The sequence below is a fragment of the Micromonospora sp. AMSO31t genome (genome assembly GCF_008868175.1).
Lineage (GTDB): Bacteria > Actinomycetota > Actinomycetes > Mycobacteriales > Micromonosporaceae > Micromonospora.
Genome location: NZ_WBKT01000010.1, coordinates 1 through 57,671 on the forward strand (window position 1 = coordinate 1; position 57,671 = coordinate 57,671).

45 protein-coding genes and 1 pseudogene (1 of these 46 running past the window's edge) are annotated in these 57,671 nt (G+C 73.5%); 18 read left to right on the top strand and 28 right to left on the bottom strand.

Annotated elements, in window-relative coordinates:
• A partial coding sequence (locus F8274_RS04080) for a cellulose-binding domain-containing protein (RefSeq protein ID WP_192579696.1) occupies positions 1 to 464 on the bottom strand: 464 nt, incomplete at its 3' end.
• Between the two features lie 602 nt (positions 465 to 1,066).
• On the opposite strand from F8274_RS04080, the gene F8274_RS04085 reads away from it, so the two are divergent.
• Together F8274_RS04085 and F8274_RS04090 are read left to right on the top strand one after the other, a co-directional pair.
• Complete coding sequence (locus F8274_RS04085; RefSeq protein ID WP_225853598.1) at positions 1,067 to 2,284, top strand: hypothetical protein; 1,218 nt, start codon at positions 1,067 to 1,069, stop codon at positions 2,282 to 2,284.
• A complete protein-coding gene (locus F8274_RS04090; RefSeq protein ID WP_151460923.1) occupies positions 2,271 to 3,014 on the top strand; it encodes a class F sortase in 744 nt (247 codons plus the stop codon). Before F8274_RS04085 ends, F8274_RS04090 begins: the two co-directional genes overlap by 14 nt.
• 73 nt (positions 3,015 to 3,087) lie before the next feature.
• On the opposite strand, the gene F8274_RS04095 is transcribed toward F8274_RS04090, so the two are convergent.
• Positions 3,088 to 8,151: an NAD-glutamate dehydrogenase gene (locus F8274_RS04095; protein WP_151460924.1), complete on the bottom strand. Its 5,064-nt coding sequence runs from the start codon at positions 8,149 to 8,151 to the stop codon at positions 3,088 to 3,090.
• Between the two features lie 287 nt (positions 8,152 to 8,438).
• Here F8274_RS04095 and F8274_RS04100 point away from each other — a divergent pair, with 287 nt between their 5' ends.
• A complete protein-coding gene (locus F8274_RS04100; protein WP_151460925.1) occupies positions 8,439 to 10,406 on the top strand; it encodes a penicillin-binding transpeptidase domain-containing protein in 1,968 nt (655 codons plus the stop codon).
• Between the two features lie 309 nt (positions 10,407 to 10,715).
• On the opposite strand, the pseudogene F8274_RS04105 reads toward F8274_RS04100, so the two are convergent.
• The 8 genes and pseudogenes from F8274_RS04105 to F8274_RS04140 all read right to left on the bottom strand — a co-directional run.
• Positions 10,716 to 11,858 (bottom strand): annotated as a pseudogene (locus F8274_RS04105) (arginase family protein); the annotation flags it as partial.
• Positions 11,859 to 11,923: 65 nt separating this feature from the next.
• Positions 11,924 to 12,844 carry a tetratricopeptide repeat protein gene (locus F8274_RS04110; RefSeq protein WP_151460926.1) on the bottom strand — a complete coding sequence of 307 codons (921 nt, stop codon included), beginning with the start codon at positions 12,842 to 12,844 and terminating at the stop codon, positions 11,924 to 11,926.
• Positions 12,845 to 12,982: 138 nt separating this feature from the next.
• The gene (locus F8274_RS04115) at positions 12,983 to 14,671 is read right to left on the bottom strand and encodes a methylmalonyl-CoA mutase (RefSeq protein ID WP_151460927.1); all 1,689 of its coding nucleotides are present in this window, start codon (positions 14,669 to 14,671) and stop codon (positions 12,983 to 12,985) included.
• A 95-nt stretch (positions 14,672 to 14,766) separates the two neighbouring features.
• On the bottom strand, positions 14,767 to 15,180 hold the full coding sequence (locus F8274_RS04120) for an Asp23/Gls24 family envelope stress response protein (protein ID WP_151460928.1): 414 nt from the start codon (positions 15,178 to 15,180) through the stop codon (positions 14,767 to 14,769).
• Positions 15,181 to 15,265: 85 nt separating this feature from the next.
• The gene (meaB, locus tag F8274_RS04125; RefSeq protein ID WP_151460929.1) at positions 15,266 to 16,270 is read right to left on the bottom strand and encodes a methylmalonyl Co-A mutase-associated GTPase MeaB; all 1,005 of its coding nucleotides are present in this window, start codon (positions 16,268 to 16,270) and stop codon (positions 15,266 to 15,268) included.
• A 2-nt stretch (positions 16,271 to 16,272) separates the two neighbouring features.
• Positions 16,273 to 17,466, bottom strand: coding sequence for an acetyl-CoA C-acetyltransferase (locus F8274_RS04130; RefSeq protein WP_151460930.1), 1,194 nt, complete (start codon positions 17,464 to 17,466; stop codon positions 16,273 to 16,275).
• 144 nt (positions 17,467 to 17,610) lie between these two features.
• Complete coding sequence (locus F8274_RS04135; protein ID WP_151460931.1) at positions 17,611 to 17,937, bottom strand: hypothetical protein; 327 nt, start codon at positions 17,935 to 17,937, stop codon at positions 17,611 to 17,613.
• 102 nt (positions 17,938 to 18,039) lie between these two features.
• Complete coding sequence (locus tag F8274_RS04140; protein ID WP_151460932.1) at positions 18,040 to 18,372, bottom strand: hypothetical protein; 333 nt, start codon at positions 18,370 to 18,372, stop codon at positions 18,040 to 18,042.
• Positions 18,373 to 18,764: 392 nt separating this feature from the next.
• Between F8274_RS04140 and mce the strand changes: the two genes are divergently transcribed.
• The 5 genes from mce (at position 18,765) to F8274_RS04165 (ending at position 25,963) form a co-directional block, all read left to right on the top strand.
• Positions 18,765 to 19,241 carry a methylmalonyl-CoA epimerase gene (gene mce / locus F8274_RS04145; RefSeq protein WP_151460933.1) on the top strand — a complete coding sequence of 159 codons (477 nt, stop codon included), beginning with the start codon at positions 18,765 to 18,767 and terminating at the stop codon, positions 19,239 to 19,241.
• Positions 19,242 to 19,531: 290 nt separating this feature from the next.
• Positions 19,532 to 20,887 carry a crotonyl-CoA carboxylase/reductase gene (gene ccrA / locus F8274_RS04150; RefSeq protein ID WP_151460978.1) on the top strand — a complete coding sequence of 452 codons (1,356 nt, stop codon included), beginning with the start codon at positions 19,532 to 19,534 and terminating at the stop codon, positions 20,885 to 20,887.
• 243 nt (positions 20,888 to 21,130) lie between these two features.
• A complete protein-coding gene (locus tag F8274_RS04155; protein ID WP_151460934.1) occupies positions 21,131 to 22,387 on the top strand; it encodes a DivIVA domain-containing protein in 1,257 nt (418 codons plus the stop codon).
• A gap of 172 nt (positions 22,388 to 22,559) precedes the next feature.
• A complete protein-coding gene (locus F8274_RS04160; RefSeq protein ID WP_151460935.1) occupies positions 22,560 to 24,575 on the top strand; it encodes a hypothetical protein in 2,016 nt (671 codons plus the stop codon).
• 302 nt (positions 24,576 to 24,877) lie between these two features.
• Positions 24,878 to 25,963: an AI-2E family transporter gene (locus F8274_RS04165; RefSeq protein WP_151460979.1), complete on the top strand. Its 1,086-nt coding sequence runs from the start codon at positions 24,878 to 24,880 to the stop codon at positions 25,961 to 25,963.
• A gap of 3 nt (positions 25,964 to 25,966) precedes the next feature.
• Here F8274_RS04165 and F8274_RS04170 read toward each other — a convergent pair whose 3' ends face one another.
• The 7 genes from F8274_RS04170 to F8274_RS04200 all read right to left on the bottom strand — a co-directional run bounded on the left by F8274_RS04170 (position 25,967) and on the right by F8274_RS04200 (position 32,367).
• The gene (locus F8274_RS04170; RefSeq protein ID WP_151460936.1) at positions 25,967 to 26,776 is read right to left on the bottom strand and encodes an alpha/beta hydrolase; all 810 of its coding nucleotides are present in this window, start codon (positions 26,774 to 26,776) and stop codon (positions 25,967 to 25,969) included.
• A gap of 66 nt (positions 26,777 to 26,842) precedes the next feature.
• Positions 26,843 to 27,175: a hypothetical protein gene (locus F8274_RS04175; protein ID WP_151460937.1), complete on the bottom strand. Its 333-nt coding sequence runs from the start codon at positions 27,173 to 27,175 to the stop codon at positions 26,843 to 26,845.
• A 61-nt stretch (positions 27,176 to 27,236) separates the two neighbouring features.
• Positions 27,237 to 28,310, bottom strand: coding sequence for a hypothetical protein (locus F8274_RS04180; protein WP_151460938.1), 1,074 nt, complete (start codon positions 28,308 to 28,310; stop codon positions 27,237 to 27,239).
• The gene (locus F8274_RS04185; RefSeq protein ID WP_151460939.1) at positions 28,307 to 28,801 is read right to left on the bottom strand and encodes a SigE family RNA polymerase sigma factor; all 495 of its coding nucleotides are present in this window, start codon (positions 28,799 to 28,801) and stop codon (positions 28,307 to 28,309) included. The genes F8274_RS04180 and F8274_RS04185 overlap by 4 nt, the downstream gene beginning before the upstream one ends.
• A 41-nt stretch (positions 28,802 to 28,842) precedes the next feature.
• Positions 28,843 to 30,633, bottom strand: a complete 1,791-nt coding sequence (locus F8274_RS04190; protein ID WP_151460940.1) for a 3-hydroxyacyl-CoA dehydrogenase family protein — start codon at positions 30,631 to 30,633, stop codon at positions 28,843 to 28,845.
• Positions 30,634 to 30,757: 124 nt separating this feature from the next.
• A complete protein-coding gene (locus F8274_RS04195; RefSeq protein WP_151460941.1) occupies positions 30,758 to 31,822 on the bottom strand; it encodes an alpha/beta fold hydrolase in 1,065 nt (354 codons plus the stop codon).
• Between the two features lie 86 nt (positions 31,823 to 31,908).
• On the bottom strand, positions 31,909 to 32,367 hold the full coding sequence (locus F8274_RS04200; RefSeq protein WP_151460942.1) for an FHA domain-containing protein: 459 nt from the start codon (positions 32,365 to 32,367) through the stop codon (positions 31,909 to 31,911).
• Between the two features lie 253 nt (positions 32,368 to 32,620).
• Here F8274_RS04200 and F8274_RS04205 point away from each other — a divergent pair, with 253 nt between their 5' ends.
• A complete protein-coding gene (locus F8274_RS04205; RefSeq protein ID WP_151460943.1) occupies positions 32,621 to 34,123 on the top strand; it encodes an aldehyde dehydrogenase family protein in 1,503 nt (500 codons plus the stop codon).
• 19 nt (positions 34,124 to 34,142) lie between these two features.
• On the opposite strand, the gene nucS is transcribed toward F8274_RS04205, so the two are convergent.
• Complete coding sequence (gene nucS, locus F8274_RS04210; protein ID WP_151460944.1) at positions 34,143 to 34,802, bottom strand: endonuclease NucS; 660 nt, start codon at positions 34,800 to 34,802, stop codon at positions 34,143 to 34,145.
• Between the two features lie 71 nt (positions 34,803 to 34,873).
• Here nucS and F8274_RS04215 point away from each other — a divergent pair, with 71 nt between their 5' ends.
• Positions 34,874 to 35,491 carry a DUF4126 domain-containing protein gene (locus F8274_RS04215; RefSeq protein WP_151460945.1) on the top strand — a complete coding sequence of 206 codons (618 nt, stop codon included), beginning with the start codon at positions 34,874 to 34,876 and terminating at the stop codon, positions 35,489 to 35,491.
• Between the two features lie 108 nt (positions 35,492 to 35,599).
• On the opposite strand, the gene F8274_RS04220 is transcribed toward F8274_RS04215, so the two are convergent.
• Complete coding sequence (locus F8274_RS04220) at positions 35,600 to 36,142, bottom strand: hypothetical protein (RefSeq protein ID WP_151460946.1); 543 nt, start codon at positions 36,140 to 36,142, stop codon at positions 35,600 to 35,602.
• A gap of 1,051 nt (positions 36,143 to 37,193) precedes the next feature.
• The gene (locus F8274_RS04225) at positions 37,194 to 38,897 is read right to left on the bottom strand and encodes a hypothetical protein (protein WP_151460947.1); all 1,704 of its coding nucleotides are present in this window, start codon (positions 38,895 to 38,897) and stop codon (positions 37,194 to 37,196) included.
• A 45-nt stretch (positions 38,898 to 38,942) separates the two neighbouring features.
• On the opposite strand from F8274_RS04225, the gene mptB (F8274_RS04230) reads away from it, so the two are divergent.
• The 4 genes from mptB (F8274_RS04230) to F8274_RS04245 all read left to right on the top strand — a co-directional run bounded on the left by mptB (F8274_RS04230) (position 38,943) and on the right by F8274_RS04245 (position 42,765).
• On the top strand, positions 38,943 to 40,358 hold the full coding sequence (gene mptB, locus F8274_RS04230; protein WP_192579697.1) for a polyprenol phosphomannose-dependent alpha 1,6 mannosyltransferase MptB: 1,416 nt from the start codon (positions 38,943 to 38,945) through the stop codon (positions 40,356 to 40,358).
• 11 nt (positions 40,359 to 40,369) lie between these two features.
• On the top strand, positions 40,370 to 41,863 hold the full coding sequence (mptB, locus tag F8274_RS04235) for a polyprenol phosphomannose-dependent alpha 1,6 mannosyltransferase MptB (RefSeq protein ID WP_151460949.1): 1,494 nt from the start codon (positions 40,370 to 40,372) through the stop codon (positions 41,861 to 41,863).
• Positions 41,864 to 41,941: 78 nt separating this feature from the next.
• Positions 41,942 to 42,286 (top strand): helix-turn-helix transcriptional regulator, encoded by a 345-nt coding sequence (locus tag F8274_RS04240; RefSeq protein ID WP_151460950.1) that lies wholly within the window; start codon positions 41,942 to 41,944, stop codon positions 42,284 to 42,286.
• Between the two features lie 14 nt (positions 42,287 to 42,300).
• Positions 42,301 to 42,765 (top strand): SRPBCC domain-containing protein, encoded by a 465-nt coding sequence (locus tag F8274_RS04245; RefSeq protein WP_192579698.1) that lies wholly within the window; start codon positions 42,301 to 42,303, stop codon positions 42,763 to 42,765.
• Between the two features lie 84 nt (positions 42,766 to 42,849).
• Here F8274_RS04245 and glnA read toward each other — a convergent pair whose 3' ends face one another.
• Entirely contained in the window at positions 42,850 to 44,274 is a 1,425-nt protein-coding gene (gene glnA, locus F8274_RS04250; protein WP_151460952.1) for a type I glutamate--ammonia ligase, read from the bottom strand.
• A gap of 231 nt (positions 44,275 to 44,505) precedes the next feature.
• On the opposite strand from glnA, the gene F8274_RS04255 reads away from it, so the two are divergent.
• Complete coding sequence (locus F8274_RS04255) at positions 44,506 to 44,916, top strand: RDD family protein (protein WP_370518193.1); 411 nt, start codon at positions 44,506 to 44,508, stop codon at positions 44,914 to 44,916.
• Positions 44,917 to 44,982: 66 nt separating this feature from the next.
• Here the strand turns inward: F8274_RS04255 and F8274_RS04260 are convergent, their stop codons facing one another.
• Positions 44,983 to 45,672, bottom strand: a complete 690-nt coding sequence (locus F8274_RS04260; RefSeq protein ID WP_151460953.1) for a DUF4191 domain-containing protein — start codon at positions 45,670 to 45,672, stop codon at positions 44,983 to 44,985.
• A gap of 214 nt (positions 45,673 to 45,886) precedes the next feature.
• On the opposite strand from F8274_RS04260, the gene F8274_RS31140 reads away from it, so the two are divergent.
• Complete coding sequence (locus F8274_RS31140; RefSeq protein WP_192579699.1) at positions 45,887 to 46,057, top strand: hypothetical protein; 171 nt, start codon at positions 45,887 to 45,889, stop codon at positions 46,055 to 46,057.
• 227 nt (positions 46,058 to 46,284) lie between these two features.
• Complete coding sequence (locus F8274_RS04265) at positions 46,285 to 49,185, top strand: AAA family ATPase (RefSeq protein WP_225853599.1); 2,901 nt, start codon at positions 46,285 to 46,287, stop codon at positions 49,183 to 49,185.
• 71 nt (positions 49,186 to 49,256) lie between these two features.
• Here F8274_RS04265 and F8274_RS04270 read toward each other — a convergent pair whose 3' ends face one another.
• Together F8274_RS04270 and lipA are read right to left on the bottom strand one after the other, a co-directional pair.
• Entirely contained in the window at positions 49,257 to 51,173 is a 1,917-nt protein-coding gene (locus F8274_RS04270; RefSeq protein ID WP_225853600.1) for a DUF423 domain-containing protein, read from the bottom strand.
• A gap of 60 nt (positions 51,174 to 51,233) precedes the next feature.
• On the bottom strand, positions 51,234 to 52,280 hold the full coding sequence (lipA, locus tag F8274_RS04275; RefSeq protein ID WP_192579700.1) for a lipoyl synthase: 1,047 nt from the start codon (positions 52,278 to 52,280) through the stop codon (positions 51,234 to 51,236).
• Positions 52,281 to 52,636: 356 nt separating this feature from the next.
• Here lipA and aspS point away from each other — a divergent pair, with 356 nt between their 5' ends.
• Positions 52,637 to 53,923, top strand: a complete 1,287-nt coding sequence (gene aspS / locus F8274_RS04280) for an aspartate--tRNA(Asn) ligase (protein ID WP_151460957.1) — start codon at positions 52,637 to 52,639, stop codon at positions 53,921 to 53,923.
• Between the two features lie 49 nt (positions 53,924 to 53,972).
• Here the strand turns inward: aspS and nadE are convergent, their stop codons facing one another.
• From nadE to F8274_RS04300, 4 genes are all read right to left on the bottom strand, one after another.
• Positions 53,973 to 54,797, bottom strand: coding sequence for an ammonia-dependent NAD(+) synthetase (gene nadE, locus F8274_RS04285; RefSeq protein WP_305070067.1), 825 nt, complete (start codon positions 54,795 to 54,797; stop codon positions 53,973 to 53,975).
• Between the two features lie 17 nt (positions 54,798 to 54,814).
• Entirely contained in the window at positions 54,815 to 55,207 is a 393-nt protein-coding gene (locus F8274_RS04290; protein WP_091319942.1) for a VOC family protein, read from the bottom strand.
• Positions 55,208 to 55,212: 5 nt separating this feature from the next.
• Positions 55,213 to 55,854, bottom strand: a complete 642-nt coding sequence (lipB, locus tag F8274_RS04295) for a lipoyl(octanoyl) transferase LipB (protein WP_151460958.1) — start codon at positions 55,852 to 55,854, stop codon at positions 55,213 to 55,215.
• Between the two features lie 78 nt (positions 55,855 to 55,932).
• A protein-coding gene (locus tag F8274_RS04300; protein WP_151460959.1) for a DUF2079 domain-containing protein crosses the window boundary here: on the bottom strand, positions 55,933 to 57,671 show its 3' portion. The gene runs 79 nt beyond the window's last position; 1,739 of the gene's 1,818 nt are visible here — the last part of the coding sequence; its start codon lies beyond the right edge, outside the window — the gene reads right to left on this strand; its stop codon occupies positions 55,933 to 55,935.

Sequence of the window (57,671 nt, forward strand, 5' to 3'; positions counted from 1 at the left end):
GTCGGGCTGGTCGGGGTCGGCGTCGGGTTCGTGGTGCCGCCGTTGCAGACCGTGCCGTTCAACGTGAACTGGGCCGGCTTCGGGTTGCTGCCGCTCCAGGCGCCGTTGAAGCCGATGCTGGTGCTGGCGCCGGTGCCCAGCGAGCCGTTGTAGGACTCGTTCTGCGCGGTGACGTTCTGGCCGCTCTGCGACCACTTGGCCGACCAGCCCTGCTGCACCCGCTGGCCGCTGTTCGGGAAGGTGAAGCCGAGGTTCCAGGAACTGAGCGGGTCGCCGAGGTTCCTGATGGTCACCGAGGCGGTGAAGCCACCGGGCCAGTCGCTGGTGGTGTAGTCCACGCTGCACTGGGTCGCGGCCTGCGCCGCGGTGACCGGGAGGGTCACCAGTCCACCGGCGACCAGGACGCCGGCGCCGGTCAGCGCGAGCGCCCGGCTGCGGCCGGACAGCCTTCTCCACAGATTCATGCCACTGATCTCCTTGGGCGAGACCGGATCCGCGTACGGCCCGGTGGAAGGGCGCTCGGGCGTCCGCCGGGGGACGGATCGCCGGCGCCACGGGTGTGTTCGGGGGTGCCCGACCCGGACGGGCGTGACGGTGGTGGTGGAGGCCGGCCCGCACGGGACCGGTCGAGGAGTCGGACGCCGTCCGGTGACCCGGCTGCCCTCGACATCTGAACTCGCGGTGTGGCTCCCCGAACCGCGTGCAGTGATTCTTGCATGGGAGCGCTTCCATGGCAATGGCTCGATGCGAGGCGTCCCGACTGCGCAGAACCGAACCGCGCGCCGACCCCCAGAGCGGTGCCGACGGCCGGAAGACGGCACACCGGCGAAGTCCGCCACGCCACGGTACGGCGCGGCCCAGTCCACGCGGGCCCGTCCGACCCGACACGTCCCGGCCTCCAGCTGCGAGAGGCCAACAAAAGCGGCGTAGCACTCGTAACGCTCCCACCGCCCTTAAACTCCTAAACACGAATCTTTCCCCGGATAAGTCATGAACCGGTCTAACGTCGGTCGTAGCTCGACTGAAGGCGGGCTCAGGACAAAAAGGGATGGAGTTGACGCAGGTCATGGCTAAGAAGATGCTCGGGAAGGTCGTTGCGGGTGCCGCTCTCGGCGGTGCCGGCCTCCTCGTGTTCACCCCGGGGATGGCCTACGCGGGCGGGCACGACGACGAGGGCAAGGTCATCGCCAAGCCGCACGTGGTCAAGGCGGGCGAGACGGTCAAGCTGCTCGAGATCTGCCCGGAGGCGCAGGAGCACGCCTTCGTCTGGTCGAAGGTGACCGGAAAGGTCAAGCTCGAGCCCGTGCGCGAGCACGGCGACGAGCACGGCGACTGGAAGGACCGCGACAAGGGCGAGGACCGCGGCGACGAGCACGGCGACTGGAAGGACGCGGACCAGGGCCCCGACGGCAAGGACCGGCACGGTCGCGACGAGGAGAGCCGCGGCGACGAGCAGGGCAACCGCGACGAGCACGGCAAGGACGGCAAGGACGAGCACGGCAAGGACGACAAGGCCAAGGACGAGCACGGCAAGGACGAGCACGGCAAGGACGACAAGGACAAGGGCAAGGACGAGCACGGCAAGGACGACAAGGGCAAGGACGAGCAGGGCAAGCCGGGCGGCATGGGCGGCGGCGTGACCGCCGACTACGGCGACCAGGCGGCGGACCCCAAGGCCAACGGCGAGTACGGCCAGGGCGAGGAGTCCGGCTACGGCCGCGACAGCAAGGACCAGAAGGACAACAAGGACCAGAAGGACCACGGCCGCGAGGACGGGTCCAAGGGCGGCGACTACTCCGGCCACGACGAGTACAGCCAGGGCGGGGAGTCGGACTACGGCCGCGACGCCAAGGACGAGCACGGCAAGGACGACAAGGGCAAGGACGAGCACGGCAAGGACTGGCAGGACGGCTCCGACTACGGCCGCGACGGCAAGGACGAGCACGGCAAGGACGAGCACGGCAAGGACTGGCAGGGCGGCAAGGACGACGAGTCGGACTACGGCCGCGGCGAGGACAGCTGGGAGCACGGCAAGGACTTCGTCTACTTCGGCGAGGCCAAGGTCTCCAAGGACGCCCGTCCGGGCAAGTACGAGCTGGAGGGCTCCTGCGGCGAGGGCGAGCTGGTCGTCCTGCCGCGGGGCGGGGTCGACGGCGGTGACGGTGGCCTGACCACCACGAGCACCGACCGCGGCATGGCCGCCGGTGGGGCGGGCATGATCGGCGCTGCCGCCCTGGGCGGCCTGGTCCTGCTGCGTCGGCGGCGGGGCAATGGTCTCGTCTGACCAGACGGCGACACGGGCCGGCGGCCGTCACGGGAGACCGTGGCGCGCCGCCGGCGCGGCCGTCGTCGTCCTGCTCGCCATGGTGGGCGCCGGCCTGATCGGCGCGTCCTTCCGCACCGTGCCCCCACCGCAACCACCGCAGCCGCTCGCCCAGTCCGGGCCGGCCGACCCGGGCACCGTCTCCCCCGACGGCACGCACACGACTGACCAGCCGCCGGTGGAACCGGCCCCCGACGGCCCGGCCCTCTCCGGCGCGGCGACACCGGCCGGGATGTCCCGGTCGGCCCCCACCACCATCTCGATCCCGAAGATCGGCGTGCAGGCCGAGATCATGACCCTGGGCACCAACCCGGACGGCACCGTCGAGGTGCCCCCGCTGGACCAGGCCATGAAGGCCGGCTGGTACTCCCCCGGCGCCAGCCCGGGCGAGGCCGGCAACGCGGTCATCGTCGGTCACGTCGACTCCGCCGCGCTCGGCCCAGCCGTCTTCTTCAACCTCGGCGCGCTCCAGCCCGGCGACACCATCGACGTGGCCCGGCAGGACGGCTCGACCGCCACGTTCACCGTCAACGAGGTGAGGTCGTACCCGAAGACCTCCTTCCCCACGGAGGAGGTCTACGGCCCGTCGGACGCGCCCGGACTGCGGGTGGTCACCTGCGGCGGGGTGTTCGACCGCGGCGCCGGCAGCTACCTGAACAACATCGTGGTCTACGCCGACCTGGCCGGCTAGGCGCCGCGAACGGGCGCGCGGCCCGGTGGTCGGTCACCCGACCACCGGGCCGCGCCGGTGTTGCGCGTACGCGTCAGGCCGCCGCCGAGGTCCGCACCAGGGTGCGGATCTGCCGCAGCAGCACCGACAGGGCGGACAGGTCGGCCCGGGACTCGTCGAACTCCCCCATCGCCCGATGCGCCCGGTGGATCGAGGTGGCGTTCGCCTGTTCCCACTCCTGCACCCGCTCGACCGGCGGGAGGCTGTCCGGAGTGGAACCGAGGACCTCCGCGGTGAGCGCGGCCAACGCGGCGTACAGGTCGTAGCGCAGGGCCATCCGGGCCAGGGTCTGCCAGCGGTCCTCCCGCGGCAGCAGGGAGATCTTCGACAGCAGGGCGTCCACCCGGAACCGGTCGGAGAGGACGAAGTAGACCGAGGCCACCTCGCTCACGTCCCGGCCGGTCGACTGGGCGGTCTCCACCACGTCGAGCAGGCCGAAGCTGTACATCAGCCGGGTCGCCTGCTCGGCCAGGTCGCGGGGCAGCCCCCGGCCGGTCAGCGAGTCGATGTGGGCGGCGATCGCCTCCCGCTCGGTGCCGTAGAAGAGGTTCTCCAGCCCCGGCAGGAGCCGGGCCACGCCGTCGCGCAGGCGGGCGATCTCCCCCGGCACGTCGATCGGCGAGCGCCGGTTGGTGACCAGCCAGCGCACCGCGCGGTCGAGCAGCCGGCGGGTGTCCAGGTAGACACTGGTCTGCAGGTCGGGCGAGACCTTGTTGTCCAGCGCCTCGACCGCGTCCCACAGCTCGCGCAGCCCGAACACCTCGCGGACCACCACGTACGCCCGCAGCACGTCCGCCGCCGAGGCGGCCGTCTCCTCGACCACCCGGAAGAGGAACGTGATGCCACCCCGGTTGATCGCCTCGTTGACCAGGACCGTGGTGACGATGTCCCGGCGCAGCCGGTGCTGGCCCATCCGGTCGGCGAACCGCTCCCGCAGCGGGGTCGGGAAGTAGTTGACCAGGACGTCGGTCGTCCACTCCTCGTCCGCCAGCCCCTCGGCGACGATCTCCCGCTCCAGCACGATCTTCACGTACGCCAGCAGCACCGCGAACTCCGGCGCGGTCAGCCCGGTCTCGCCGCGCACCGCCAGTTCCTCGTCCGGCGGCAGCGCCTCCAGCGCCCGGTCCAGCTGACCGGCCCGCTCCAGCTCGTTGATCATCCGGCGGTGCACCGGGAGCAGCGAGGCGGCCTGGGCCTGGGCGTTGTTCAGCGCCCGGGCCTGGTCGTAGTTGTCCCGCAGCACCAGCTCGGCGACCTCGTCGGTCATCTGGGCCAGCAGCTCGTCGCGGTGCGGCGTGTCGAGCACGCCGTCGGCGACCGCCGTGTTCAGCAGGATCTTGATGTTCACCTCGTGGTCGGAGCAGTCGACTCCGGCCGCGTTGTCGATGAAGTCGGTGTAGATCCGCCCGCCGGCCGCCGCGTACTCGATCCGGCCGTGCTGGGTGAAGCCCAGGTTGCCGCCCTCGCCGACCACCCGGCAGCGCAGGCCCTTGCCGTCCACCCGGATGGCGTCGTTGGACTTGTCCCCGACCTCGGCGTTGGTCTGCGTCGACGCCTTCACGTAGGTGCCGATGCCGCCGTTCCAGAACAGGTCCACCGGTGCGGTGAGAATCGCCTTCATCAGCTCCTGCGGGCTGAGCTGCGTGACATCGTCGTCGAGGCCGAGCACCGCACGCACCTGCGGCGAGACCGGCACCGACTTGGCGGTACGCGGGTAGATCCCACCGCCGGCCGAGATCAGCTCGGCGTTGTAGTCCTCCCAGGACGACCGGGGCAGGTCGAACAGCCGCTTCCGCTCGTCCCACGAGGTGGCCGCGTCCGGATCCGGGTCCAGGAAGATGTGCCGGTGGTCGAAGGCGGCCACCAGCCGGATGTGCCGGGACAGCAGCATCCCGTTGCCGAACACGTCGCCGGACATGTCGCCGACGCCGACCACCGTGAAGTCCTGGGTCTGGGTGTCGTGCCCCAGCTCCCGGAAGTGCCGCTTCACCGACTCCCAGGCGCCCCGGGCCGTGATGCCCATCTTCTTGTGGTCGTAGCCGGCCGAACCGCCGGAGGCGAACGCGTCGCCCAGCCAGAAGTTGTGCGCGGCGGAGATCTCGTTGGCGATGTCCGAGAACGTCGCCGTGCCCTTGTCCGCCGCCACCACCAGGTACGGGTCGTCGGCGTCGTGCCGGACCACGTCCTGCGGCGGCACGATCTGGCCGCTGGAGATGTTGTCGGTGACGTCGAGCAACGCGCCGACGAACTCCTTGTAGCAGGCCACCGCCTCGTCCCGGTCGCCCGGCTTCTGCTTGAGCACGAAGCCGCCCTTGGCGCCCACCGGTACGATCACGGCGTTCTTCACCATCTGCGCCTTGACCAGGCCGAGCACCTCGGTGCGGAAGTCCTCGCGCCGGTCGGACCAGCGCAGGCCGCCCCGGGCCACCGGCCCGAACCGCAGGTGCACACCCTCGAACCGGGGCGAGTAGACGAAGATCTCGAACTTGGGCCGCGGCGCCGGCAGCTCCGGGATCGCCTGCGGGTCCAGCTTGAACGCCACGCCCGACTTGGGCCGCCCACCGGCCGGCTTCTGGTAGAAGCTGGTGCGCAGGGTGGCCTGGATCAACGTCAGGAAGGACCGCAGGATCCGGTCCTGGTCGAGGCTGGCCACGTCGTCCAGCGCCTCGCCGATCGCGGTGACCAGCTCGCCGCTGCGCTGCCGGCGCTCGTCCAGCGTGGACGCGCCCGGCCGGAACCGGGTCTCGAAGAGGTCCACGAGCAGCGAGGCGATCGTCGGGTACGCGATGAAGGTCTGCTCCATGTACTCCTGCGAGAACACGGTGCCGGCCTGCCGCAGGTACTTCGCGTACGCCCGCAGCACCACCACCTGCCGCCAGGTGAGACCGGCCCGGAGCACCAGCTCGTTGAAGCCGTCCACCTCGGCCTCGCCCCGCCAGGCGGCGGCGAAGGCGTTCTCCACGTGCGGGCGGACCTCGGCCAGCTCCTGGTGCGCCTCGGGCAGTTGCAGCCCGAAGTCGTAGAGCCAGATCCGGCCGTCGACGCGCTCCACCTCGTACGGGTGCTCGTCGACCACCTTGACGCCGAGGGAGTGCAGCACCGGCAGCACGGCGGAGAGCATCATCGGCTCGCCGTACCGGTAGACCTTGAACCGCACGTCCATGGTCTCGTCGACCTGGACGGCCCGCCCGGCGCCGTTGGTGCGCGGGGCGAGCTGCTTGCGGAACAGGTGCATCTCCAGCTGGCCCGACTCCTCCAGCAGCTCCAGCTTGGCCAGGTCCTTCATGGCCTCGTACGGCGTGTGGCCGTCCTTGTAGCCCTCCGGGAAGGCGTCGGCGTACCGGGCGAACAGGTGCTTGGCCTGCTCGTCGCCGAGCTTGCGCTCCAGCACCAGCCGGTAGTCGTCGTCCCACAGCCGGGTCGCGTCGGCCAGCTCCTCGGCGAGCAGGTCGGCGTCGATCTCGCCGGGCGGGCTGCTCGGGTCGGTCCGGACGATGAAGTGCACCCGGGCCAGCATCGACTCGGTCACCCGGGTCGTGTAGTCGACGCCGACGCCGTTCAGCTCGCGCAGCAGGATGTCCTGCATGCGCAGCCGGTTCTGGGTGGTGAAGCGGTCCCGGGGCAGGTAGATCAGGCAGGAGATGAACCGCCCGTACGCGTCCCGGCGCAGGAACACCCGCAGCTGCCGGCGGCCGGCCATGCGGAGCACACCGATCACCGCGTGGTAGAGGTCGTCGGTCTTGATCTGGAACAGCTCGTCGCGGGGGTAGGTCTCCAGGATCTGCAGCAGGTCCTTGCCGGAGTGGCTGCGCAGGCTCAGGCCCGAGCGGTCCAGCACCTCGGCGACCTTCCGCCGGACCACCGGCAGCTCCTGCACGCTGGTCCGGTAGGCCGCCGTGGAGAACAGGCCCAGGAAGCGCCGCTCCCCGACCACCTCGCCGGCCTCGTTGAAGATCTTGAAGCCGATGTAGTCGAGGTAGGCCGAGCGGTGCACGGTGGCCCGCGAGTTGGCCTTCGTGATGATGAGCAGGCGCTTCTCCAGCACCTTCTCGTGCGCCTCGGGCGTCATCGAGTTCAGCGACCGGGCCTCCGGCGAGTCGGACCGCAGGATGCCCAGCCCGGTGCCGAGGACGGCCTCCAGGGCCTGGCCGCCGTCCGCGCCGTCGGTGTCGACCAGCCGGTACTCCCGGTAGCCGAGGAAGGTGAAGTGGTCGTGCGCCAGCCAGCGCAGCAGCTCCACCGAGTCGGTGATGTCCTTCTCCGGCACCGGCGGGCGGTTGTCCGAGGTGCGCGCCGAGGCCAGCTCGTCGGCGAGGGCCAGGGCACGCTGCCGCATCTTCGGCCAGTCCTCGACGGCCTCCCGCACGTCGGTGAGCACCCGCTGCAGCTCCCGGCGCAGCTTCTCCCGCTCCGCCGCGTCGCGCACCGGGTCGATCTCGATCCGCATCCAGCTCTCGACCAGGTCGCCGGCGATCGCGTCGTCCGGCTCCACGTCCGCCGAGACCTCGGTCAACCGGCCCAGCGGCTCGCGGCGGACCACCACCAGCGGGTGCACCAGCAGGTGCACGTCGAGGTGGTGCGAGTTCAGCAGCGCGGTCACCGAGTCGACCAGGAACGGCATGTCGTCGGTGACGATCTCGATCACCGTGTGGTGCTGCTCGGCGTCCGGCTCGTGGATGCGCAGCTTCAGCTCGCCCGGCACCCGCTGCTGGGCGAGGTCCCGGTGGGCCCGCGCCGCGTCGAGCATCTCCTCGGCGGTGAAGCCGATCAGCTCCTCGTCCGGCGCGAACCGCCAGAACCGGCCCACCAGGGTGGCCGCGTCGTGGTCGTCACCGGCCAGCGCGACCGCCTGGGCGACCAGGCGCTCCGCGTTGGGAACCGGCTCGTCCAGCTCGTCCTCGGTCTCGTCGCCCAGCGCCTGCGCGGGCAGGCCCAGGTCGTAGAGGGTGTCGATGCTGGAACCGGTCATCCCGGTCACTCCTGTGTCGAGACGGCTGAAACCGTCCCCGTCGGTCGCCGAATCGAAGCTGTCATCGTCCCGGCTGGTGTCAGCCTGCCGGAGGTCGGGTCCCGGTTTGATCGCCGGACGCCGGTCCATCGGTGCCACTCCCCTCGACCCACCGCGTTGTGGGTCACTCTGCCGCCCAGCCTAGGCCTGCCGCTGTGCCCCTTCGTCGGCGGACCACTGGCCGGACGTCCGGATCGGGACTCTGTCCTTTCACCCGTTGCGGGTCCGTGGTCGGCCGGTCGCGGAGTACCCGGACTGGCGATGTTCATCACACTGCCACACGGCACTCTTTGCCTGCGCAAGGGCCGTGCCGGGGCGGTGGCGAGCCGCGCGTCGTACTAGCGTGCAGAGCAGTTTCGTACCGGAGGGACCGCTTCATGCTCCTGTCGTACCCCGTCCACCGCCGCCTCTCCCCTCCCCGTCGGGCCCTCGTGGCGCTGGCCGCCACCGTGCTGGCGGCGGGCGCGCTGACCGCGTGCTCGGGCGAGGACGGGCCGGAGCGGAGCGTCGACGCCTTCCTGAAGGGCTGGCGCTCCGGCGACCTCCAGGCGGTCGGCTTCATCGACCCGACCGGCGCCAAGGTGCCGGCGGCCGAGGTGACCAAGGAGCTCCGGTCGCTCGCCGGCGAGCTGGCCGGCAGCCCGCCGAAGCTGGAGCGCACCGGCGACGTGAAGGTCGAGGCCGACATCGCCACCGCGCGGGTCCGGCTCACCTGGCCGCTGCCCGGTGCCACCACCTGGACCTACGAGAACCCGGTACGCCTCCGGCACGGCTCCGACGACCAGTGGCAGGTCATCTGGGAGCCGAGCGTCGTGCACGAGAAGCTGGAGTCCGGCGACCGGTTCGCGCTGCGCCGGGAGGCCGCGCCCCGGGCCGGCGTGCTGGACGGCGCCGGAGCCCCGCTCGTCGCGCCCCGCCCGGTGGTCCGGGTGCAGGTGAACCCCGCCGGGGTCAAGGACGCCAAGGCCCTGGTCCGGCAGCTCGACGCCGCGTTCAAGGCGGTCCGGCCCGCGCTCACCCCGCCGGTCGACCTGTCCGACCTGCCGAAACGCCTGAGCGAGGCGGAGCGGGGGTCGCTCGTCGAGGTGGTGACCCTGCGCGACGAGGCGTACCGGCAGATCAAGCCCCGGATCTACGACCTGCCCGGCACCCAGTTCCACTCCGACAAGCTCTTCCTGGCGCCGACGCGGGAGTTCGCCCGGGCCCTGCTCGGCTCGGTCGACCCGGCCCAGGCCGACGACCTCAAGGCCCACCCCGACAAGTACGTGCGCGGTGACCTGGTCGGCCACGGCGGCCTCCAGGGCCGCTACGACGACCGGCTGCGCGGCACCCCCGGGGTCACCGTGATCACCGAGCGCCCCGCCCCGGACGGCACCACCGCACCCAGCGGGGTCGAGGCGTACCGCAGCGAGCCCAGGGCCGGCCAGCCGCTGAAGACCACCCTCGACGTGGCCACCCAGAACGCCGCCGACGCGGCGCTGCGCGGGCAGGCCCGGCGTTCCGCCCTGGTGGCCGTCCGGATCAGCGACGGCGCCGTGCTGGCCGCCGCCAACGGCCCCGGGGCGGCCGGCGAGAACCTCGCCTTCACCGCCCAGGTGCCACCCGGCTCGACCTTCAAGATGGTCAGCGCCCTGGGCCTGCTCGACCGGGGCGCGGTCACCCCGGAGGCGACCGTGCGCTGCCCGAAGACGTTCGAGGTCGACGGGCGGTCCTTCAAGAACTCGGACAACTTCGAGCTGGGCGACGTCCCGTTCACCACCGACTTCGCCAAGTCCTGCAACACGGCCTTCACCTTCCTGGCCCCGAAGCTCGGTCCGGACGGGCTGGCGCAGGCGGGCCGCACGCTCGGCCTGGAGGCGCCCTGGGACCTGGGCACCGACGTCTTCACCGGCAAGGTCTCCGTCAACGGCTCGGCCACCGAACAGGCCGCCGCCGCGATCGGCCAGGGCACCACCGTGGTCAGCCCGCTCGCCCTGGCCGGCGCCACCGCCGCCGTGGCCCGCGGCCACTGGGAGCAGCCCAAGCTGCTGCTCGACCCGGCCCCGGCGAAGGCCGCCCCGGCCGGCGCGGCGCTCAAGCCGGAGTCGGTGACGGCGTTGAAGACGATGATGCGCGCGGTGGTCACCGGCGGCACGGCCGGCGTCCTGGCGGACGTCCCCGGCGAGCCGGTGTACGGCAAGACCGGCACCGCCGAGTACGACAACAACCCGGCGCACACCCACGCCTGGTTCGTCGGCTGGCAGGGCGACGTCGCGTTCGCGGTCTTCGTCGAGCAGGGCGGTTCGAGCACCACCAGCGCGGTCCCGATCGCCGAACGCTTCCTGCGCGGCCTCGGCGCCCGCTGACGCCGGCTCAGCACCACCTCGCCGAGGTGGCGGTGTTCACGCCCAGCGGACACCCCCGCCTCGGCGAGCCGGTGTCGATCAGGCGATGTCCACGCCCGGCCGGGCCGCATCCGGCTCCGCCACCGGCGTCGTGGGCTCGTCCTCGCCGCCGGCCACCCGCCGCAACAGGCCCGGCCCGGCGGCCGCCGCAGGCCCCACGGGCTCCGGCGCGGCCGATTCATCCGCCCCGGCCGCCCGGCGCAGCAACCCGGAGCCGACCGGCTGCGGCTCGTCCGCCTCATCCACGCCGACGACCCGGCGCAACAGGCCCGGACCGGACTGGTCGGTGGCAGGCTCGACCGCCGGGCGGTCTCCGTCGGTGTCGGCGGGTTCGTCCCCGGCCCGGGTGGGGGCCGGGCCGATCGGCTCCACGGCCACCGCGGGCGCGGGGACGGCCGCCGGGCCGGGCAGCACGTCGCGCGCCGGTGGCCGGCCGTTGCCGGGGCGGGGCGCCGGGGCGACCGGGCCGGCCGGCAGCAGCCGGGGCGGTGTCGCGCCGGGTGCCGCGACCGGCGCGAGCCCGGCCACCACGGTGTTGACGATCTCGGCGGCGTACGACCCGTCGGGGTCGTAGTCGGGGTCGAAGACGGTCAGCTCGACGCCGAGGCAGTGCGGGGTGTCCACCAGGCCGGTGAGCAGGATCTCCAGCTCGGCGAACGCGATCCCGCCCGGGTCCGGCGCGTCGACCGCGGGCATCACGGCCGGGTCGAGCACGTCCACGTCGATGTGCACCCAGTAGCCGGCGCAGTCGGCCAACTGCTCGTGCGCCCACTGGGCGGTGCGGGCCGCGCCCTCGGCGCGCAGCGCCGGCACCGGCCGGGTGGTGATGCCGGCGGCCTGGAGGTCGAGCCGGTACTCGTCCTGGGCGCGGATGCCGAGCACCACCACGTCGATGTCCCGGAAGTAGGGGCGCCGCCCCTCGATGGCGGCCAGGTCGGCCTGACCCCGGCCGGTGACCAGGGCCAGGTCCTCCCCCGCCGCCGCGCCCACGTAGGAGGCGTTGCCGGGGTGCCGGAAGTCGGAGTGGCCGTCGACGAAGACCAGCCCGATCCGCCCGCCGACCGCCTCGCCGAGCCGGTGCATGGCCAGCGCCGAGCCGAGCAGGACCGAGCAGTCCCCGCCGAGCACCAGCGGGAACTCACCCCGGTCGATGATCGCGCCGATCCGGTCGGCGAGCGCCACCGAGTAGCCGGAGATCTCCGGTGCGTGGCAGACCCCGTCGCCGGGGCGCCAGTCACCGGGGTCGTACCGGGGCGGGGTGAGGCAGCCGGCGTCGCGGGCCCGCAGCCGGGCGAGCAGGCCGTGGTCGCGCAGCGCGCCGGGCGCCTTGACGCAGCCCGGGACGGAGGTGGACGTGGGTGGGCGCAGGCCGAGGTTCGTCGGCGCGTCGAGGACGGCGATCCGGCGCATCATGGGCTCCCGTCCTCGGTGGTCGGGCGGGCCGGCCGGTACGCCGGCCCGCGCTGGCGTGCGTGAACTCAGAACAGGGCGCTGGCCAGGGCGCGTCGGGCGGCCGCCACGGCGGGGTCGTCCGGCCCGGCGATCGTGAACAGCGACACCAGGTGCTGGCGGACCTTCTCCCGGTCGTCGCCGGCGGTCCGGCGGACCAGGCCGACGAGCCGGGCGTACGCCTGCTCGGCCAGCCCGCTGAGCACCTCGATGTCGGCGGCCAGGAGCTGGGCCTCGATGTCGTCGGGCGCCTGCTCGGCGGCGGCGAGCGCGGCGCGCGGGTCGGCGCCGGCCACCCGGCGGGCCACCCCGACCTGGGCCAGGCCGGCCTCGGCCGCGCTGTCCGCCGGGCTCTCGGCCAGGATCTTCCGGTACGCCGCCTCGGCGGCCTCCAGGTCGCCGGACATCAGGGCGTCGTCGGCCTCGGTGAGCCGGGGGTCCTCCGGCTCGGCGACGGTGACGCCACCGGCCTTGAGGATGGCCTGGATCCACTGGCGGAGCTGGGCCTCCGGCACCACGCCGGAGAAGGCGTCGATCGGCTGCCCGCCGACCACCGCGTAGACCATCGGGATGCCCTGGACCCGGAACATCTGGGCGAGCCGCGGGTTGGCGTCGACGTCGACCCTGGCGAGCACCCAGGCGCCCTCGCCCTCGGCGGCCAGCCGCTCCAGCACCGGCGAGAGCTGCTTGCAGGGCTCGCACCACTCGGCCCAGAAGTCCACGACCACCGGGGTCGTGAGCGACCGCTCCAACACCTCGGACTGGAAGGTCGCCTCGGTCACGTCGATGACGGCGACGCCGCCACCCGCCGGGGGGCCACCGGGCACGCCGGCCGGCGGGCCGGCCTGGCTCGGGGCGGTGGGACGGGAGGGTTCCGGGGTGCCGCGCAACGCGCTGAGGTCGACCGCGCCGCGGGTGAAGATCGACGAGGTGATCCGTGGGTCGCTCATGGTTATCTAGTCTCGCACGTGCCCCGCGGAACTCGGATCAACCGCCACGGCGGCAGTTGCGACTCTCACGCCTGGTCGGGATGCACCGAGGGGCCCCTTCCCGACGCCTCGCGTCCGGAAGGGGCCCCCTCGGTGCGCTCAGAAGCGGGCGGGCTCGCGGTAGACGCCCCACTCGCCCCGCAGCGCGTCGCAGATCTCGCCCAGGGTGGCCTCGGCCCGGACCGCGTCCAGCATGGCCGGGATCATGTTCTCCCCGGTCCGGCTGACCTCGACCATCCGCTGCACGGCGGCCTTGACGGCGGCGTCGTTGCGGCCCGCCTTGCGCTCGGCCAGCACCCGGCGCTGCTCCAGCTCGACCTCGTGCGAGATGCGCAGGATCTCCAGGTCCTTGGCGACCGTGCCGGTGTGGCAGTTGACCCCGACGATCCGCTTGTCGCCCTTCTCCAGCGCCTGCTGGTAGACGAACGCCGACTCGGCGATGTGGCCGGTGAACCAGCCGTCCTCGATGCCGCGCAGGATGCCCGAGGTCATCGGGCCGATCTTGTGCGGACCCTCACCGCCGAGCTGCCGGATCCGGGCGAAGATCTCCTCCGCCTCGGCCTCGATCTTGTCGGTCAGCGCCTCGACGTACCAGGAGCCGCCGAGCGGGTCGGCGACGTTGACGACACCGGTCTCCTCCATGAGCACCTGCTGGGTGCGCAGGGCGATCTCGGCGGACTCGTCGGTGGGCAGGGCCAGGGTCTCGTCCAGGGCGTTGGTGTGCAGCGAGTTGGTGCCGCCGAGCACGGCCGCCAGGGCCTCCACGGCGGTCCGCACCACGTTGTTGACCGGCTGCTGGGCGGTCAGCGACACCCCGGCGGTCTGGGTGTGGAACCGCAGCCACTGGGCCTTCTCACTGGTGGCGCCGTAGACGTCGCGCAGCCAGCGGGCCCAGATCCGGCGGGCGGCCCGGAACTTGGCGATCTCCTCGAAGAAGTCCACGTGGGAGTCGAAGAAGAAGCTCAGGCCCGGGGCGAAGACGTTGACGTCCAGCCCGCGCGAGAGTCCCAGCTCGACGTAGCCGAACCCGTCGGCCAGCGTGTACGCCAGCTCCTGCGCGGCGGTCGAGCCGGCCTCCCGGATGTGGTAGCCGGAGACCGACAGCGGCTTGTAGCGCGGGATCTCCCGGGCGCAGTACTCCATGAGGTCGCCGATGAGGCGCAGGTGCGGCTCCGGGTCGAAGAGCCACTCCTTCTGCGCGATGTACTCCTTGAAGATGTCCGTCTGGAGCGTGCCGTCCAGGGTGGACAGGTCGGCGCCCTGCCGCTCGGCGGCGACCAGGTACATGCAGAACACCGGGACGGCCGGGCCGGAGATGGTCATCGAGGTGGTCACGCCGGCCAGGTCGATGCCGTCGAAGAGCACCTCCATGTCGGCGGCCGTGTCGATCGCCACGCCGCAGTGGCCGACCTCGCCGAGCGACTGCGGGTCGTCGGAGTCGCGCCCCATGAGGGTCGGCATGTCGAAGGCGACGGAGAGCCCGCCGCCGCCGGCCCCGAGGATCATCTTGTAGCGCTCGTTGGTCTGCTGGGCGTTGCCGAACCCGGCGAACTGCCGGATGGTCCAGGTGCGCCCGCGGTAGCCGGTCGGATAGAGCCCCCGGGTGTACGGGAACTCGCCCGGCCAGCCGATCCGCTCGAAGCCCGGGTAGGGCACCCCCTCCGGCGGCCCGTAGACCGGGTCGACGGCCATCCCGGACAGCGTGGTGAAGTCCGCGTCGCGCTTGCGGGCGGCGTCGTAGCGGGCCTGCCAGCGGGCCCGACCGGCGGCGATCTCGTCGGCGTCCATTCGCGGAGCTCCTCCTCGAGTCCTGGGATGCAGACCGAGTGTAGAACGCCAGCCTGAACGATCGCTAAGCTTGCGCCTACCGACCGGTAACCTGATCAGGCCGAGGGGACCAGCGGCCCGCCCAGCGCCACGTCGTCGACCCGGATGTTGATCTCGTCGACCCGCAGCCCGTACGCCTCGACCGCCGAGGTCACGGCGGCGCGGACCCCGTCGGTCACCTCGGGCACCGGCCGGCCGCCGTCGATGACGATCACCAGGTTGACCACCGCCGCGCCGTCGGTGACGTGCGCCGAGCAGCCGCGCCGGGCGTCGCCCACCTGGTCCAGACCGACCCGGTCCAGCACGGCGTTGAAGAAGCGGGCCACGTCGCCGCCCAGCTCGGCCACCCCGGGCACCGACTTCGCGGCGGCCACCGCGATCTTCTCCACCACCTCGTCGGAGACGTGCGTCGCACCGCCCGCCACCGCGCTCGGGGTCACCGACAGCTCCTGGGTCGCCTCGTCAGCCATGCTCTCCCACCACAGACGCGCACCGCCCCACGGGTCCGTGAGACGGTGCGAGCGTACTAGGCGCGGTTGCTCCGCAGTGGACCCGTCAGGCGCCCAGCTGCGCCAGCAGCTCGCCGGCCGCCGCGTACGGGTCGACCGTGCCCTCGGCCACCCGGGCCGCGAGCGTCGGCAGCTGCGTACCGTCGCGCAGCGAGCCGATCCGGTCCCGCAGGGTGCCGAGCGCGATCGCCTCGATCTCGGCGGCGGCCCGCGCCTCCCGGCGGCGGCGCAGCTCCCCGTGGCGCTCCAGCCAGTCGCGGTGCTTGTCGATCGCGGCGGCGATGTCGTCGATGCCCTCGCCACGGGCGGCGATGGAGCGCACCACCTGGGGCCGCCACTCGCCCGGCCCGCGCTCACCCAGCGCGATCATGCCCTGGATGTCGCGCACCGTGGCGTCGGCGCCGTCCCGGTCGGCCTTGTTGACCACGAAGACGTCGGCGATCTCCAGGATGCCGGCCTTCACGGCCTGGATGGCGTCGCCCATACCCGGTGCGAGCAGCACCAGCGTGGTGTCGGCCAGCGAGGCCACCTCCACCTCGGCCTGGCCGACGCCGACGGTCTCCACCAGCACCACGTCGCAGCCGGCGCCCTCCAGCACCCGCACCGCCTGCGGCGTGGCCGCGGAGAGCCCGCCGAGGTGACCCCGGCTGGACATCGAGCGGATGTAGACGCCGGGGTCGGTGGCGTGGTCCTGCATCCGGACCCGGTCACCGAGGATCGCGCCGCCGGTGAACGGGCTCGACGGGTCGATGGCCAGCACGCCCACCCGGTGGCCGCGCGCCCGCAGCGCCCGGACCAGCTCGTTGGTCGTGGTGGACTTGCCCACCCCCGGCGAGCCGGTCAGGCCGACCACCTGGGCGTGCCCGGCGTAGGGCGCGAGGGCCGCCGCGACCTGCGGCAGCACCTCGTCGCCGGACTCGACCAGGGTGATCAGCCGGGCCACCGCGCGGGGGTCACCCGCGCGGGCCCGCTCGACCAGCAGGGGTACGTCCCGGCTGCGGCGCACCGAGCCGGCGGCCGCCGCCGGGACGTTCTGGACACTGTTGTTCACAGTCAGCTCTCGGCACCGTTCGGGACGTGGATGATCAGCGCGTCGCCCTGGCCACCGCCGCCGCAGAGCGCGGCCGCGCCGGTGCCGCCGCCGCGCCGCTTCAGCTCCAGCGCCAGGGTGAGCACCAGCCGGGCGCCGGACATGCCGATGGGGTGGCCGAGCGCGATCGCGCCGCCGTTGACGTTCACCTTGTCGGTGCTGATCCCGAGGTCCCGCGCGGACTGGATGCCCACCTGGGCGAACGCCTCGTTGATCTCGATGAGGTCGAGGTCGGAGACGCTGAGCCCGCCCTTCTTCAGCGCGTGCTGGATGGCGTTCGACGGCTGCGAGTGCAGGGAGTTGTCCGGGCCGGCCACGTTGCCGTGCGCGCCGATCTCGGCCAGCCAGGTGAGCCCCAGCTCCGTGGCCTTGGCCTTGCTCATGACGACCACCGCGGCGGCGCCGTCGGAGATGGGCGAGGAGCTGCCGGCCGTGATGGTGCCGTCCTTCGTGAACGCCGGGCGGAGCTTGCCGAGCGACTCGGCGGTGGTGTCCGGGCGGATGCCCTCGTCCTCGCCGACCACCAGCGGGTCGCCCTTGCGCTGCGGGATGATCACCGGGGTGATCTCGTCGGCGAAGTGGCCGTTCTTCTGGGCGGCGGCGGCGCGCTGGTGGCTGGCCGCGGCGAACGCGTCCTGCTCCTCGCGGGTGATGCCGTGCTTCGCCCCGAGCCGCTCGGTGGACTCGCCCATCGAGCAGCAGTCCCAGGCGTCGGTGAGACCGTCCAGGGCCATGTGGTCCTTGATCGTCACGTCGCCGTACTTGTAGCCGGAGCGCTGGCCGAGCATCAGGTGCGGGGCGTTGGTCATCGACTCCATGCCGCCGGCCACCACGATGTCGAACTCGCCGGCCCGGATGAGCTGGTCGGCCAGGGCGATCGCGTCCAGCCCGGAGAGGCAGACCTTGTTGATGGTCAGCGCCGGGGTGGACATCGGGATGCCCGCCTCGACGGCGGCCTGGCGGGCCGGGATCTGACCCGCGCCGGCCTGGAGCACCTGACCCATGATCACGTACTGGACCTGGTCCGGTGCCACGCCGGCGCGCTCCAGCGCTGCCTTGATCGCGACGCCACCGAGCTTCGTCGCCGGGAGGTCCTTGAGGTTGCCCAGCAGGCGCCCCATCGGGGTCCGCGCGCCGCTGACGATCACCGAAGCCATGCCTGCCTCCGAGGGGGGTGCCGACCTGTACACCTTAACGATTGTTAGGACGCACCATATCTGCCCGGGAACCGCGACAGCACGGTGACCCCGAGCACGTCCGCAATGTGATCCAGTCACGACGGTCGATAGCTGTTCGGACGTTCAGCCCTGGCGCGGGCGGCGCCGGCGCGGCGGCACCGGGCCCCTGGGCAGCGACGCCAGGGACGGGCGCGCCCCTCGGGCGGCCACCTCGATCCGCGGCGTCCGGTCCGGCGGGAGGTGCTCCCGTTCCGCGACCACCACCACGTCGACCTTCCCGTCGATCATCATCTGCCTGACGTCGTCCCACGGTGCCGTGGTGATGATCCCGAGGAGGCCGTAGCGGCAGCATCTGGCGTGGTCCAGGCAGGCCATGAGGTGGGGTTCGATCGGGTCGACGTGGGAGGGGATCCAGATCGCGGCAACGGGACGTGACAGTGAACTCACCATCCGTACTCTTCACCGTGTGCAAGTTGCAGATCAACCGCGCACCGTCCGGGTTCGCATATGCCGAACGATCGATGAGCTGGGGCTACTCCGGCTCACCACGGGTCACCCGTCGGGCCTTCCACCCTGTTGCGCGCCGAGGTGGTCGTCGAGGCGGCTCTCCACGTCCTTGAGACGGCGCTCCGCATCGTTGACCGCGTCCCGCAGCGTCCCGCGTCCGTTCGGGTGCAGCTCCGTCTCGATCCGCCGCAACCGCTCCGGCACCCCCGGGATGGCGTCGTGGCCCGGTCGGGCCGGCACCCCGTACCAGTCCTGCCGGAACTCCTCGTTCTGCCGGGCCAGGCGGCGCAACGGCCGGCTCACCGTCACGGCCAGGGTCAGCGCGCTGAGGATCGCGCCCAACACGACGCCTGCTGCCGCCCACTGCTCCAGCGTCATGCCGACCACTCCCGAGCCCGGCCGCCTGCGACGGTGACGTCCGGCGCGTTCGCGCCCTTCTTCGGTAGCGTGCGCACGGCTCGACCCTCCCGAGTCCGCTCGAGGCCCCCGCGCCCGGGCCGCGAGCGCCGGCCGGGGGCGACCATTGCTGATGTGCGTGCCCGTTCGAATCCTGCTCGCGACCTGGTCATCGGGGCATCGCCCGTCCAGCAGGACGATCGGAGCGCGGCCGGCCGCCGGCTCGGGTGTACGGCGGATGTCGGCCCGGTGACCTCGTTCGGGGTAGCCCGTTCGGCTGAGGCTCGGGGCGGAGACGTTCGGGCGGGGTCCGATCCGGCGGCGTGAGATTGCCGACCTGTACGCCTTAACGATTGTTCGGCCACACTGGCGCCATGGCTGAGAACTCCCCCGTCGAGCCCGCCGCCGACCATGTCACCGACATCGGCCTGCGCCGCATCGACCACGTCGGGATCGCCGTGGCCGACCTGGACGCCGCGATCGACTTCTACGGGCGCACCTTCGGGATGCGCTGCGTGCACACGGAGACCAACGAGGAACAGGGCGTACGCGAGGCGATGCTCGCGGTCGGGCCGACCACCGAGGGCGGCTGCCTGCAGTTGCTCGCCCCGCTGTCGCCGTCCTCGACGATCGCCAAGTTCCTGGAGCGCAACGGGCCGGGCGTGCAGCAGGTCGCGTACACGGTGACCGACATCGACGCGGCCTGTACGGCGCTGCGCGAGCGCGGCGTGCGGCTGCTCTACGAGAAGCCGAAGCGGGGCACCGCCGACTCGCGGATCAACTTCGTGCACCCGAAGGACGCCGGCGGCGTCCTGGTCGAGCTGGTCGAGCCGGCCGCGACCGGGCACTGAGCCACGCCGAGGGGCTCCGGCCGAGGCGTCCGGAGCCCCTTCCTGCTCGCTGGGACACAGCGCGGCACTGCGCGGTTTCACGTTCCCACGGACACCTCCACGCATCGGCGGATGCAGTTTTTCACAGAGGACTTCCCGCCCTAGCTACCGTTCAGTAACGTCCGGGCCCACAGGAGTGCGACCGGTGCCGGATGTGTCGATTGCCGACATGGCGGTCCCGTCGCACCGGCGCCGACGATGGCAGCACCCCTGCCCGCCCGGTGCGGGTGCGCAACGAACGGGAGGTCACCGTGCAGGACATCCTCGAAGCGATCATGGCGGCGGAGGGCTCCGCGCAGCCGGAGAGGGAACTCGCCGGCATCGCCGGCCTGCCGGTACCGGAGACCTACCGGGGCGTGGTGGTCCGCGCCGAGGACACCCGGATGTTCGACGGCATGGCCACCCGGGACAAGGACCCGCGCAAGGCACTGCACGTCCAGGAGGTGCCCACCCCCGAGCTGGGCCCCGGCGAGGCGCTCGTCGCCGTGATGGCCAGCGCCATCAACTACAACACCGTGTGGACCAGCATCTTCGAGCCGCTGCCCACCTTCAAGTTCCTCCAGCGCTACGGCCGGCTCTCCGAGCTGACCCGCCGGCACGACCTGCCGTACCACGTGGTCGGGTCGGACGCGGCCGGCGTGGTGCTGCGGACCGGGCCGGGCGTGACCCGGTGGAAGGCGGGCGACGAGGTGGTCGCGCACTGCCTCTCCGTCGAGCTGGAGGACGCCGCCGGCCACGACGACACCATGCTCGACCCGCAGCAGCGGATCTGGGGCTTCGAGACCAACTTCGGTGGGCTGGCCGAGATGGCCGTGGTCAAGGCCAACCAGCTCATGCCGAAGCCCCGCCACCTGAGCTGGGAGGAGGCGGCCAGCCCGGGGCTGGTCAACTCCACGGCGTACCGGCAGCTGGTCTCCCACCACGGGGCGAACATGAAGCAGGGCGACGTGGTGCTGATCTGGGGCGCCTCCGGCGGCCTGGGCGGCTACGCCACCCAGATGGCGCTGGGCGGCGGGGCCATCCCGGTCTGCGTGGTCTCCTCCCCGGAGAAGGCCGAGCTGTGCCGGAAGATGGGCGCCGAGCTGGTCATCGACCGCACCGCCGAGGGCTTCCGGTTCTGGAAGGACGAGGAGACCCAGGACCAGGACGAGTGGCGCCGCTTCGGGGAGCGCATCCGCGAGCTGACCGGTGGCGAGGACCCGGACATCGTCTTCGAGCACCCGGGCCGGGAGACCTTCGGCGCCAGCGTCTACGTCGCCAAGAAGGGCGGCACCATCGTCACCTGCGCCTCCACGAGCGGCTACCTGCACCAGTACGACAACCGCTACCTGTGGATGCACCTGAAGCGGATCGTCGGCAGCCACTTCGCCAACTACCACGAGGCGTGGCAGGCCAACCGGCTCGTGGCGCTCGGCAAGGTGCACCCGACCGTGTCGCGGACCTACCCACTGGAGCAGACCGGCCAGGCCGCGTACGAGGTGCACCGCAACGCGCACCAGGGCAAGGTCGGCGTGCGCTGCCTGGCGCCCACCGACGGTCTCGGCGTGCGGGACACCGAGCTGCGCGCCCGGCACGAAACCGCCATCAACCGGTTCCGCGGGCACTGAGCGACGGCATTGCCTTTCCGGTAGGACGCAACACCATTCGATTGCCGCACGACAAAGGGCCGCGGGCACCCACCCGCGGCCCTTTTCGCGTCCTTCCCGTGGGGTCGCCCGACCCGCCCGGGACCTGCCAAGATCGCCAGTTGGTCCGGTCCCGGCACGCGGCGAAGTTGACCATGTAAACAGGACACGAAAGCTGCGGACCGCTCTTGCGAAGCACCCTGGGGCGTCTGCGAGTATGTCCCAATGCCCCAGCAGCAGTCCTCCCCTCTTGCGTTCTTCGATAACGCGAACTCACAGCCCGATTTCACCGTTGGCCTGCGTGGTTACAACACCAACCAGGTCGACGACTTCATCGGCCGGCTGACCGCCGCCCTGAGCCAGTCCGAGCAGGCCCGCGCCGAGGCCGAGCAGCGGATGAACGACGCGCAGCGCCGGCTGCGCCAGGCCGAGCAGCGCCAGGGCGCGCTCGAGCAGAAGCTCACCGAGACCAACAAGCAGCTCGAGGAGAACAGCCGGCCGACCCTCTCCGGCCTGGGCACCCGCGTCGAGCAGATCCTCCGGCTGGCCGAGGAGCAGGCCAACGACCACCGCAACGAGGCCAAGCGCGAGTCGGAGGGCATCCTCTCCGCCGCCCGCCTCGAGGCCCGGGAGATCACCGACAAGGCCCGCGCCGAGGCGGCCGCCATGAAGGCCACCGCCGAGCGCGAGGCCGGCAGCGTCCGCACCGCCGCCGAGCGCGAGGCCGCCGAGGTCCGGGTGCAGGCCCGCCGCGAGGCCGACACCCTGCGCGCCGACGCCGACCGGGAGACCAAGCAGCTGCGCACGGTCACCGCCCACGAGGTGGCCGAGCTGAAGTCCACGGTCGAGCGCGAGGTCGCCACCCTGCGCGCCACCGCCGAGCGGGAGATCACCCAGCAGCGCGCGAAGGCCGCCCGCGAGGCCGAGGAGAAGCGGGCCGAGGCCACCAAGCTGCTCACCGACGCGCGGGACAAGCGCGACAAGGACCTCCAGGCCCTGGAGCTCCAGCTCGCCGAGCGGCGCGAGAAGGCCGAGCGCGAGGAGTCCCAGCGGCACGCCGCCCAGGTCGCGCAGACCCAGAAGCTGGTCAGCGAGGCCGAGCAGCGCGCCCATGCCGCCCAGGAGCGGGCCAAGGAGATCGAGCAGCGGGCCGAGGCCCGCCGGGTCGAGTCCGAGCGCACCGCCACCGACACCGTCGAGAAGGCCAAGGCGCTGGCCGACAAGACCGTGTCCGAGGCCAGGGCCGAGGCGCAGCGACTGCTCAGCGAGGCCCGCACCGAGGCCGAGCTGACCACCCAGGCGGCCCGCCGCGAGGTCGAGGACCTCACCCGGCAGAAGGACGCGGTCACCTCGCAGCTCGGGCAGATGCTCTCCGGCCTGGCCGGCATCGTGCCGGGCGTGCCGGCGGCGGGCGCCAACAAGCCGGAGGCCCCGAAGGCCGACGGCGCCGACAAGAAGGTCACGGCCGAGTCGGCCAGCTGACCCCACCACCCGCAGACGGGGCATGAGCCGCGGCGCGGGGTGACACCGGGTGACCGGTGCCGCCCCGCGCCGTCATGCTTTCCCGCACGTTTCGCCAGTTCAGTGGGGTGCACCTCCCAACAGGGGCGTCCGTATCGCCCCAGCAGGGCCGGATGCGTGTGAGGATGGGGGCATGTCGCACGGCGAGGAACTGTTCGCCCTCGGCGGGGACGTGACCACGGAGCCCAGCTTCGAGTCCGCTCTGCGGGGGTACGACAAACGACAGGTCGACCGTTACGTCGCTCGTGCGGAGCACGAGATCTCCGCGCTGACGACCGAGCGGGAACAGGCGTACACCCAGATCCACAAGCTGGCCGGCCAGGTCGAGGTGCTGCAACGCGACCTCGCCCAGGTGCGCAAGCAGGTGGGTGTGGTGGACCGGGCCTCGTTCCGGCATCTCGGTCCCCGGGTCGAGCAGATCCTCACCATGGCCGAGGAACAGGCCGACGACATCCTGGCCGCCGCCAACGAGGAGATCGAGGCGCGGCGGGCGGCCGCCGAGCACATCATCGAGGAGGCCCGGGAGCAGGCGGCCCAGGCCCTCAAGGACTTCGAGATCGCCCTGGCGGCCCGCCGGGCCGAGGAGGAGCGGCACACCGCCGCCCGCAAGGCCGAGGCGGAGTCCACCCTCTCCGCGGCCCGGGCCGAGGCCCAGTCCACCCTCTCCGCGGCCCGGGCCGAGGCCGAGAAGCTGCGGAAGGACGCCCAGGACGCGCTGGCCAGGGCGCAGCAGGAGGCCACCCAGCTCCGGGACACCGCCAAGGAGATCCACACCCGCGCCCAGCAGGAGTCCACCCGACTGCGCGAGGCGGCCAAGGAGGCGCTGGCCAAGGCCCAGCAGGAGGCCACCCAGCTCCGCGAGGCGGCCAAGGAGGTGCACGCCAAGGCCCAGCAGGAGGCCAAGCGGCTCACCGACTCCGCCGCCGAGGCCGGCCGGGCCACCCACGCCAAGGCGCTCGCCGAGGCCAAGAAGATCGTCGACGACGCGGAGGAGGCGGCGAAGGTCACCCGCGGCCGGGCCCGCACCGAGGCCAACCGGCTCACCACCGAGGCCGCCGAGGCCGGCAAGCGCAACCGCGCCGAGGTCGAGACCTACGTGCAGCGGATGCGGAGCGAGACCGAGGCGTACGTCCAGCAGGCCCGTGCCCAGACCCAGCAGGAGCTGGGCGCCTGGCGGGCCGGCGTGGAGAAGGAGGTCAAGGCGCGGCAGGAGACGGCGGACAAGGAGCTGGCCCAGCGCCGCGCCACCGCCGAGCAGGAGTTCGCCAAGCGCCGCGACGAGCTGGACAAGCAGCACACCAGGCGGCAGGACGAGCTGGAGAAGGCCTACACGGCCCGGCGCGCGGAGATCGAGCAGGGCGCGGCGGAGCTCCGGCAGGCCGCCGAGCAGGACGCGCTCACCATGCGCCAGCGGGCCGAGGAGGAGGCCACCGAGCTGCTGCGCCGGGCCGAGGCGGACGCCGCCGACAAGCGCCGCAAGGCCGACGAGCACGTGGCCGCCTCGCGGCGGCAGTTCGAGGAGTACGCGGCCACCACCCAGCAGCACCTGGCCACCACCCAGCAGCACCTCGCCGCCACCCAGCAGGAGGTGGCCGCCGGCCGGCAGCAGCTCGCCCAGGTGATGCTGGAGATCGCCAACGCGCAGCAGGAACTGGCCGACCTGCGCACGGAGACCTGGAAGTCCCGCCAGGAGTCCGACGACCTCCAGCGCCGGCTCGCCGAGCTGCGCACGGAGGCCGGGCCGGCCGGCCTGGCCGCCACTCCCGTCGACCCGGCCGAGCTGGCCACGGCGGCGGGCGGCCGCGAGGCGAACGGCACGCCGGCGGGCGACCGGGCGCCGGTGCCCGCCACCGCCAAGGGCACCGCGACGGTCTCCCCCAACGGCGGCGCCCCCGCCGAGGCCGGGGAGCCGTCGGCGGACGCCGCGAAGTCCCGCCCGGTCGCCGAACCCGTGACCACCGTGGACGGTTCGGGCGCCAACGCCGGGGTGGACGGCGAGCCCACCGTGGCCGCCGTGCCGGGCGAGGGCGGCCGGGGCGCCACCCCCACGAAGATCACCAGCACCGGCGAGAACGGCAAGCGCCCGACGAAGCCGACCACCGACGAGCGCAGCGCCAAGCCGAGCACCGTCACCGTCGACAAGGACTGACCCTCCCGGTCGGCGCCACCGCACGGCGTGATCGAGCAGGGGATGGCCGGGGCGGACGCCGACCGCTAACGTGCGGGGCACGGGCTGCACCGCCGAGGACTCGTCCGGTGCGCACGGTCCGCCGCAGGGCGCTCCGCCGGGCCGGAGCGGGAGCCGGGGAGGCACGGGTGTCGCAGGACGGATCCGCCGGCCCGGACGACGACCCGCGCCCCGACCCCGATCCGCCCGGCGCGAGCGCCACACCCCGCCGCAGCGGCACCCGGGAACCGGCCGCCGCACCAGCGCCGGCCGGCACGCCGTCACTGACCGAGGTCGCGGTCGAGACCGAGTTCGAGCCGAGCGGGCGCTTCGGCGTGCCGGGTCGGCCGCTGCGGCGCAGCAGCTTCCTGATCGGCTTCACCGGGGCGCTCGGCGTGCTGCTGGCGTACACGGTGTTCCTGGGCGTCCGGAACTCGGCCGGCATCCTGGTCCTGGTGGTGATCGCGCTCTTCCTCGCCGTCGGCCTGCACCCGGCCGTGGTGCGGTTGCGCCGGTGGGGGCTGCCGCAGGGGCTGGCCGTGGCGGTGGTGACACTGACCGTCGTGCTGCTGATCATCGGCGGGCTGCTGGCGCTGGTGCCGCCGGTGGTGACCCAGTCCGGGCAGTTCATCGACCACCTTCCCGGCTATGTCGACGAGCTGCGCCGCAACCCCACCGTCAACGACTTCGTCGAGCGCTACGACGTGATGCAGCGCGTCCAGTCGGCGGCGAACGCGGACACCATCGGCCGGGCCCTCGGCGGCGTGCTGGGCGGGGCGCAGCTCATCTTCGGCACCATCTTCCGGGCGCTGACCGTGCTGGTGCTGACCATCTACTTCCTGGCCTACTTCAACAAGCTGCGCGACCTCGGATACGCGCTGGTGCCCCGGACCCGCCGGGAGCGGGTCCGCCTCATCGGCGACGAGATCCTGGCCCGGGTCGGCGCGTACATGGTGGGCGCCCTGGCCATCGCGGTGCTGGCCGGGGCGAGCACCTTCGTGTTCGCGCTGGTGGTCGGCCTGCCGTACCCCTTCGCCCTGGCCGTGGTGGTCGCGGTGACCGACCTGATCCCGCAGATCGGGGCGACCCTGGGCGCCGTGGTGGTGACCCTGGTCGGGCTCGCCACCGACCTACCGGTCGGCATCGCCTGCCTGGTCTTCTTCCTCATCTACCAGCAGGTCGAGAACTACCTGATCTACCCGAAGATCATGCGCCGGGCGGTCTCGGTGAACGAGGTGGCCGCGCTGCTGGCCGCCCTGCTCGGGGTGTCGCTGCTGGGCGTGGTCGGCGCCCTGATCGCCATCCCCACGGTGGCCGCGCTCCAGCTCATCCTGCGCGAGGTGGTGCTGCCCCGGCAGGAGTCCCGTTGACCGTCAGCCGGCGCGGCGCTGTTCCGGGCCGGGCACCGGGGTGTCGGCGAAGGCGGCCACCGTCCGGTCGGCGTACGCGCTGGCGTCGCCGGTCTCCATGGGGCCGTCCCAGGTGGTCGGCAGCGGGACCGGCACGGACGGGTTGACCCGGCTGACGATCTCGTTGAGCACGGTCTCCGCGTCGCCGACCCAGAGGTGCTTGGCGCCGGGCACCCCGACCACCTCGGCCTGCGGCACCGCGGCGAAGCGCTGCCGGGCCTCCTCGGGGCGCAGGTAGTCGTCGAACTCGGGGACCAGGGCGGTGAGCGGCCGGCCCGACTCGGCCCAGACGGTCAGGTCGGCGGGCGCGGAGTAACGCAGCGGCGGGGAGAGCAGGATGGCACCGGCCACGGCCGGGTCGCAGCCGTACTTCAGCGCCAGGTCGGTGCCGAACGACCAGCCGACCAGCCAGATGTTCGGCAGCTCGTGGAACTCGGCGTACTCGATGGCGGCGGCCACGTCGAAGCGCTCGCCGACCGCCCCGTCGAAGGTCCCCTCGCTGGTGCCGCGGACGCTGCTGGTGCCCCGGGTGTTGAAGCGGAGCACGGCAAGGTCGGCCAGCGCGGGCAGCCGCCAGGCCGCCTTGCGGAACACATGGCTGTCCATCATCCCGCCGTGGGTGGGCAGCGGGTGCAGGCAGACCAGGGTGCCGACCGGCTCCCGCTCCAGCGGCCGGGCCAGCTCGCCGACCAGCGTCAGCCCGTCGGCGGTGTGCAGCTCGATGTCCTCCCGGCGGCCGGGCAGGATCGACGACGCACGGATCGGTGTGCTCACCGCTCCAGTCTCCCGCGCCGCCGTCCGCGCCGCCCGCCGGGGCGGAAACAGGGTGATCCAGATCGCTCAGCCGTGCCGGGGGGCGCCCCGGCCGCGCTGGAGGTTCGGTCCGCGCCGGTCCCGGGCCCGCCAGCAGCCGCTGTGCCAGTGCCGGCGGTCGGTCAGGTCACCCCGGTCGTCGGCCGGCCAGGCCACCACGTGCGCCACACCGGGACGGATCTCCTGGTCACAGCCGGGGCACCGGTACGTCTTCACCGACGCCCCGCCGGTGATCCCGCGCACCTGCCAGTCGCCGTCGCGCCACTGCTGGACGGTCGGCACGCCCTGGCGGGCCCGCTCGGAGTCCAGGTGGGCGGTCTCGTCCCGGCGGGGACGGTTGCGACGGGGGCTCACGGTCACCAAGCGTACGGTCCGCCGGCCGGGGCGGCCCGGGTCGGGCGGCTCCGGCCGGCGGACCGGCTCAGTCCCAGGTCGCCGGATCGGTCAGGTCCTTCGCCACCTGCGCCCCGGCCAGCACGCCCGCCATGTCTGCCTCGGTGAACGTCGGCTGGTCCTTGAGAACTCCGTCCGTCCACGGCCCCCCGACATCGGCGGTCAGGTGCGCTTTCGGAAAACCGAGCAGTTCCATCTTCGTACCGGCCGGGTAGAGGTAGGCGGGACGGCCCCCCACCGTGCGGTTGCTCTCCGTGGAGCTTCCGGAGATCTGCGACCCGTAGAGCAACTGCACCCACATGGTCGCCGACGGCTCCCGGCTGATGGTGAGCTGGACCTGGAGACTTCTCGGGAAGACGGTGGCGTCGACGGAGCAGAAGCCGACGGACGCGCCCACCGGCAACGAGGTCAGCCGCAGCGGCGCCGCGCACCGGCGCGCCTCGTCCCACCGCACCGCGCTGAGCGCGCGGGTGAGCGCGGACACGTCTCCCCCGCGCATGCTCGCCCGGGCGTAGAGCCCGGCTGCCGGTCGCCACCAGGTGACATACCCGTGGCTGCCGCTGCCCAGCGCCACCCGTTGGATGCTGCCGTCGAAGGTGGGCTTCGGCAGTGCGTCCACCGGCCACCCCTCGATGCCGCTCCCGGCGAACGCCGCGGAACCGGACAGCTCGACGGTGACCGCTCGACCACCACCGGCGTCGAACCGGACCGACTCGACCTGTCGGCCCTGGACCGCCCAGCCGAGGTAGCGGCCCTTCGCCGGGTCGACGGAGAAATGCAGCACCTGCGGGTCGGTGCCGACCAGTTCGGGGTGCTGGGCCGCACCCGGCACCCCGTCGGCGCGGGGCGGCACCGGTGCGGCGTCGGCCGGCGAGGCAGCCGTCGACGGCCCTCGCCCGGTGAGCCCGGCGAGGTCCGTACCGGTCGCCCCGAGGAAGCCGAGGACGCCGGCCAGGGCCAGCGCCGTTCCCGTCGTGGCACGCCGGCGCAGTTGGCGGCGGCGACCCCGGGTGCGGGACTGCCGGATCAGGCGGTGGACGTCGGTCTCCCCCTCGGCGTGCTCCCGCAGCACCGAGGTGATCCGCTGGTCGAGGTCGGTCACGGCCGGCTCCCCTTGGTCGTCGGGACGCCGCAGCGCTCCCGGAGCTGGGCGAGCGCCCGCATCGCGTGGGTGCGGACGGTGACCGGCGAGCAGTCGAGGATCTGGGCGATGGTCGCGTCATCCAGGTCCTCGTAGTAGCGCAGCACCAGCACGGCGCGCTGCCGGTCCGGGAGGGCGCGGATCAGCCGCCACATCTCGTCCCGGTCGGCCGCCTCGCCGCCGAGGTCACCGCGCTGGGGCCGCTCGGCGAAGGTGTCCACGGCCAGCTCCCGGCTGGACCGCCGGCGCCACCACGAGCTGTTCGCGTTGACCAGCATCCGCCGCACGTACACGTCGGGCCGGTCGGCCCGGGCGATCTTCCGCCAGTGCACGTACGCGCGGGCCAGCACGTCCTGGGTGAGGTCCTCGGCGCGGTGCGCGTCCCCGGTCAGCAGCCGGGCCAGGCGCAACAGGGCCGGGCCGCGGCTGCCGACGTACTCCTCGAAGGTCACGCCCTGAAGACGCCGTCACCGGCGCCCGGCGTTGACCCGGATCAGCGCTTGGTGTGGTCGCGGAACCCGCGGCCGCTCTTGCGGCCCAGGTAGCCGGCGGTGACCAGGTGCTCCAGCAGCGGCGCGGGGGCGAAGCCCGGCTCGCGCAACTCCAGGTAGAGCTCCCGCTGGATGGCCAGCGAGACGTCCAGGCCGACCACGTCCAGCAGCTCGAAGGGCCCCATCGGGTAGCCGCAGCCGAGCTTCATGGCGTAGTCGATGTCGTCGGCGGTCGAGTAGCTCGCCTCCAGCATCTTCACCGCGTCGTTCAGGTACGGGAAGAGCAGCGCGTTGACGATGAACCCGGACCGGTCGCCGCAGACCACCCCGGTCTTGCCGAGCCCCGCGCAGACCGCCCGGGCCGTGGCGGCGGTCTCCGCCGAGGTGCGGATGGTCTGCACGATCTCCACCAGCGGCATGATCGGCGCCGGGTTGAAGAAGTGCAGGCCGATCACGTCGGCCGGCCGCTGGGTGGCCATCGCCACGTCGATCACCGGCAGCGACGAGGTGGTGGTGGCCAGCACGACGCCCGGCTTGCAGATCTCGTCGAGGCTGGCGAAGAGGGCCTTCTTGACGCTCAACTCCTCGACGACCGCCTCGACCACCAGGTCGACGTCGGCCAGGTGGTCGAGGGTGGCCGACCAGGTGACCCGACCCAGCGCGGCGTCCCGGTCGCCCTCGCTCAGCTTGCCCCGCACCACGCCCTTGTTCAGCGAGGTCTTGACGGCCTCGCAGACCTTGGCGGACTTCTCCGCGCCCCGGGTCACCGAGATGACCTCGTAGCCGGCCTTGGCGAAGACCTCGATGATGCCGGTGGCCATGGTCCCCGAGCCGACCACGCCGACCTTGGCGATCGCCCGGGCGCCGTCGGCGAGCGCGGCGCCCGTGCTCACCGGGGTGTGCTCGTCGGGTACGACCACCGGGGAGCCCGGCCGCTCATAGGTGTAGAAGCCGCGGCCGGACTTCCGGCCGAGCAGGCCGGCGGTGACCATCTGCTTGATCAGCGGCACCGGGGCGTGCCGGCGGTCGCGGCCGCCGCGCCGGTACATGGTGTCCAGGATCTCGTACGCGGTGTCGAGGCCGATCAGGTCCATCAGCGCGAGCGGGCCCATCGGCAGGCCGCAACCGAGCTTCATGGCGGCGTCGATGTCCTCGCGGGTGGCGTACCGGGACTCGAACATGCCGACCGCGTGGTTCAGGTAGCCGAACAGCAGCGCGTTGGCGATGAAACCGGCCCGGTCGTTGATGGTGACGTCGACCTTGCCGAGCCGTGCGCAGAGCGCCTCCACGTCGGCCACCACGTCGGCGGAGGTGACCACGGTGCGGACCACCTCGACCAGCTTCATGACCGGCGCCGGGTTGAAGAAGTGGATGCCGATGACCTGGTTCGGCCGGGTGGTGGCGACCGAGATCTCGGTGACGCTCAGGGAGGAGGTGTTGGTGGCCAGGATCGCCTCGGGCCGGCAGACCCGGTCCAGCTCGGCGAAGATCCGCTGCTTCAGGTCCAGGTGCTCGGGCACCGCCTCGATCACCAGGTCCACCGAGTGCAGGGCGTCCAGCCCGACCTGCCAGTCGATCCGGGCCAGCAGGGCGTCCCGGTCGGCCTCGGCGAGCTTGCCCTTGGCGACGGCGCGGTCCGTGGAGCCGGTGAGGGTGGCCCGGCCGCGCTCCAGGGCGGTCGCGGAGATCTCGACGGCCACCACGTCGATGCCGTTGCGGGCGAACACCTCGACGATGCCGGCACCCATGGTGCCCAGACCCACCACACCCACACTGGTGAACTCGCGCGCCACGACCGGCCTCCCCTGGTTGACTCCGCCGTCGCCGACGTGAACGGCGGCTAAGGTTATGCGCCGGAGTCTGCCATGTGACGCTGCGTTGTCGAGACGCCGTGGGATATTTCACGCACCGCGTCGGTCAGACCCCGGAGGGCACCTCCGTGAGCGCCAGCAGCTCGGCCACGAACTCGGCCGGCCGCTCCAGGTGCGGGCTGTGGCCGCAGCCGGGCAGCACCACCTCCCGGTACGTCCCGCCGGCCGCCGCGTACCGGTCGAGCACCGCCCGGGTCTGCCCGACCATCGGCTGCGGCGGGCAGTCCGCCGCGCCCGGCCAGCCCGGCACCATTCCGAGCGACCCCAGGTACGCCAGGTCGAACAGCGAGGTGTCCGAGACGATCACGTCGGCGTCGCCGCGTACCCAGGTCACCGGCCGCTTGGCCGCGACGGCGACCAGCTCGTCGGCGAGCCGGAAGTGGGCGGGCGCCAGCGCGTTGAGCACGCCCCGCTCCCCCGCCGCCATGCCCGGCCAGTGCGCCGAGGCCACCGCCGTGCCGGGGTAGTTGTCCTCGCCCGTGGCGGTGGTCAGCATGCTCTCCAGCAGCAGTTCCTCGTCCCCACCCAGCGATGCCGGGTCGGCCACGTACGCCGAGCGCAGCACGTTGCGCGGGCTGGTCGGGCCGTCGGCGTCCCGGTCGCGTGCCGCCAACCGCGCCACGAAGTCGGGGTTCGCGGTGCCCGCGCCGGTCCCGGCGAAGTCGGGCGTGGTGGGGGTGCCGTCGAGATCCCGGGTCCCACCGAAGCCGTACGGGGAGACCGGCGCCTCCAACAGCAGCCCGGCCACCCGGTCGGGGTGGTCGACCAGCAGCCGCATCGCCACCCCACCGCCGAGCGAGTGCCCCACCACCACGGGCCGGGCGCCGGGGGCGAACAGGCCGGGGGCGTCGAGCAGGGCGGCCACGTCGTCGGCGAAGTCGCCGAGGCCCCGGGTGGCGTCGACCGGGGCGGTGTCGGTGTCGCCGTAGCCGCGCAGGTCGGGGGCCACCACCCGGAGCGTCTCCGGCAGCCGGGGCAGCAGTGGCTCCCAGAAGGCGGCGGACGACACGTTGCCGTGCACCAGCAGCACCGGCACGCCGTCCGGCGGGCCGGCCACCCGGACCGCCTGGACGATGCCGTTGGCCCGGACGGTGTGTCGCTCGCTCCCCATCCGCGCATGCTGGCACGGCCACCCGCGACCGGTCCATGTGGGCCGGCCCCATGCGAGGCCGGTGGCCGGTGTGGCCGAACTCAGGGTCAGCGGTGCGCCTCGACCGCCAGCGGCAGGGTGCCGCGCGACTCGACCGGCGTGCGCGGCGAGGGCGGGACCGGCAACGGCAGGGTGGGCCGCTGGTCGCGGCGCGGCTGCCCGAAGCTCATGCCGACCGGGTCGGTGCGGGCCACGCCCGGGTCGAAGAAGCGCAGGTCGGTGCGGCCCAGCCGGATCACGTCGCCGTCGGTGAGCGCCACGCTGCCGACGATCCGCTGGTCGTTGAGCCAGGTGCCGTTGGTCGAGCCGAGATCGGTGAGCACCACCCCGTCGGAGGTGGCCTGCACCGTGGCGTGCCGCCGGCTCAGATGCGGGTCGGCGAGCACGATGTCGGCGCTCGGCGCCCGACCGACCAGCTGTGGATCCCGGCCGACCCGGAAGCTCAGCCCCCGCATCGTCCCACCCGACACCGTCAACAGCGGCATCAGTTCCGGATGCTCCTCCATGGACAGTCGACCTCCACCCCACCGTCGCTCCGCGGCGTCAGCCTGCCACCTCACCGTAATCGGTCCCACCACCGCGCGGTCACCCCCGGGACCCCGGCCGGCCATCTCCTGTTCGCCGTTTCGGCGGGCGCCGCCGGTTCAAGGGGCGGCACGTCCGTCGATCCCGCCGACCCCGCGACACCGCCGACCTGGGCAGAGGGTACGACTCCCGCGGGGCCTACCGGTGAGTAACGCTCGGGTCTAGACTCCGGCCATGACGGCTGTGCGTGTCCCCGGGACCCCGCTCATCGAGGACGGCCGACTCGTGTCGACCAGTCCGGCGACCGGCGCGGAGGCCGGCCGGCTTCCCGTCGCGACCGAGGCGGACGTGCGGGCCGCGGTGGAGCGGGCCCGCACCGCCGCCGACTGGTGGGCCGGGCTCGGCTTCGCCGGCCGGCGCGACCGGCTGCTGCGCTGGCGCGGCGTGCTCGCCCGCCGGATGGAGGAACTGGCCGACCTGGTGCACACCGAGGGCGGCAAACCGGTCGGCGACGCCGTGGTGGAGATCCTCACCGCGCTGGAGCACATCGACTGGGCCGCCCGCAACGCCCGCCGGGTGCTCGGCCCGCGCCGGGTCCGCTCCCGGCTGATCCTCGCCGAGTTCACCGCCCACCTCGAATACCAGCCGTACGGGGTGGTCGGCGTGATCGGCCCGTGGAACTACCCGGTCTTCACCCCGATCGGCTCCGCCGCCTACGCCCTCGCCGCCGGTAACGCCGTGGTGTTCAAGCCGAGCGAGTACACCCCGGCCGTCGGGCAGTGGCTCGTCGACCGGTTCGCCGAGGTGGTGCCCGAACAGCCGGTCCTCCAGGCCGTGCACGGGCTCGGCGACGTCGGCGCGGCCCTGTGCCGCTCGGGAGTGGCGAAGCTGGCCTTCACCGGCTCGACCGCCACCGCGAAGAAGGTGATGGCCGCCTGCGCCGAGACGCTCACCCCGGTGCTGCTGGAGGCCGGCGGCAAGGACGCCATGATCGTGGACTCCGACGCCGACCTGGACGCCGCCGCCGAGGCGTGCGTCTGGGGCGCGCTGACCAACGCCGGGCAGACCTGCATCGGCATCGAGCGCGTCTACGCGGTCGACCAGGTCTTCGACGCCTTCGTCGACAAGGTGGTGACGAAGGCCGGCCGGCTCACCGTCGGCCCCGACGGCGCCGACATCGGGCCGATCACCATGCCGTCCCAGGTCGACGTCATCCGGCGGCACATCGACGACGCCGTGGCGGCCGGCGGCCGGCCGGTGCTCGGCGGCCCCGAGGCGGTCCAGCCGCCGTACGTGCACCCGACCGTGCTCGTGGACGTGCCGGAGGACTCGGCCGCCGTGCGCGAGGAGACCTTCGGGCCGACGCTGACCGTCAACCGGGTCCGCGACGTGGACGAGGGTGTCGAACGGGCCAATGCCCTGTCGTACGGCCTCGGGGGTTCGGTCTTCGGCCGCAAGCGGGCCGTGGCGGTCGCGCGGCGGCTGCGCTCCGGCATGGCCGCGGTCAACTCGACGCTGACCTTCGCCGGCATGTCCACCCTGCCGTTCGGCGGCGTCGGTGACTCCGGCTTCGGCCGCATCCACGGCGAGGACGGGCTGCGCGAGTTCGGCCGGGCCAAGTCGATCACCCGCCGCCGGGCCCGCTCGCTGCTCCCGTCGATGACCTTCGAACGCACCCCCGCCGACGTCGCCCGCCTGGTCAAGGCCGCCAAGCTGATGTACGGCCGGGGCCGCTGACCACCCCGGCCCGGCCGGCTCAGAACAGGGTCAGCTCGTCGCGTTCGATGCCGCGCAGCTTGTCGTAGTCGACCACCACGCACCGGATGCCCCGGTCGGTGGCGAGCACCCGCGCCTGCGGCTTGATCTCCTGCGCGGCGAACACCCCGGCGACCGGGGCGAGCAGCGGGTCCCGGTTCATCAGTTCGAGGTAGCGGGTGAGCTGCTCCACCCCGTCGATCTCGCCGCGCCGCTTCACCTCGACCGCCACCGCGCGCTGGTTGGCGTCCCGGCAGAGCAGGTCGACCGGGCCGATCGCCGTCATGTACTCGCGCCGCACCAGCGTGAACCCCTCGCCGAGGGTCTCCGGGTTGGCCGCCAGCAGCTCCTGCAGGTGCGCCTCGACGCCGTCCTTGCGCAGGCCCGGGTCGACACCCAGCTCGTACGAGGTGTCCTGGAAGATCTCCTCCAGGGTGATGCGCAGCTCCTCGCCGGCCTTGTTGACCACCCGCCACACACCGGGGGCCTCCTCCAGCCGGCACGGGGGGCTCATCCAGTTCAACGGCTTGTAGGCCCGGTCGTCGGCGTGGATCGACACCGACCCGTCCGCCTTCACCATGAGCAACCGGGTGGCCAACGGCAGATGCGCCGACAGTCGTCCGACGTAGTCCACCGAGCACTTCGCAATCACCAACCGCACCCGACGAGGGTAGCGGAGCACCCGGCAGTCGCCGACGAGCGCCACTGGCGTACCGGTGCGATATTGAGATCGTGCTCGAAGTTCTCACCGGTTCCGGTCTCGCCGCGTCGGCGGGCCTGAACGCCTACATCCCCCTCCTGCTGATGGGTCTGCTCGCGCGCTACACCGACCTCATGGACCTGCCGAGCGGCTGGCAGTGGCTGGGCAACGGCTGGGTCCTGCTGATCCTCGCCGTGCTGCTCGCCGTCGAGGTGGTGGCCGACAAGGTGCCGGTGGTCGACCACGTCAACGACGTGGTGCAGACCGTGGTCCGGCCCACCGCCGGGGGCCTGGCCTTCGGCGCCGGCTCCAGCTCGGAGACGGTGACGGTCAGCGACCCGGACACCTTCTTCTCCACACACCAGTGGGTGCCGGTCGTGGTCGGCGTGCTCCTCGCGCTCGGCGTGCACCTGCTCAAGTCGGCGGCCCGCCCGGTCATCAACGCGACCACCGCGGGCTTCGGCGCCCCGGTGGCCAGCACCGCCGAGGACGCGACCAGCGCGATCATGTCGGTGGTGGCCATCCTGCTGCCGGTGCTCGTGCTGGTGTTCCTGCTCGGGTTCGTGGCGTTCCTCTTCTGGTTCCTGCGGCGGCGCCGAGAGCGCCGTCGCGAACGTCAGGCGGCTCGGGCTGCCGGGTTCCGGGTCTGAGTTCCGCTTCCTTCGTGGTTGCGGTGGGGGCCGTCCGCCGTCCTTCCCTTTCGGATACGCCGCTGGCCGGCACCCCGTGTTGGGGGTGCCGGCCAGCGGTTGTTTGGGTCAGCTGTTCCAGTGCTGGTGGACGATGTCGGTGGCCTGCTGCTCCCACTGCGCGTACGCGTCCGGGTAGGCCGAGACCTGCACGGTCTGGGCGGCCTCGGTCAGCGGCATGTCCTGCCAGCCGTCGACCTGCTTCAGACCCTTGAGGAACGCCAGCGTCGAGTACTCCGGGTCGGTGATCTGCTCCGGCGTGCCCCAACCACTGGTCGGGCGCTGCTGGAACAGGCCCAGCGAGTCGTGGTCATTGGCGTCGCCGAGGTGGCCCAGGTTCTCCAGCTTCGACTCCTGCAGGCTCGTGGCGATCGAGATGACCGCGGCCCGCTCCGGCAGGCCGGCCTTCTTCGTCGCCGCGATGATCGCCTTGGCGTTCGCGGTCTGCTCGTCGTTCAGGTCGATGTGCGACTGGGCGCCCTGCACACTCACCGCCACCGGCGCGGTATGCACCGGCTCAGCAGCGTGGGCGGCGATCGGACCGGCGAAGACACCACCGGTGAAAGCCAGACCAGCAATACCCAGCACACTCTTACGCAGCATCGTGTTCATCCGGATGGCTCCATTCGGGGGTCGGCGCACACGCCGATGGGGGTCGGCTGTGTGTGCGCAAGCACCGTCAGGCGCTCAAGAAAGTCTTAGGGGGATCATCCAGCACGCGGGGCAGAGCCTCTACGTCGCCGCCGGGACCATGTACAACGACCGGCCGGCCACCGTCATTCCCGGCCGGGCAGTCCCGCCTCGCGGGGCGGTCGCTCTCGGCGGGTCACCCCGGGAGGCGGGGCGTGGTCCTCCGCCGTTCACCCGGATACAACGACCCCCACCCGCCGGCCATTCCACCGCCAGGATGCCGCCGGTCACCCCGGAACCGGACACCGCGCCCAGGTCGGGACCGTCGGTGGAACGCTATGGATGTATCCGGACCCGGGAGACACACATAGCGTTCCACTCAACGCCCGCGCAGGGCACAACCGGACACTGACCCCACACCGAAGCTGCCTGGGTGGGCGGCTACGAACGTGATGACGTAAACGGATCGGCGCGCTGGGGCACCCCAACCGTCTCCGCGCCAGCGCCTTTCGAGCTGATGTCGGGAACGACTCACTCGTGGACGCCATCCGGTCCGCTCCTGCCGGCCCTGCCGGCCCTGCGGGCGCGCCGGCGAGTGCGACAGCGGTGAGTCGTCCTCGATATCAGCTCGAAAGGCGTGCTCCGGTGACGGCCGGGCCGCCACCTCCTCGCCCACGCCTACCAACTTGATGACGCAGGCGGATCACTCGCGCCAATCGGGTGCCTGCGCGAACTGAGTCGTCCACGTCATCAAGTTCGTTGCGGCTTACGACATCTCCGCAAGTTCAGCCGGCCAGGTGCGTTCCGGCGTGCGGCACGGTCAGAGGCGTTCACGTCATCAAGTTCGTAGCGGCTCACGGCCTCTGCCAGTTCAGGCGGCGAGTGTTTGGTGCCGGCGGGCGGCACGGTCAGGGGGTGCGTCTCATCGACGTCGTGGCGCTCGCGGCCCGCCGGCGAACGTGTTCGTGCCGGCGTGCGGCGTGGTCACGGTCGTTCACGGCATCAAGGTCGTCGGGCTCACGGGCCCGGCCGGTCAGCCGCCGAGGGTGTAGGTGCCGGCGTGGGGGACCGTCACGGTCGTCCACTCGCCCGAGGGGGCGAGGGTGGCGCCGCCGGAGACGGTGAGCCAGCGGTCGTGGCGTACCCGCAGCGGCACCGGGCCGGGGCCGGGGGCATGGAAGGTCACCGTGGCGGCGTCCTGGCGGACCAACTCGCCCGGCGTGCCGACCAGCGGGGTCGGGTCGGCCACCGCGTAGAGCCGCCAGTGCGGGTCCGACCAGACCTCGGTGAGGTAGGGCAGGCCGGCGCTCACCAGGTCCGCCTCGGGCCGCCCGACCCAGGACAGCTCGACGTCGGGCACGGCGACGTACTGCACGGCGTTCTCCGCCAGCCAAGTGCGGTAGGTGTCGGCGGTCAGCGGGACCCCCGTGCCGGGCGCGCCGGGGACGGTGGCGAAGAAGAGCGGGTTGCGGGCGATGTCGGCCTGGCGCAGCCAGCCCCGGGCGAGGGGCACCTCGCCGAGGTGGGCGGCCTCCCAGTAGTTGCGGGTCGGCGGCACCTCGACCCGCCCGGTGAGCCCGCGCCGGTCCAGCTCCGCCCGCAGCGGCGCGAAGTACGCCGGGTCGGCCGTGGGGTCGTCCGCGCTGGCTACATCGGCGACGACCACCGGCGGCTGCCACACGCAGACCGCCACGAGCAGCGCTGCCAGGGCCACCGCCGCTGCCGCCCGCCGTCGCCATGCCGACGCCGCCGGCCTGAGCACACCCACGGGCTTAGGGCCGCCCTCCGGGCTCGGTTCGACCGCCGACGCCGGTTCGCCTGCCGGCGTGGGCTGGCCCGCTGCGTTGGCGGGGTTGCGTCCGGATCGCCAGTTGGTCAGGCGGCGGGGGAGCGTCGCGGATGCGGCCAGCACGGGCAGCGCGAACATCACCACCAGGCGGGTGGCGTTCAACCCGACCGGGGTGTGCAGCAGGGCCGCGGCCAGCACCCCGGCCGCGGACAGCAGCGCGCCGACCCGCACCGGCCGGTGGGCCACCAGCGCGGCCACCAGGAGGCTGGTCACCACGGCGTGCACGGTGTCGGTGCGGCTGATGTTCATCCAGCCGCCCTCGCCGAAGAGCAGGCCGGTCACGGCGAGAGGCGCGGCGGCGGGCACGGCGAGCAGCAGGCCGTCGGCGTACCGGCGGGTGAGCAGCAGCGCGACCCCGGCGAGGCCGACGAAGAGCCCGGCCACCGGGCTGGCCGCGGAGGCGAGCAGGGCGGCCGCGGCGGCCAGCACGGCCCGCCACCACCGGGCCCGGCCGGCGCCTCCGGTGGGCAGGGTCAGCGCGAGCAGCGCGGCCAGGCCGAAGGCGACCCCGAGGGCGTACGTGACCCGGCCGGAGACCAGGTTGCCGGCGATCGTGAGCACCCCGACGAGGCTGCCCAGCAGCGGGCGGGGCACGCGGGTGCGGACCAGCAGGGCGGCGAGCGCGCTGGCCGAGGCGAGCAGGGTGAGCGCGCCGGTGGGGCGGACCCCGAGCAGGGCCATGAGCGGCGGCGAGACCAGGCTGTAGCCCCACGGGTGGACCCCGCCGTACCAGCGCAGGTCGACCAGGGCGGGCCCGTGTGCGGCGAAGAAGCCGGCCCGGGCCACCTGGGCGGACAGGTCCGATCCGGTGGCCGGCAGGGTGAGATACAGCACGGCGAGGACCAGCGCGGACGCGGCGGACACCGCCACCACACGACCGCCCCGCATGCCCACCTCCTGATCGCGACCCACCGTACTGGCAGCATGTCCGGCGTGCCTCACCACCTCTCGCGCTGGATCGGCCTGGCGGGCTCGGTGCTGCTCGCCGTCGCCGCCTACCTCGGCGGCGCGCTGCCGCACGGAGACCTGCGACCCACCCCGGTCAGCATCTGGCAGGGCCCGAACGGGCCCCTGATCATCGGTCTCTGGCTGGTCGGTACCGCCCTGCTGGCCGGGGCCTGGTGGTCGCTGCGCGACCGGGCGCCCTCGACCCGCTGGGTGCTCGTCACGGTCGCCCTCTGGCTGCTGCCGATGCTGTTCACCCCGCCGCTGGGCAGCCGGGACGCCTACGCCTACGCCTGCCAGGGTGCCAGCTACTCGGCCGGGATCAACCCGTACGAGCAGGGCGTGTCGGCGCTGCCCTGCCCGTGGCTGGACACCATCTCCTACATCTGGCGGGACACCCCGGCGCCGTACGGGCCGCTGTTCGTGGTGCTCTCCGGCGCCGTGGTGTCGGCGGCCGGGTCGCTGGCCGGCAGCGTGGCGCTGTTCCGGCTGCTCGCGGTCGCCGGGGTCGGGCTGACCGCCTGGGCCCTGCCGGTGCTGGCCCGCCGCTGCGGGGTGCCGCCGCAGCGGGCGCTGTGGCTGGCGCTGGCCTGCCCGCTGGTGCCCGTGCACCTGATCTCCGGGGCGCACAACGACGCGCTCATGGTGGGCCTGCTCATCGCGGGGCTGGCCGTGGTGGCGGCCCGGCCGGGCCGGCCGCTGCCGCTGCTCGCCGGTGGGGTGCTGCTCGGCCTGGCCGCCGCCGTCAAGGTCACCGCGCTGGTGGTGGTGCCGTTCGCCGCGCTGGCCGCGATCGTCGGGCCGTACCGGATCCGGGCGCTGGTCCGCGACGGCGCCTGGGTGGTCGGCGCGGCCGTCGCCACCGTGGTGGCCGTGACCCTGGCCGCCGGCCTCGACTTCGGCTTCATCAGCGGCCTGGAACAGGGCGGCCTGGTGGTGGCCTGGACCTCGCCGCCCACCGCGGTCGGGCAGAGCGCCGGGTACGTGGCGGCGCTCTTCGGCGCGCACATCGACGCGCTGCCGGTCACCCGGGGGATCGCCGTGGTGGTCCTCGTGGCGGTGCTGGTCTGGCTCTGGTTCCGGGCGCTGCGCCGCGGGGAGCCGTTCTGGCACGCCGGTCTGGCGCTGACCGCGACCGTCGCGCTCTCGCCGCTGTTCCACCCCTGGTACTGGATCTGGCCCCTCACCGTGCTCGCCGCCACCGCCCGCCGGACCAGGTGGTTCGCGCTGGTGGCGCTGGTGTCGGCGTTCCTGGTGCTGGCCGACGGCACCGGCCTGCCCCGGTGGTCCAAGATGCCGGGCGCGCCCCTCATGACGCTGTTGGTGATCGTGGTGGTGGTCCGGTTGGTACGTTCGGCTCGGGCGGCCCGCCGGCCGGTCCCCGCCGACCGAGGAGCCGACTGAGAGAGGTGCCGGTGAGCGAGCCCGGCGCGCTGCCCGACGGACCGGTCCGGCCGGTGGCGCCCGCGCTCGCCCGGTACGCCGGGCTCGCCGGGGCGGTGCTGCTGACCGTCGCCGGCTGGCTCGGCGGCGCGCTGCCCGACGCCCCCGCCGTGACCAGCCTCGGCGACGCCTGGCGCGCCCCGCACGGGCCGGCGGTGCTCGGCTGCTGGCTGGCCGGCACGGTGCTGCTCGTCGGGGCCTGGTGGTCGCTGCGCTGGGGCCCGCCGTCGGGCCGCTGGGTGTACGCGACCGCCGGGCTCTGGCTGCTCCCGCTGCTGGCCGCGCCGCCGCTCGGCAGCCGGGACGTCTACTCGTACGCCTGCCAGGGCTGGTCGTGGACGCACGGCGTCGATCCGTACCGGGTCGGGGTGGTGGCGGCCGGCTGCCCGTGGGCGGAGAGCGTGTCGCCGATCTGGCGGGACACGCCAGCCCCGTACGGGCCGTTCTTCGTACTGCTCGCCGGCCTGGCCGTGGTGCTCGGGGGCGGCCTGGTCGGCGCGATCGTGGTGTTGCGCGTGCTGGCCCTGGCCGGGGTGCTGCTGGCCGCGGTCTGCCTGCCCGGGCTGGCCCGGGCCGTGGGGGTGCCGACCCGGCGGGCGGCCTGGCTGACGCTGGCCTGCCCGCTGGTCGGGGTGCACCTGGTGGCCGGCGCCCACAGCGACGCGGTCGGCCTCGGGCTGCTGCTGTTCGGCCTGCTGGTGGTGGTCCGCCGGCCCGGCCGGCCGCGGGCCCTGGTCGTCGCCGGGGTGCTGTTCGGGCTGGCCGTGGCGGTGAAGGCGGTCGCCGTGGTGGTGCTGCCGTTCGCGGTGCTGGCCGCCGTGCCGGGCCGGCACACGTGGCGGGCGCTGCTGCGCGACGGCGGTTGGCTGGCCGGGGGACTGCTGGGCGCGCTGGCGATCAGCAGCCTGCTCACGGGTCTGGGCCTCGGCTGGGTGCGCGGCCTGGCCCGCAGCGGCGACTCCGAGCAGTGGACGTCTCCACCGACCGCGGTCGGTCTGGTCGTCGACTACGCGGGCGCGCTGGCGGGCCGGGACCCGCAGGCCGTGCCGGTGGTCCGCGCGGTCGCGCTCGCCGTGCTCGCCGTGCTGCTGGTGGTCCTGTGGTGGCGGTCGTGGACGGCGTTGCGCCGGCTGGGCGAGGTCCGGCAACCGGTGGTTCGCCCGGCCGCCGTCCGGCCCCGGGTGGCCCTGGCCGGGGCCGGCCTGGCCCTGGCCGCCACCGTGCTGCTCGCGCCGGTCTTCCACCCCTGGTACGCGACCTGGCCGCTGGCGCTGCTCGCGGTGGCGACGGTCGCCGTGGCCCGGACGGTGTGGTTCGTGGCGCCCTGCGCGGTGGCCTCGCTGCTCGCCCTGCCCGACGGCACCAACCTGGCCCGGTTCACCAAGGCGCCGGGCGCGATAGTCATGACGGCGCTGGTGGTGGCCGTCGTGGTGGTGGCCGCGGTCCGGGCCCGCCGCGCCCGCTGAACTTTCCCGAAGTGGTTGACGCGCGCCCACCCGGCCTCTATGTTTAACGCATCCGTTAATTAACAGGATGGTTAAGCAGTGGCCGAGGACCGACTGAGCGTCATCTTCGCGGCGCTGGCCGACCCGACCCGCCGGGGGATCCTCGCCCGGCTCGCGGAGGGGGACGCCACCGTCTCGGAGCTCGCCGAACCGTTCGCGATCAGCCTGCCGGCGATCTCCCGGCACCTGAAGGTGCTGGAGCACGCCGGGCTGATCACCCGCAGCCGGAGCGCGCAGTGGCGGTCCAGCAGCCTCAACCCGGAGCCGCTGCGCGAGGCGACGGCCTGGATGGAGCGCTACCGGCAGTTCTGGGACGCCAACTTCGACCGGCTCGACGCGCACCTCAGGCGGGTCCAGGCGCAGACCGAACGGAAAGACCGATGAGAGAGGACAGCAGCATGACCGACACGCAGGCGACCCAGGAACTCGTCATGACCCGGGTGTTCGACGCTCCGCGGGAGCTGGTCTGGCGCGCGTTCACCGACCCGGACCAGTTCGCCGAGTGGTTCGCCCCGGTCGGCTGGTCCGTGCCGCGGGACACCGTCGACATGGACGTCCGGGTCGGCGGCCACCAGCGCTTCGTCATGGTCAACGACGAGGACCCGGCGATGACCTCGCCGGCCGACGGCACCTTCAGCGAGGTGGTGGAGCACGAGCTGCTGGTGGGCTACGAGGAGGCGCACGGCGTGCCGGGCGTGCCCGACGGCACCCGGTTCACGCTGCGGCTGGAGTTCCACGCCGAGCCCGGTGACCGGACCCGGCTGGTGCTGCGCCAGGGCCCGTTCGCGCCGGAGATGCGGTCCGGTGCCGAGCAGGGCTGGGGCAGCTCCTTCACCAAGCTGGACGCGCTGCTCACCCGCTGAGGCGGACCCGCGAACCGGCCGGGTCGGCCCCGCTGTCGCGGAGCCGGCCCGGCCGGTGCTGTGGAGTGTGTCGCGCCGAGGAGCTCAGCAGTCGAAGTACATGGCGAACTCGTGCGGGGTCGGGCGCAGGCGCACCGGGTCGACCTCGTTGGCCCGCTTCCACGACACCCAGGTGGAGATCAGGTCCGGGGTGAAGACCCCGCCGTCGAGCAGGTAATCGTGGTCGGCCTCGAGCGCGTCCAGCACCTCCGGGAGCGAACCCGGCACCTGCTTGACGTCGCCCCACTCCTCCGGGGGCAGGTCGTACAGGTCCTTGTCGATCGGGGCCGGCGGCTCGGTCTTGTTCTTGATGCCGTCCAGGCCGGCCATCATCATCGCCGAGAACGCGAGATAGGGGTTGCTGGACGGGTCCGGCACCCGGAACTCGACGCGCTTGGCCTTCGGGTTGGCCCCGGTGACCGGGATGCGGGTGCACGCCGAGCGGTTGCGCTGCGAGTAGACCAGGTTCACCGGCGCCTCGAAGCCCGGCACCAGGCGGCGGTAGGAGTTGACCGTCGGGTTGGTGAACGCCAGCAGCGACGGGGCGTGGTGCAGCAGGCCGCCGATGTACCAGCGGGCGGTGTCCGAGAGGCCGGCGTAGCCGGTCTCGTCGTAGAACAGCGGCTCACCATTGAGCCAGAGGCTCTGGTGGGTGTGCATGCCGGAGCCGTTGTCGCCGAACAGCGGCTTGGGCATGAACGTGGCGGTCTTGCCGTTGGCCCACGCCTCGTTCTTCACGATGTACTTGAACAGCTGGAGCTGGTCGGCGGAGTGCAGCAGGGTGGAGAACCTGTAGTTGATCTCCGACTGGCCGGCGGTGCCGACCTCGTGGTGGGACCGCTCGACGGTGAACCCGGTGTCGACCAGGCGGCGGACGATGCTGTCGCGCAGGTCGGCGTAGTGGTCCACCGGCGGGACGGGGAAGTAGCCGCCCTTGTAGGCGGTCTTGTACCCGCGGTTGCCGCCCGGCTCCTCCCGGCCCGAGTTCCAGGCGCCCTCGATGGAGTCGATGTAGTAGAACGACTGGTGCGCCGAGGTCTCGTGGCGGATGGAGTCGAAGATGTAGAACTCCGCCTCCGCCCCGAAGTAGGCGGTGTCGGCGATGCCGCTGGCGGCGAGGAACGCCTCGGCCTTCTTCGCCACGTTGCGCGGGTCCCGGGAGTACGCCTCGCGGGTGAACGGGTCGTGGATGAAGAAGTTCAACGCCAGCGTCTTCTGCGCGCGGAACGGATCGATGAAGGCGGTCGCCACGTCGGGCAGCAGCAGCATGTCCGACTCGTGGATCGCCTGGAAGCCGCGGATCGACGAACCGTCGAACGCGAGGCCGTCGGTGAACAGGCTGTCGTCGACGGACTCGACCGGCAGGTTGAAGTGCTGCATCACGCCGGGCAGGTCACAGAAACGTACGTCGACGAACTTCACGTCCTCGTTGGCGAGGTAGCGCAGCAGTTCCTCGGGATTGGCGAACACAGGTCCTCCTGGCGGGTCCACTCCGGTCGCTGTCTTCCTGGCGACGCTATGGCCGCGGGGTTGCCCGGCCGTGTCTCCTCTGTTTCCGCCGTGTTACGTCCCTCGCGGAGCGTCATCCCGGCCGCTCAACACCCCGGTCTGGCGCTGTTTGACGGTTTGGTCCTGTTCCCCGCTCCGTGCCGACCGGCGTACCCGGCGGCCCCCGGCCGGCCGCTGGCTACCCTGGCCGCTGTGACCGATACCGCCGCCGTGCCGGTGCCGCCCGCCGCGGACCCGACCTTCACGCCCCCGAGCCTCGGCCGCCGCTTCGGTGCGCTGCTCGTCGACTGGCTGCTCTGCCTGCTGATCGCCAACATCTTCGCCGACCCGGTCCGGGACGGCTGGGCCCCGGTCCTGGTGCTGATCCTGGAGTACGGCTTCTTCCTCGGCCTCTTCGCCCAGACCCCCGGCATGTACCTCACCCGGATCCGCTGCCTGTCCTGGGCCGACGGGGGCCGGATCGGGCTGCTCCGGGCGCTGCTGCGCGGCGTGCTGCTGGCCCTCGTGGTGCCCGCTCTGATCATGGACGGGCACCGGCGCGGCCTGCACGACCGGCTCACCGGGTCGGTTGTGGCCGATGCCCCCCGCCCCGCCCGCCGCTGATCCCCGCCCGGCACGACGAAGGAGCCGGCCCGCGTGGGACCGGCTCCTTCTCGCGTACGACGAGGGTCAGCGACCCCGGGTCTGGCGGAACGCGCCCCGCGGCGGCCGCATGTTCTTCGGGACCGCGCCCTTGGGCATCTGCGGGCGGGCGGTGAGCGCCTTGAGCCGCTTGTCGAGGGCGTTGACGTCCTTCGGGGCGAGGCTGCGGGGCAGCCGCATCAGCGTCATCCGCAGCTTGCGGATCGGCAGTTCACCCTCGCCCTGGCCGATCACGTAGTCGTGCAGCGGCGCGGAGCCGATCACCTTGGCCAGCCGGCGCTTCTCCTGGCCGAGCAGGCCCCGCACCCGCTGCGGGTTGCCCTCGGCCAGCAGGATCACGCCCGGCCGGCCGATCACCAGGTGCACCATGTCCATCTGGGTGGTGGAGCTGACCGCCGGGGTGACCCGCCAGTCGCCGCGCATGCTCTCCATGATCTGGGCCGCCGCGCCGGGCTGCCCCTCGGCGGCGTTCATCATCGCCTTGTTGGACCGCAGGTTGAGCACGATCAGCACGGCGAGCAGGATGAACAGGATGCCGATCGGCAGCCAGATCCAACCCCACAGGAGCACCGCCACCACGGTGAGCGCGAGCGGGATCAGCACCGCCGCCGCGGTCAGCGGCGCGAACCACCGGTCCTGCTTGGCGGTGAACTGGAACACCATCCCGATCTGCTTCAGCCGCTGGCCGAACGAGACCTTCTCCTGGGGCTTTGCCATGCCGCAGAGTCTAGTGGTCGCCGCCCGGTCCGTTGATCCGTGGCTGCCCCTCCACCGCCGAGCTGAGTACCTTACGTCGCCGCCGGGCTCCTGAGGCCCCGCGGTAAGGAGGGGGAGCGGCCGAAGATCAGGCTGCGCACCCATGCCCCGGGGGCACCTTCGCGCGGAAAGTCAGTGTCGACAGCGACAGACACCGCACGACAGGAGAACCGAGATGTTCGGCAACGACGCAGACCTGCTCCTCAGCATCCACCGCAGCCACGCCTCCGAGCTGCAGGCCGACGCGGCCCGCGACCGGCTCGCCCGGTCCCTGCCCCGCCGCCACCCGCGCGGCTGGCTCGGCCGCCGGCAGCACGCCGCCCGCGTCTCCGACGCCCGCCGGTGACCGCCCCGGCGCTGCCGGCGCCCCCGGTCGGTCCGGCCGTCTCCGACGGGAGTGGTGCGGCCAGGTCGGGTTCCAGCGACGTCGGTCCGGCCGTCTCCGACGGGAGTGGTGCGGCCGGTCCGGGTTCCCACGACGTCGGTCCGGCCGTCACAGGGGCGGCCGGGCCGGCGGGGAACCGGCCGGTCGGCCGGGACGGCGCCGGCGTACGCCATGGCATGCTCGACGGCGTGACCGCACGCGCCGCCAGCACCGTCCTCGTCGGCCGCCAGTCCGAGCTGACCGGGCTGCGCGAGGCGCTCGGCCGGGCCCGGGCCGGTGACCCGGCGACCGTCCTGGTGGGCGGCGAGGCCGGGGTCGGCAAGACCCGGCTGCTGGAGGAGTTCGGCGCGCACGCCACCGCGACCGGGGCGCGGCTGCTCATCGGCCAGTGCCTGGAACTCGGCGAGGCCGGCCTGCCCTTCGCGCCGTTCGCCGCCGCGCTGCGCGACGTGCTGCGCCACGACGGCCCGGCCGCCTTCGCCGGCTACGAGGCGGAGTTCGCCCGGCTGCTGCCCGAGCTTGCCCGGGTGCCGGCCGCAGCCGCGCCGACCGGACTGCCCGTCTCCGACACCCCGCGCGGCTACCTGTTCGACCTGGTCGCCGACCTGTTCCGGCGGCTCGCCGAGGAGCGGCCGCTGGTGCTGGTGATCGAGGACCTGCACTGGGCCGACCGGTCCACCCGGGATCTGATCGACTTCCTGGTCCGGGCCGCCCGGTCCACCCGCCTGCTGCTGGTCTGCACCTACCGCACCGACGAGCTGCACCGCGGCCACCCGCTGCGTCCCTTCCTCGCCGAGCTGGACCGGGCCCGGGGCGTGGGGCGGGTCGAGCTCGGCCGGCTGGACCGGGACGGCACCGCCGCCGTCCTCGCCGACCTGCTCGGCGTCGAGCCCGCGCCCCGCGCCGTCGACGACGTGCACGGGCGTACCCAGGGCAATCCGTTCTTCATCGAGGAGCTGGCCGCGGCCGGCGACCCGGTCGGCTGCGCGGTGCTGCCGGAGACGCTGCGCGACCTGCTGCTGGCCCGGGTGGACCGGCTGCCCGAGCCGGCCCAGCGGGTGCTGCGGATCGCCGCGGCCGGCGGCACCCGCTTCGCCCACGAGCTTCTCGCCGAGGTGGCCGGCCTGCCCGAGAACGAGCTGGAGGACGCGCTGCGTGCCGCCGTGGCCGGCCAGCTCGTGGTGGCCGACCCGGACGGCGACTACGAGTTCCGGCACGCGCTGGTGCGCGAGGCCGTCCACGACGACCTGCTCCCCGGCGAGCACGCCCGGCTGCACGCCCGGTACGCCGCCGCCATCGAGGCGCAGCCGCACCTGGTGGCCGCCGGCCGCGCCCCGGCCGAGATCGCCCACCACTGGTACGCGGCACACGACCACCCGCGCGCCCTGATCGCCGCCCGGGAGGCCGCCGGTGCCGCCGGCGACCGGTACGCGTACGCGGAGCAGAGCCGGCTGCTGGAACGGGTCCTCGAACTGTGGGAGCTGGTGCCCGACGCCGGCGACCGGCTCGGCATGGACCACCTGCGGGTGCTGGAGGAGACCCTGGCCGCGGCCACCACGGCCGGCGACTACAGCCGGGCGCTCACCCTGACCCGGGCCGGGCTCGCCGAGGTGGACACCGCCGCCGAGCCGCTGCGCGCCGCCCGCCTGCTCCACCGGCGCGGCCGGCTGCTCGCCCTGCTCGGCAAGAGCGACGGCACCGTCGAGGTACGCGAGGCGTACCGGCTGGCGGGCGGGATGGCGGACGCGCCGGAGCGGGTGCGGCTGCTCGCCGACATCGCCGCGCACCTGGTCAAGATCGACCCCGCGCAGGCCGCCTCGGTGGCCGACGAGGCGATGGCCGCGGCCGAGGCGATCGGCGAGGACGTGGCCCTGCTGCCCACCCGGATCGCCCTGCTCTGCCGCACCGACAACGCCCCCGACCTGGGGTTGGCCGAGCTGCGCCGGGCCGAGGCGCTGGCCCGGGCGACCGGCAACGCGCCGGCGCTGGTCAGCGCGCTGGTATACCTCTCCGACGTGCTCTACGAGCTGGGCCGGTACGCCGAGAGCGAGGAAGCGGCCGCGGCCGGGGTGAGCGAGGCGCGCCGGGTGGGGATCAGCCGCTCCACCGGGGCGTACCTGCTGTCGAACCGGGCCGAGGCGCTGATCGCGCTGGGCCGCTGGGACGAGGCCGACGCGGCCTGCGCCGAGGCGGCCCGGATCGACCCGCCGGGCGTCTCCGGGCTGCACTGGCTCCAGCTCCGGGCGGGCCTGCGGCTGGCCCGCGCACACCCCGCCGCCGACGAGCTGGTCGGCCGGGCGCTGGCCTTCCTGGCCCGGCCGTACCTCTGGCCGAACCACCGGCTGCCGCTGCACGAGCTGCGCATCGAGGCCGCCCTGGCGGCGGACGACAAGGTGGCCGCGCTCGCCGCGAGCCGGGCCGCCCTGGCCGACGAGCGCCTGGTCGACCTGCCCCGGGAGGGCTGGCCGGTGCTCAGCGCCGTGGCCTCCGCGGCCGCGCGGGTCGGCGACGCCGATCTGGCCGCCGAGGCGTCCGCGGTGGCCGCCGTGCTGCCCGTCCGCTATCCGGCGGAGCAGGCACACGCCGCCCAGGTCACCGCGATCCCCACCGGCGGCACCCCCGCCGCGCTGCCGGCGTGGCGGGCGGCCGTGGCGGAGTGGCGGGCGGTGGGGCAGCCGTACCCGCTGGGCCGGGCCCTGCTCGCGCTGGCCGAGGCCGCCGCGGCGGCCGGCGAGCGGGACGAGGTGGCCGCCGCCGTCCGCGAGGCCGCGGACATCGCCACCCGGCTCGGCGCCGCCCCGCTGGGCGAGCAGGCCGCCACCCTGGCCCGCCGGGTCGGGCTGCGCGGCGCCGGCCGGCCCGGCCCGGACCTGCTGACCAGCCGGGAACAGGAGGTGCTCCGGCTGGTCGCCGAGGGGCACAGCAACAGCCGGATCGCCGAGCGGCTCTTCATCTCGCCGAAGACGGCGAGCGTGCACGTGTCCCGGATCATCGCCAAGCTGGACGTCACGAACCGGGTGGAGGCCGCCGCACTGGCCCACCGCCTCGGCCTGCTCGACCCGGTGCCGCCGGCCCAGCGGCGAGGGTAGCCGAGGCGGCGGCGTCGGCTCGGGCCGGCTGGGCCGCGCGCGGCGTCGGCTCGTGGCGGGCGGAGGGTCGCTCAGCGTCGGGGCAGGTAGATCCGCCAGCCGGCGGCGGTGACCACCTCGAGCGCGCCCGGGCCGGATCCGACCCGCCCGTCCAGCCGGGCGGCCAGCGGGGACCCGGCCGGAGCCACCCACGCCGCGCCGGGGTCGGCGTCCACGGCCCGCCGGTACGCCGGCAGCCGGTCGAACCCGGGGCGCAGCTCGTCGTCGACCACGGCGCAGCGCACGTCCTCGCCGGTGGCGAAGGTGAGCCGGTTGCACGTCCAGTAGCCGGCGCGCACGTGTCGCACGCCCAGCGCGCCGAGCGTGTCGACGAGCGCCCGGTGCCGGTCGGCTTCCGCGTGGGTGGCCGGCACGGTCCCGATCGCGTCCGCCGTCGCGACCGCTCCGGTGCCGAGCATCCCCGCCAGCACGGCGACCGCCGCCGCCCCGGCCGCCCGGACCCGCGCCCGGCCGCCCGTCGACCGGTCGATCGGCTCCGCCTCGCCGACCTGGCGCGCTTCCGGCGGGTCGGATACCGCCAGGTCGCCGAGGTGGTGGCCGGTCCGGTGGGATTCCGGCAGCTCGTCGAGGTCCTGATCACGTCGGTCGGAGTCCGCCGCTTCGCCGGGGCCGTGGGGCGGCTCGGCGGATCGGGGCCACCGGCCGGCGCGGCGGGCGGCGGACCAGAGGGGCCAGAGCAGGGCCGGCGTGGCGACCGCCAGGACCGAGAGGTAGCGGGCGCTCTCCACCGGGGTCCGCCCCGCGGCGTTGCTCGCCGCGTAGGCCGCCAGCACCGCCGCCGCCCCCGCGAGCAGCGCGAGCCGCACCGCCGCCGACACCCGCCGGTCCGCTGTCACAGCGGGATCCTCGCCGGATCTTGGAGAGTTGTCGTTCGCGGCGAACGGAAAGTCGCCAAGATCCGGAGACGACGAGAGCGGGGCGGGCGACACGGGCCGGCGGAGGGTGCGCCCGGCGGTGATCGCCGCGAGCAGCAGCAGGACAAGGAACGCCGGGGCCCACCAGAGTTGCCACCCGGCGCAGTGGCCGGGGGAGCAGAAGCCCATCGCCAGGGGCGGGCCGAGTACGAGCGCGCCGTGCAGCCGCTCGCCCCAGCTCGCCGCCGCGTCGGCGCCGCTGGCGGCCAGCACCGCGGCGAGCGGGTCGCGGCCGTGCCGGAGGCTGTCCAGCAGCATCGGCGCCGCGCCCAGCAGCAGCCCTCCGGCCAGGGCTGCCCCGGCCCGCCCGACCAGCTCTCGCCCGCGCCGCCCCACCAGCACCGCGCCGAGCGCCAGCACGAACGGCAGGATCAACGGATCGACCCAGAGCAGCAGCCCGGAGACGAGCCCCCAGGCCCCCCAGCCGGACAGCCGCACCGCCGGCCGGGACGCGGCCGCCCGAAGCGGCGGCCGCACTCCCGGGCTGGCAGCGCACAGCCCCACGGTGAGCAGCGCCAGCGCCGCAGCGGCCGGGTTCAGTTCCGGGTAGCCGCCGCCGGCGATGAGCTGGTTCTTCACCACCCGGTCGGCGCCGAGCGCGAGCACGGCCACGACCAGCAGGGCGTACCAGCGGTCGCCGCCGAGCCGGCGGGTGAGCCGCCAGGACAGGGCGAGGAAGAGGGCGTAGAGGGCCAGGGTGGGCAGTCGCAGGGCGAGCACCGAGGGCCCGGCCAGGGCGACCAGCGGCGCGGCCAGGTACGCCTCCAGCGTGCCCATGTACGCCTGGCCGTAGAACCAGACGGGGAAGTCCGCGCCGCCAGCGATGTGCAGGGCGGCCAGCCCCATGGTCGCCTCGTCGCTGTTGGTGGGTGGTGCGTCGGCGAGCAGGAGCGCCAGCCGGTAGCCGATCCCGGCGAGCCCGACCAGCAGGGCGAGCAGCGCCGGAAGTCGGGGACGCCGGGGCGTGCGCGGGCGGGTGGCCTCGCGCGGCTGCTGGCGTACCCCGGCGGTCATCCCTGGGATCATGGCATCCGGCGGGTGGCCGGCGGTGGGTGACGCGGTGGACGGCCGGCCTCAGCCGGCGGCGACGACCTCGTCGCGGGCGGCGAGCGCCTGCTGGTAGAGCCGCCCGGCCCGATACGACGAGCGCACCAGCGGGCCGCTCATCACGCCGGCGAAGCCGATCTCCTCGGCCTCCTCGCGCAGCTCGACGAACTCCTCCGGCTTGACCCAGCGGGTGACCGGGTGGTGCCGGGGGGAGGGGCGCAGGTACTGCGTGATGGTGATCAGCTCGCAGCCGGCCTCGTGCAGGTCGCGCAGCGCCTGGGAGACCTCGGCCCGCTCCTCGCCCATGCCGAGGATCAGGTTGCTCTTGGTGACCAGGCCGTCGGCGCGCGCCTGGCGGATCACGTCGAGGGAGCGCTCGTAGCGGAACGCCGGGCGGATCCGCTTGAAGATCCGCGGCACGGTCTCCACGTTGTGGGCCAGCACCTCCGGGCGGGAGCCGAACACCTCGGCGAGCTGCTCGGGCACCGCGTTGAAGTCGGGGATCAGCAGCTCGACGCCGCAGCCGGACTGGAGGGCGTGGATCTGCCGGACCGTCTCGGCGTAGAGCCAGGCGCCGCCGTCGGGCAGGTCGTCGCGGGCCACGCCCGTGATGGTGGCGTAGCGCAGGCCCATGGCGGCGACGGACTCGGCGACCCGGCGGGGCTCGTCGGCGTCGAACTCGGCCGGCTTGCCGGTGTCGATCTGGCAGAAGTCGCAGCGCCGGGTGCACTGGTCGCCACCGATGAGGAAGGTGGCCTCCCGGTCCTCCCAGCACTCGTAGATGTTGGGGCAGCCGGCCTCCTGGCAGACGGTGTGCAGCCCCTCGCGCGAGACGAGCCCGCGCAGCTGGGTGTACTCCGGGCCCATCTTGGCCTTGACCTTGATCCACGGCGGCTTGCGCTCGATCGGCGTCTCGGCGTTGCGCGCCTCGATCCGCAGCATGCGCCGCCCCTCGGGTGCGACAGTCGCGGTTGGCGCGGCCTGCTCGGTCGTCGGCGCGGAGGGCTCGATCGTCACGAAACCGAGCGTACGCCGGTCGGCGGCCGTCGATGAACGTCGGGCGACCGGCGTCACGCCCCGAATGATGTGACACCGGACACGAGCCACCAGAAATCCCCGTCACACGTGCCGGCGGCGGGTGCTACCGTGCCCGGCAGAGCTGCGACGGAGCCGAGTAGCGGGCCGATCCGCCAGCGCAGAGAGCCGCCGATGTGCTGGAAGGCGGTCTGGCGCCGGCCCACGAAGACCCTCCCGAGCTGCGGGAAGAACGGCGTCCGCGCCCAGTAGACCCCGCCCGGCTGGCCCCGGTGAAAAGGCGACGAACGAGGCCCCCGCTCCGGCGGGGGCGAAGGTGTGGTGGCACCGCGAGGTTTCCCGCTCGCCCACACCTCCCGGGGATCGCGTTGCGATTGATCGAGGAGGTAACCGCCGTGCAACGCATCCTGTCCTCCCAGCTCACCCACCATGTCGGCGAGTCCGTTCGGATCGCCGGCTGGGTGCACCGCCGCCGGCTGCTCAAGTCGGTGGCCTTCCTGATCGTCCGGGACGCCGCCGGCCTGGCCCAGGTGGTGGTCACCGACCCCGCCGCGCGCGCGGCCGTCGAGTCGCTGCCCGAGGAGACCGTCGTCGAGGTCACCGGCACGGTGGTCGCGAACGCCACGGCGCCCGCCGGGGTCGAGCTGGCCGAGCCGACGGTACGCCCGCTCGGCCCGCCCGCCGTCCCGCCGCCGTTCGACCTGTACCGGCCGGCGCTCACCGCCACCCTGCCCACCCAGCTCGACCACGCGCCCACCGCGCTGCGCCACCCGACCCGCTCCGCCGCGCTGCGGATCTCGGCGGCGGCGGTGGCCGGCTTCCGGGCCGCCCTGGACGCCCGCCAGTTCGTGGAGATCCACACCCCGAAGGTGGTCGCCTCGTCCACCGAGAGCGGGGCGAACGTGTTCGCGCTGGACTGGTTCGGCCGGCCCGCGTACCTGGCCCAGTCGCCGCAGTTCTACAAGCAGCTCATGGTCGGCGTCTTCGAGCGGGTCTACGAGGTCGGGCCGGTGTTCCGCGCCGAGCCGCACGACACCGTCCGGCACCTGGCCCAGTACACGTCGCTCGACGTCGAGCTGGGCTTCGTGGCCGACCACCGGGACGTGATGGCCGTGCTGCGGGAGACCCTGGCCGGGATGCTGGCCGAGGTCGCGGCCCGGGCCGGCGGGGCCGTCGCCACCCTCGGGCTCACCCTGCCGGAGGTGCCCGCCGAGATCCCCGCCGTGCACTTCACCGAGGCGCTGAAGATCGCCGGGGCGCCGGTCGACGAGCCGGACCTCGCCCCGGCGCACGAGCGGGCGCTGGGGGAGTGGGCACTGCGCGAGCACGGCTCGGACTTCCTCTTCGTCACCGGCTATCCGATGGCGAAGCGGCCGTTCTACACCCACCCGGACCCGGCGCGGCCGGCCCACTCCAACGGCTTCGACCTGCTGTTCCGGGGGTTGGAGCTGGTCACCGGCGGGCAGCGGCTGCACCGGCACGAGGACTACCTGGCCGCCCTGGCGGCGCGCGGCGAGCCGGTCGAGCCGTACGCCGGGTACGTGGACGCGTTCCGCCACGGCATGCCGCCGCACGGGGGCTTCGCCATCGGGCTGGAACGCTTCGTCGCCCGGCTCACCGGCGCGGCCAACGTCCGGGAGGTGACCGCCTTCCCCCGGGACCTGCACCGGCTCACCCCCTGAGGAGGAAGGGGCCCCGGTCGACCGGGGCCCCTGTCCGGCGGGCGTCGCGTCAGGGTGCGACCGGGAGCTGGCGCTTGTGGTCGGTGGCCTGGTAGCGGGCCACCAGCGCCGCCTCCACCTCGGCGGGCACCGGCCGGCCCTCCAGGTAGTCGTCGATGTGCTCGTAGGCCAGGCCGAGCGCGTCCTCGTCGAGCTTGCCCGGGGCGAGGGTCTCCAGGTCGGCTGTGGGCGCCTTGCCGACCAGCTCGGTGGGGGCGCCGAGCGCCGCGGCCAGTGCCCGCACGCGCCGCTTGGTGAGCCCGGTCAGCGGGATCACGTCGGCCGCCCCGTCGCCGTGCTTGGTGAAGAAGCCGGTGACCGCCTCGGCGGCGTGGTCGGTGCCGACCACCAGCCCGCCCGCCGCGCCGGCCACCGCGTACTGGGCGATCATGCGCTGCCGGGCCTTGATGTTGCCGAGCACGAAGTCCTGCTGGGCGGCATCGCGGAAGGTCAGCCCGCCGGCGACAAGCGCGGCCAGGGCGGCGTCGGCGGCCGGCTTGACGTCGACCGTGAGCACCCGGTCGGGGCGGATGAACTCCAGCGCGGCCTGGGCGTGGTGCTCGTCGGCCTGCACGCCGTAGGGCAGGCGCATGGCGACGAAGACGGCCGGGTGGCCGGCGGAGCGGGCGCGCTCCGCGGCGAGCTGGCAGAGCCGGCCGGCGGTGGTCGAGTCGACGCCGCCGCTGATGCCCAGGACCAGCGTGGTGAGGCCGGTGTCGACGAGGCGGTCGGCGAGGAAGACGACCCGGCGCTCGATCTCCTCGGCGGCGTCGAAGGTCGCCGGCACCCGGAGCTCCTCGGCGATCCGTTGCTGGGTCGACATCACGTCGGTCATCGGGGGTCCTCTCCTCGTCAGGCGGGACCGAGCAGGTCCCAGGGGTTGCCGGCGAGGTCGCGGAACACGGCGACCCGCCCGTACGGCTCGGTGCGCGGGGGCTTCACGAACTCGACCTTCGCCTCGACCATCCGCCGGTAGGTGGCGTCGAAGTCGTCGACCTGGAGGAAGAAGCCGACGCGGCCGTGGGTCTGGTCGCCCACGGCGGCCGCCTGCCGCTCCCCGTCGGCGCGGGCCAGCAGCAGCCCGGTCCCGCCACCCGGCGGGCGGACGACCACCCAGCGCTTCGGCCGGCCGTCGTTGGTCAGCGAGGGCTTGTCCTCCACCAGCTCGAAGCCGAGCACCTCGGTGAAGAAGGCGATCGCCGGGTCGTAGTCGGCGACGACGAGGGTGACGAGGTCGATCCGCACCGGGGTCAGACCTGGATCAGGGTGGGCAGGTGCCGCTCGACCACCGGCAGCACGTCGGCGACCGTGATCGGGCGGCCCAGTTCGGCGGTGAGCGAGGTGACCCCGGCGTCCCGGATGCCGCACGGCACGATCCGGTCGTAGTGGCCGAGGTCGCAGTCGCAGTTGATCGCGAAGCCGTGCAGGGTCACGCCCCGGGCCACCCGGATGCCGATGGCGGCGACCTTGCGGGCCGGCCCCCGGTCGTCCTCCGGCACCCAGACGCCGCTGCGCCCCTCGACCTGGCCGGCGACCAGCCCGAACTCGGCGCAGACGTCGATCAGCAGCTGCTCGGTGCGCCGGACGTACGCCACCACGTCGACCGGGTCGGGCAGCCGGACGATCGGGTAGCCGACCAGCTGCCCCGGGCCGTGCCAGGTGATCTTGCCGCCGCGGTCCACGTCGACCACCGGGGTGCCGTCCATCGGCCGGTCCCACGGCTCGGTCCGCTTGCCGGCGGTGTAGACGCTGGGGTGCTCCAGCAGCAGCACGGTGTCGCCCTGCTCGCCGGCCACCACGGCCTCGTGCACCCGGCGCTGCTCGTCCCAGGCGGCCTGGTAGTCGATCAGGCCGGCGCGGACGGCGGTCAGCCCGGAAGTCGTCACGGTCACCCGCCCAGCCTAGTCCCGCCGGCACCGACCGGCCCGCGTGAGCCTCGTCGCAGGAACAACGTCCTGACCGGCAGCCGGTCAGGCCGGCGGCACCCGCCAGACCCAGACGTCCTCGACCCGCTCGGGCGCGCCGAGCAGGGCCGTGGCGGTGCGCCGCACCGCCTCCTCGTCGACGTCGAACTTCGCCCCGTGCACCCGGTCGGCCAGCACCACCGTCTCGACTCCCCAGTAGTGCAGGTCGGCCCGGGACTCCCGGATGCTGCCGTCGGTGATGATCGGGACCAGCCCGGTCCGCCCCGCCTGGTCCATGAGGGCGCTGAAGGTGCGCGGGACGGGCCCGATCCGGCCCCGGCCGTCCGGCCCGCCCGGGCCCAGGAAGAAGCCGGCCGGGATGCGGAACTCGCCCTGCCGGTGCGCCAGGGCGTACGCCTGCCAGCGCTGGCCGTCGGGATAGATGTCCACGGTCAGCGGCAGCGGGGTGAGCACCCCGCCCGGGGAGACGTAGCGCTGCCAGGCGCCGGTGGTGATGAACGCCGGCACCGGCTCCCGGACGCTCGTCAGCAGCGGGGTGGGCAGGAGCGGCAGCAGCGCGGCGGCGAAGCCGAGCGCCCAGGCCAGCTCGGTGGAGCGGTGCCGGGGCGGCCGGGCGCGCAGCGAGTCGACCGCGTACGCCAGCAGCAGCCCGATCACCGGGGCCACCACGAGGGCGAGCCGTGAGGGCAGCGCCGCGTTGACCACCGGCAGGTTGTCCAGCACCCCGAACGGCAGCAGTTGGTCGGTCTGCCGGCCGTTCCACTTGGCCGTGGGCCCCCAGGAGAGCACGGCGAAGACCAGCGCGGTCACGCCGAGCGCGGTGAGCGTGGCCCGGAACGCCCGGTCGGCGCGCCGCCGGAGCAGGACGAAGCAGGCCACGGCGAGCAGCAGCAGCGGGATGCCGAAGAAGGAGTTCTCCTCGGTCGGGTTGGGCGCCAGCGAGGTGCCCAGCCCGGCCCAGCCGGCCAGGGACCGGCGGGGGTACGACCCGAACGCCGCGATGTCCTCGGAGTGGATCATCGGGTCGAAGCCGGTGCCGTGGAACCGCTGCGGCCCGGCGAAGTGCAGCCACAGCGGGTACGCGAGCAGCACCCCGGAGACGAGCGCGGTCACGCCGAGGCCGCGCAGGAAGCTCGGCAGGGCCGCCCGCGCCTCGGCCCGCCGGGCCGGGTGCAGCGCCCACACCAGGAGAAACAGGGCGAGCGCCAGCGCCGTGAAGAAGAGCCCCTCGGCGGCGATCGAGAACGCGACGGCCACCAGTACGCCGAGCACGACGCCGCCGGCGACCGCGCGCCCGGGGCGGCGCAGCCGGAGCACGCCCCAGACGAGCAGCGGCACGAGCCAGCCGGCGGTCCAGTTCAGGTGCGCGTTGGCGTGCGACACCATGGCCGGGCAGTAGGCGATGAAGAGCGCGCCCACCCCGGCGGCCAGCCGGCTGGCGACCAGGTGCCGGCTGAGCAGCCAGTACCAGGCCACCGCGGTGGCCGCGAGGTTGAGCGTGAGGATCACCAGGAACGTCGCGGGCGGCCCGATGAGGTACGTCAGCGGCGCGAAGACCACCGCGTACGCGGTGATCGAGGTGTTGACCGCGAGGTTCACCCCGTCCGGGACGTTGATCAGGTGGGTGAAGAGCGGGTTCTCCCCGTGGGTCACGGCGTGCCCGCCGAAGGCCAGCAGCCACTCGAAGAGGGCCTGGTCGCTGGAGTTCACGGTGATCGTGAGGGCGTTCGGGTCCCGCCACATCCCGCTGGTCACCCAGAGCGCGAGGGCTACCGCGGCGAGCA

What these genes read in the sequence shown, in the direction of transcription:
- F8274_RS04130 (WP_151460930.1), bottom strand. Translation starts at nt 17,466, where the DNA reads ATGGCTTCGGTGATCGTCAGCGGCGCGCGGACCCCGATGGGGCGCCTG.
- F8274_RS04195 (WP_151460941.1), bottom strand. Translation starts at nt 31,822, where the DNA reads ATGGGGAGCGAGCGACACACCGTCCGGGCCAACGGCATCGTCCAGGCG.
- F8274_RS04110 (WP_151460926.1), bottom strand. Translation starts at nt 12,844, where the DNA reads ATGAGCGACCCACGGATCACCTCGTCGATCTTCACCCGCGGCGCGGTC.
- F8274_RS04100 (WP_151460925.1), top strand. Translation starts at nt 8,439, where the DNA reads ATGCTCCTGTCGTACCCCGTCCACCGCCGCCTCTCCCCTCCCCGTCGG.
- F8274_RS04120 (WP_151460928.1), bottom strand. Translation starts at nt 15,180, where the DNA reads ATGGCTGACGAGGCGACCCAGGAGCTGTCGGTGACCCCGAGCGCGGTG.
- F8274_RS04220 (WP_151460946.1), bottom strand. Translation starts at nt 36,142, where the DNA reads ATGAACACGATGCTGCGTAAGAGTGTGCTGGGTATTGCTGGTCTGGCT.
- F8274_RS04140 (WP_151460932.1), bottom strand. Translation starts at nt 18,372, where the DNA reads ATGACGCTGGAGCAGTGGGCGGCAGCAGGCGTCGTGTTGGGCGCGATC.
- F8274_RS04260 (WP_151460953.1), bottom strand. Translation starts at nt 45,672, where the DNA reads ATGGCAAAGCCCCAGGAGAAGGTCTCGTTCGGCCAGCGGCTGAAGCAG.
- mce (WP_151460933.1), top strand. Translation starts at nt 18,765, where the DNA reads ATGGCTGAGAACTCCCCCGTCGAGCCCGCCGCCGACCATGTCACCGAC.
- F8274_RS04160 (WP_151460935.1), top strand. Translation starts at nt 22,560, where the DNA reads ATGTCGCACGGCGAGGAACTGTTCGCCCTCGGCGGGGACGTGACCACG.
- F8274_RS04245 (WP_192579698.1), top strand. Translation starts at nt 42,301, where the DNA reads ATGACCGACACGCAGGCGACCCAGGAACTCGTCATGACCCGGGTGTTC.
- F8274_RS04135 (WP_151460931.1), bottom strand. Translation starts at nt 17,937, where the DNA reads ATGGTGAGTTCACTGTCACGTCCCGTTGCCGCGATCTGGATCCCCTCC.
- nadE (WP_305070067.1), bottom strand. Translation starts at nt 54,797, where the DNA reads ATGACCGACGTGATGTCGACCCAGCAACGGATCGCCGAGGAGCTCCGG.
- F8274_RS04115 (WP_151460927.1), bottom strand. Translation starts at nt 14,671, where the DNA reads ATGGACGCCGACGAGATCGCCGCCGGTCGGGCCCGCTGGCAGGCCCGC.
- F8274_RS04095 (WP_151460924.1), bottom strand. Translation starts at nt 8,151, where the DNA reads ATGGACCGGCGTCCGGCGATCAAACCGGGACCCGACCTCCGGCAGGCT.
- F8274_RS04225 (WP_151460947.1), bottom strand. Translation starts at nt 38,897, where the DNA reads ATGCGGGGCGGTCGTGTGGTGGCGGTGTCCGCCGCGTCCGCGCTGGTC.
- F8274_RS04090 (WP_151460923.1), top strand. Translation starts at nt 2,271, where the DNA reads ATGGTCTCGTCTGACCAGACGGCGACACGGGCCGGCGGCCGTCACGGG.
- F8274_RS04155 (WP_151460934.1), top strand. Translation starts at nt 21,131, where the DNA reads ATGCCCCAGCAGCAGTCCTCCCCTCTTGCGTTCTTCGATAACGCGAAC.
- F8274_RS04200 (WP_151460942.1), bottom strand. Translation starts at nt 32,367, where the DNA reads ATGGAGGAGCATCCGGAACTGATGCCGCTGTTGACGGTGTCGGGTGGG.
- F8274_RS04270 (WP_225853600.1), bottom strand. Translation starts at nt 51,173, where the DNA reads ATGACCGCCGGGGTACGCCAGCAGCCGCGCGAGGCCACCCGCCCGCGC.
- F8274_RS04205 (WP_151460943.1), top strand. Translation starts at nt 32,621, where the DNA reads ATGACGGCTGTGCGTGTCCCCGGGACCCCGCTCATCGAGGACGGCCGA.
- F8274_RS31140 (WP_192579699.1), top strand. Translation starts at nt 45,887, where the DNA reads ATGTTCGGCAACGACGCAGACCTGCTCCTCAGCATCCACCGCAGCCAC.
- F8274_RS04085 (WP_225853598.1), top strand. Translation starts at nt 1,067, where the DNA reads ATGGCTAAGAAGATGCTCGGGAAGGTCGTTGCGGGTGCCGCTCTCGGC.